The organism is Psychrobacter sp. 16-MNA-CIBAN-0192 (genome assembly GCF_040309565.1).
In the GTDB taxonomy this organism is placed as follows: domain Bacteria; phylum Pseudomonadota; class Gammaproteobacteria; order Pseudomonadales; family Moraxellaceae; genus Psychrobacter.
Window position 1 is genome coordinate 1 of the sequence record NZ_JBEOOX010000003.1, and the last position, 57671, is coordinate 57671.

The following is a 57671-nucleotide window of genomic DNA, read 5'->3' on the forward strand; positions in this document are numbered from 1 at the left end:
ATAAAATGGCTGACAGCGGTGTTATTGCCTCTGTGGGCACGACTGGTGACTCATACGACAATGCATTGGCTGAAACGGTCAACGGGCTTTATAAGTCTGAGGTGATTGAATATCTAAAAGAACAATGGCATGGCGTGAATGATGTTGAATTAGCAACCCTTGAATGGGTAGACTGGTTTAACAAAACACGACTGCATAGTACGATTGGTTATGTGTCACCCTTTGAGTTTGAAAAACGGTACTATGATAGTTTAATCCTGTCAGGTATTGCTGCCTGACTCAAGTAAATCACTCTCCGATAAAGTCGGGGCGGTTCAGTACCAGTAATGTTGCAACAACGGAGACTACATTCACTGGCACCATAACGGTGGCATAGCGCCCAAAGCCAATATCAAAATAATTGGCGCTGACAATATTAACTAGATTGGAGGTTACTAATGGCAGGCTTGCCGTATCTGCAATAAATCCGGTAGCAATAATAAAAGCTAAAGCTGACTTTGGCGCAAAATCAAGACGCAGTAAGATTGCGATAACGATAGGCGTGAGCAATAATGCTGCTCCATCGTTGGCAAAAAATGCGGAAATAAAGGCACCTAGTACCACAATCATCGGGAACAATCGCCGACCTTGACCATTACCGAATCGAGCCACATGCAAGGCTGCCCAGCCGAAAAAACCTGCCTCATCTAATATTAAAGAGATGATAATCAAGGCAACAAAGGTAAAGGTCGCATCCCAAACGATATCCCATACAATAGCAATATCAGACAATTGCACCACACCAAACAGCAGGGCAACCAATGCTCCACCAAGCGCGCTCCAGCCGATACCCAGTCCTTTTGGCTGCCATATGACCAATACCAAAGTGACTATAAAAATTGCTAGCGCTAACATAAACGTGCCTTATTAAACATGCCTTGCTATAAATGTACTTTACTATAAATGCGCTTTAATCGAATAAAGCAGCCATAGCTATTTTTGATTGACCCGTTGTGACACTTGCTCACAGCTTTCTACCCGTTCAGAGTAACGATCGGTTAGATAATCAGCACGACCACGCGTCAGCCACGTGAATTTTACCAGCTCTTCGCAAACATCAACCATACGCTGATATAAAGGCGATAACTTCATCCGATTGTCGTCATTAAACTCCAAAAACGCTTTTGGGATAGAAGATTGATTAGGGATGGTAATCATACGCATCCAGCGCCCAAGAATGCGCAGCTGATTAACGGTATTAAAACTTTGACTGCCACCGCTAACTTGCATGATTGCCAGCGTTTTACCTTGCGTGGGTCGTACGCCGCCAAGTGACAAGGGTATCCAATCAATCTGTGCTTTCATAATACTGGTAATACTACCGTGACGTTCAGGACTCACCCACAGCATACCCTCCGACCATGCTGCAAGTTCGCGCAACTCTTGTACCTTAGGATGGTTAACATCGGCGTCATCTGGCAGTGGCAAACCGGATGGATTAAAGGTACGCACTTCGCAACCATACCAGCGTAAAATTCGGCTTGCTTCTTCTGCGGCTAATTTAGAAAATGAGCGCTCACGTAAGGAGCCATATAGTACCAATATCTTTGGCGCATGGCGTGGGTCATTTGCCCCAATCAAAGACTCAATATCAATTGGACGCAAGTGTTCACTATAGATATTTGGCAACTCAGTTAAATCAATGAATGGCTCTGGAATATGACTTGTCGCATTGCTACCGAGATACTGTAAGACTTCACCATCTTCTTTGATAAAACGACTGACAGGATGCGTTAATAAATCAAATACTCGCTCTGACGGACGGCATAATGCAGCGCCTTTATCCGTAACGACGATGGGACGATTGATTAAAATAGGATGCGCAATCATGGCATCGAGAAGCTGCTCATCGGATAACGCTGATTCATACAGTTCTAAAGCCGCCATCTCTTTTTGCCGTAACAACGCACGCGGCGAGAGGTTCATTAAGTCAAGCAGCTCAACCAAATATTCGCGTGTGGGCGGCGTTTTTAGATATTCGATGATGTTAGGCGTTTCACCTGACGCTTGCATAATAGCTAAGGTATTGCGCGAAGTACCACAGTTCGGATTGTGAAAAATAATCGGTGTCATAACGACCTTTTGTTATGTAAGAGTTGTCATTATTTTAGTGAAAATAGCAGCCATAAGCTTTAAATAGCATCGATTTACTCAGATAACAATTTAGTGAGCAACTCATCAATTTCTACTTTAAATTCTTTGTCTTCTATTTTATTGGCAGTGATTTTTGCATTTTGTAGGCTAGTAATAGCCGCGTCCTTTTGCCCCAATTCAACTTGAATAACTGCCATAGAAAAGGCAATAGATGACAGATGGTCTTTCGAATTGACGGCCTTGGCTTTCTCTAACGCTTTATCATAAATGACCAGAGCTTCGTCGAAATCGGCAGTAAAGTCAGCAAGCGTTTCCCATTGTTCAGGATGGTCTTTATCGGTATTTTCATTGTCGACACAAATTGCTTTTAGCTCACTATATAGCCAATTAAAAGCTTCCTGATGTCCTTTTCTATCGGCTTCGAGTAGCTTTTCAGCCAAGGTATAAACCGACTTATATATTTTGGTATTAATCATGACACACTTCCTTTTTAGAATTAAGCACAGCGCTATTGGCAAAAATATGAGTGAAACTGTGAGCGAAATACGGGCAAATCGTTATTTTAACATCATTTGTGTTACTGCTGAACGGCAGACATAAGCAGGGGCTGTAAAATAGCACCCTACCTGCGCTGACTCAATAGACGATTGCATTTAACTGCTGTTTATTATTGAGCGTTATATGAGTAAACAGGGATGAAAAATCGGTTCTAATAATGCAATTTTAACGATACCGTTCCTACCTTTTAGCTAAGTAACATTTGCTAGGTACAGTCAGCGCCATGCCATTACATATATTGCCAATAAAAATAGAAAGGATAAAAATTATGGATATCATTATTAAAAACGCTCGATTGGAAAATCATCAGAATATGGTAACGATAAAGATAAAAGACGGGCTGATTGCTGCTATTGAAGACGTTAATCATGCTATTGACGATAGTCATGATGAAAACTATGAAGATGAAGTCGCTATAAATAACGCTAACACCAGCATTTACGATGCTCAAGGTAATTTCGTTTGTGCAGGTTTTTATGAAAGCCATATCCACCTTGATAAAGCCTGCATACTTGACCGCTGTAGTATAGAAAGCGGTGATTTGGAAGAAGCAGTGAATGAGACTGGGCAAGCTAAAGAAGAATTTAGCGAAGCTGATGTGTACGCACGCGCCTGTAAAGTAATAGAGATGGCAATAAAAAAAGGCACTGTAGGAATGCGTACCTTTGTAGAAACAGATGCCAAAACGCAATTACGCAGCTTTAACGCGATTAAAAAAGCGCGCGAAAAATATGCTTTTGCAATGGATATTGAGATTTGTGCCTTTGCCCAAGATGGTTTGACCACGGCACCACAGACTTATGCGCTGTTACAGCAAGCGTTGACACAAGGAGCGGATTTGGTCGGTGGTTGCCCCTATAAAGACGAGCATCCAGACCGCCATATCGAGATGATATTTGATTTAGCAGAGCAGTTTGATGTCAATGTTGACTTTCATTTGAACTTTGACTTAGACCCTGAAGGCTCGAGCATCCCTAAAGTGGTGAAAGAAACCATCAAACGTCAGTATCAAGGGCGCGTGTCTATCGGTCATGTGACTAAGCTTTCGGCGATGGATACCTTACAACGCGGCGCCATGGCTGGACTATTAAAATTCGCGGATATCTCATTAACCGTCTTGCCTGCAACCGACATTTATTTAAACGGACGTGATTACGAGGCATTAATTCCAAGAGGAATGGTCAATGCCAATGAGCTGGCAGAATTGGGCATTAATACTACAATTTCTAGTAACAATATTCTCAATGCCTTTACCCCTTATGGGGATGCGTCTCTTATCAGAATGGGTAATATGTACGCCAATATTGCGCAACTGTCGAAAGATAAAGATATAGAAACCGTCTTTGATATGATTGGAAAAAATGCAGCCAAGATATTGTCGATGCAAGCAGAAATAGCCATCGGTGCGCCTGCAACTTTAGTGGTATTAGAAGCGAAAGATGCGGTGAGTGCTATTAGAACCAACGCGCAAGCTTTGGCAGGCTTTAAAAATGGTAAGCAGACGTTTTGCAATGCAGCCGCTTTTATTTGTTTTGATAAATAATTATTTTATGAGTGCAAGTACTATCGTCGCGTATAGCTAAATATCGACTTTACCACGTAATACTTTTGTTCTACCACGCTGGGTTTTGTTGTCCATGCGCTTACGCCGAGCATTGTTGCTTGGCTTGGTAGGTTTACGAGCTTTTTCGATATAAGTAGCCGTGATGATAAATTGCTTGAGGCGCTCAAATGCATCGATTTTATTGCGTTCTTGAGTACGAAATTGCTGCGCTTTCAGGATAAGTACGCCATCTTTGCTGATACGACTGTCTTTACTGGCAAATAAGCGTTGTTTATTACTGGCGCTCAAACTTGAAGCTGAAATATCAAAACGCAGGTGAATGGCTGAGGAAACCTTATTAACATTTTGCCCGCCAGCACCTTGGGCGCGTATGGCGTGAATTTCTACCTCATCGTCATTAAGGCTAATATTATTGGTGATAAAAATCATAGTTGTCTACCAACTTAAAATAATGATTATAAAGGTTTATCATAAACCATTGGCTAATGAGTCGACAATTTTCTTTTATAACACATTCTAAAGTCACACACTAAAAAGCCGCTACACACGTCACTGTATGTAGCAGCTTTTTGACATTTAAGACTCAATACTCAACTTAAGACCCTAAATACCTTGTTTAAAATGCACCACTTAACCCTACAAATACACTGGTATCTTTGTCATCATCGCCTTGAGAATGCGTTACACCTGCATTGGCGTTAAGCAAGCCGAAGTTTTTGGATAGCCCCAAGGTTATAGCCGCATTATCATCGTCAGTTTGCACCATAGGGGTATCAAAGCTAATATCTGCGATGGTATTTAAACGTGCTGAAGCTGCCTTACGATTGTCGCTCAACTGTTTTTGATAATGAATATCACCAAATAAATTTAGATTTTGACCAAGCTCATGATTGGCTTTTACCCCAAGCTTACCATAAGTCGTATTGTATTTTTGCTCATCAAACTGCATGGCAATGCCTGACATTTCTTGCTCTTTTAGTCCATCTATTTTTACACGACTGGCAGTAGCACCTATGTACGGCGTGACTCCAATACCGCTTACTTGCATGGGATACCCTGCCTGTACATTGGCATAATAACGCTTACCATCTGCATTTGAACCAAACTCTTGTTTATTGCCACCAAGGGTAACGGCTCGTGTCACATTAATGTCCATATTGCCAAAACCAACAGCACCATTAATCTGCATACCACCAAACTTATCTAAGGCATTGCTATGGTAGACACCAAAACCAACTTCGTCTATCGCAATATCACTAAGACCTGTGGGAATACCTAGATTCTCAAACTCATTTTTGGTGATGTTGCCATATAATCCTGTGACGGCATTTTCTGAATTAGGATGAGCAAAATCTGCGCCCAATAATACTTGTGTATTACCATCACTTTCGAAGCCTGCAATGTCTTGATTTTTAAATTCGCCAGTTGCCCACAATGTGCGGGTGGGTTTTGCCTCACTGCTTTGAATGTGATTGATGTGAGATTGCAAGCGCTCGTTGGTTGCCAGTCCTGTTGTCGTCGCAATGTGCGGCAAGACGCCTATTTGGCTTGGAGCGGTGACAACCGCATAAGCATAGTCTGCTATCATTTGATGCGCGCGACCAGTAGGATGAATACCATCGGCAAAGAAATAACTGTTATTGGCATTTGGCGTGACTAAATTACCAGCGCCACATACTAGCAAGCTGCTAGTGTTACAAGCGGGCGCCGTTACATTGGTGAAGCCATATGCCGCAGGGTTTTTGCTTACTTGTTGTAGCAAGCTAAAAGTATCAAGCGGGATGATATTAGCGCCCGTTGCAACCGCGCCATTATAAATAGATTGGTTATATAGGCTTGCTAACATTGTGCCAGACGACTGAAACCCTGCTCCTGCGGCAATAGCAGTAGGTGTCAGTCCTATATCAGGAATATTGGGTACTAAAATGTAATTCGCACCATTATCTTTTAGCATTTTGATGGCTGCGACTTGGCTGCCAGCTGCTGATGAAACCGTATTTAGTGCATTAGCAGGGTCTGCAGCTGCTGCAAGTAAATCATTTGCGCCGCCCCACACCACATACATGCCATTAGGATCAACTTTTTTATTAGATAGATAATCATTTACCTGATTACTAACAGACGGGATAGGAACAATTACAGAAGCACCTGGGATAGGAAGCTCACGTAAATCATTCTTACCTGCTCTTGCCCATCCAGTAGCATAGTTATTACCTGTCTTGTCGCCCAGATATTTATTAGCAACCGCTGTAGTTCCCAGCTGCTCGGCAAAGGAGGTTGCCCACACATTATCAGGATTGGTGGTGAACTGTCCTGATTGATTCAATCCCAGACTACCTTGAGTAATCGGGCTAAAATAACCACCATCGGTTAAGCTGTCACCGAAAAACGTGACACTATTATAAAGATTAGCTTGAGCAGCATTGGCATGAGAGTAACTTATTGCCGAGACGGTAATAGCAAGGATACATTTGGTTAAGTTTTTAACAGAAAAATGCGTGATAGGCTGGAATGTAGAGTGCATATTGACTTCCTTGTCCGGAATATGGCAGATTGGTCTATTAAGTGTAACGGCTTTTGCGAAATCTAGCAATTATTCTGCGTATACAAGTCTACATAAGTTGCTTATTGTCAGTTGCTTACTATTAATCATCGTCATAAAAAATGACTTATAAAAAAATCATTTATAAAGCATTATAAAAAAGCACTATAAGAAAGCGCTATAAATTACTAGGATTCTTTTTGCTCATTAGTAGGATGCCCTATGCACACACCCACAGAGCGAAAAACAGCTCAGCACCCACACGCATGGCTTATTCCCTTTGCTTGTTTAATTGCAGGCGGCATCTTAACCGGTCTCTCCACCAATCTTGCAAAATATGCGGGCAGTATTGGACTTACTGCGTTGGCGTTTCTTTTTTGGGCGATAACAGGAGCAGCGATTATATTGCTCGTTATTGCAACCGTGAGGCGTGAGCGTCCACTTTTAACGGCGCGCTATTTAGAATATTACTTCATTGCAGCGCTAGTCAGTGTTGCCGGTGCCAACCTGATTTTCTTCTCTGCGATACCTCATGTTGGTGCCAGTTTTGTCGCCTTGATACTCGCTTTACCGCCGCTACTTACTTATATTGGCGCATTGGCATTAGATATGGAACGTTTTAATAAACAGCGCGCTTTTGGTGTTGCATGCGCGCTGGCTGGGGCATCTGTGCTGGCAATTCATAAATTTTCTGCTGCGGACGCTTCTATATTTTGGGTGTTATTGGCGCTGTGCGGACCGATATTGTTGGCAATCGGCAATTTGTATCGGACATTACGCTGGCCAGACCAAGCGTCTCCTATGGCACTTGCCCCCGGAATGCTGATTGCTGCAGCGTTATTGCTGGCTATGGTTAGCCTGTTTCCCACCTTTTCACTGGCAGTACCGATGGGAAAGATGTTGCCATTTATAGTTATCGTTGTACAAGCTTTTATCTTTGCCGGACAATTTTTACTGTTATTTTTATTACAAAAAACAGGCGGTCCGGTTTTATTAAGCTTGCTTGGTACGATTGGAGCGGTGGTCGGCGTGCCTATTGCTATTTTTTTACAAGGCGAGCGTCCACCGGATGGGTTACTACTTGGCGCGTCTCTTATTGGACTGGGGGTATTTTTTGTCACTTGGGGCGGGATTAAAATAAAAAATCTATAAACTTAAAAATCTATTATTTTCCATAAAACTCATGAGCAAATTAATTAGCTTAGCTTATTATCTCTTTTATCAGACCAATATCGCTTGATAAAAAAGCCAATAATAATAGCCACTGTTAACAATAAGAATAATTTTGAATATGGCGCGAGCATCACTTCAATACGTGCATAATTCTTGCCCAAGTAATAGCCCGCAAGCGTTAACACGGTCGTCCAAATACTGGCACCTACTGTGGTTAATACTAAAAAAGAGCCTATAGGCATGTGATTCATCCCGGCAGGAATAGATATGAGCGAGCGAATACCGGGTACCATACGTCCAAAAAAAACTGCTTTTTTGCCATGCTTATTAAACCAATCATCAGACGCCAAAACATCATCTGATTTAACAAATACATATTTGCCATATTTCTGCGTGAATAGAACTAAGCGCTCTTTATTAAACACACTGCCCAAATAATATAAAGGTAATGCACCCAGTACAGCGCCAAATGTACCGGCTATTATGACCAGTATCAGATTTAGCTGACCTTGCGCGGCAGCAAAACCAGCGGCTGGCATGATTAACTCAGAAGGTATAGGCGGAAAAACGTTTTCAGCAAACATGGCAAATACAATACCGAAATAGCCAAACTTTGCCATAATCATTAAGACCCACGCGCTTATTTGATTCATTTTAGGGTCTCAGTCATAGGTTCTTAGTAATGTATTTCAATTAACGTGTACGGACAAGTATCAAGATAAATGACATTATAATAAATTATTTTCTACTATTAATAACACTTTAAATCATCACATTATTCAGCATTTCTACCTAAAATTCTCATAATGTCCATTTTATCTAGTAATGACAATGCATAATTTTTATGTCATAAAAATTGTTATATGGTTATCAGAGTGCATTAGCCGCGTCATAAGCCGTTTTAATCGCGTGTGAGATGTCAGTAACTTCTGAGCAGTCTCCTACTTTGACGACTGCAATACCTTTATCAAGGAATGCTGCTGTGTCAAATTCAACGGGACGTGCACCGCTGGCAATAACCACGTAGTCGCATGGAATTTCTACCGGCTTATTGTCCTTATCCACGCAATGCAATTTTTCCTTATCAATGCTAATGACTTGATGATTCACATACTGTTCTACGCCGTGTATTCGATAATTCTCAAGCATGGTGGGTAAAATAGTGGTACTTAAGTGATCTGCAATCTTATCTTGCATCTCTACTATTGAAACTTTGCAATCTTGTTCGGCCAGATATTCTGCCGTCTCACAACCAACAATACCACCGCCGATAACCACCACCCGACCCGATACTTTTTGCTCACTAGCAAGTACTTTCCACGCATCACGGACGTTCTCACCATCCACGCCTGCGATAGGCGGTATGAAGCTCGACGCACCAACGGCTACGATGACAGCATCAGGCGCACAAGCCAGCACATTTGAGACAGTAGCGGTTTTCCCAAGATGCAATGTCACGCCCTCACGGTGAACTGCCTGTATCAAGTCCTCTACAGCACGGTATATCTCACTTTTACGCGGGGGAATATTAGCGATATTTAACTGACCGCCAAGCTGATTTTCTTTTTCAAATAAAGTGACACGATGCCCTTTTTTTGCAGCGACGCGCGCAGCCTCTAATCCTGCAGGACCGCCACCAATGACGACAATATTTTTCTGAGTTTCAGCAGGTGTAATGAAGCGCGTTTCTTCAAAACCATTCTCAGCATTGACCACACAAGCGATAAACGAGCGATTGAGAACATTATCAACGCAGCCTTCGTTGCATGAGATACAGCGGACAATGTCTTGGGCTTGACCTGCAGCAGCTTTATTTGTCCAGTCAGGGTCAGCCAACAGCGCACGACCAATACCAATCATATCAGCCTTGCCGTTTTGAAGCATATTCTCGCCCATATTGGGATCAATAATACGCCCTGAAGTGCTGACAGGAATAGAGACAGCCCGTTTAATATTGCCTGTAATATCCGCAAAAAAGCAATAAGGCTGCACCCCCATCGGTGGAATGGTATCTGCCATATTACCGGTGTGATTTGCCTGCCCAACATGCAGCATATCCACGCCAACAGCCTCAAGCCTCTGTGCAAACAGTGGCGCATCCACCTCATCAATACCGCCTTTACCACGCTCAGGAGTGACCACCGATAATTTATAATCGATAATCATGGTTGGTACGGATTTTTTTAATGCCGCCACCAACATCAAGGCAAAACCAGTACGATTTTCAAAAGAACCGCCGAATTTATCTGTGCGTGTATTCATTTGCGTACTACACAGCGCGCCCACTAGCCTATCACCATGTACTTGTATGACATCCACACCTGCTTTTTGAGCACGCACTGCGCAAGCACACATCTTGTCAATAATAGTCATTAAGGCGTCTTCAGACACCTCATTAACGAAAAACTGCATATCATGATGTAGTTGCGCACGCACTTTATCCATCTCACCCGCAGCAAACAACGCATTAAGCGCATCGCAATCATATTCTGGGTGAAAGATTTGCACGCCAAGTTTAGCGCCATAGGCATGTACATTATCAGCGAGCAGGCGAAAACTTGCTATTTGGCTATCATCAAACAGCTTGGGTGTGGGTGCAAAGGTACGGATAGGCGCGACATCACCCAGCACAATATATCCGACGCCACCTTGAGCAAGGCGGGTATAAAAGGCATTACTTTGTGAGCTGATCGTACCATCTTTGGCTTCATACCCTGTCGTCAGCGGCGGAAACATAATGCGATTTTTAAATAGTACACCACCAATCGTGATCGGTTCCAATATCTTCATAATCATTCTCTTATCTATCACTCAGAAATAATCGTAACTGTTAAACAGTCATATTCCGCTATTCTCTCATTCCCTGCTCTAATTGTGGGGTTTAATGTTTTATTAAAATAAGATTTTTGATAGTCATCAAAATGTAATATTCGGCTGTTAGAGTGTGCCTAAGTTAAGGTTCCTTAATTAGAAATAGCACCTAAACCCTATAAAATTACCATTCTATTACTTAGTAAAAAATTTATAACTATTTTAAAATCAATATCTTAAATTCACTATTCGCTATATTTTTTACTGTCTTATTTCATTTATTTAAAATTTTTTTGTTATCGATTCTTACTTAAAATCTACTTAGGAGAGTTACATGCGTTATTCATTACTGGCTGTGGCAACAATGGCGAGCGCCCTTACTTTAGCAGCTTGTGATAGTAAAAAAGAGGCAAATACTGATGCCAACGCTGGTGCAGTAGCAACAGAATCGTCAGCACAAGCTACCGGCAGCCAAGCATCTTCTGCTCCAACGTCAGATTTTAAATCCGCTGAAAACATCGCTCTTAATATCACGGGTGCTGGTGCATCTTTTCCGCAGCCTATTTATGCCAAATGGTCAGCTGATTACAATGCGGCAACGGGTGGTCAGGTCAATTATCAATCTATCGGCTCATCCGGTGGTATAAAGCAAATCGAATCAAAAACGGTCGATTTTGGCGCATCTGATGCACCCCTTACTCCTGAAGAATTAGAAGCGTCAGGTCTGATTCAGTTTCCCTCTGTGATTGGCGGCGTTGTACCGGTGGTTAATATTGACGGCATTAAACCGGGTCAACTGCAGTTAGATGGCGAGACTTTAGCAAATATTTATTTGGGTAAAATCAGTAAATGGAATGACCCAGCTATTAAGGCGATGAATCCCGATTTAACCCTACCTGATGCCGCGATTACTACCGTATTTCGCTCTGACGGCTCTGGTACGACCTTTAACTTTACCGATTATTTAGCCAAAGTATCAACCGCTTGGAAAGACACTGTTGGTGTAGATAAAACAGTGAAATGGCCAACGTCAGCAACGGGCGCTGGTGGTAAAGGTAATGAGGGCGTGTCAAGTTATGTGAACCGTATGAAGAACTCTATCGGCTATGTTGAATACGCTTATGCTAAGCAAAACAATATGGCACATACCGCACTTAAGAATGCAGCGGGTAACTTTGTGCAGCCTTCTGCAAAAACCTTTGCCGCAGCAGGCGATATCGATTGGTCACAACAAGCAGGCTTTTATAAAGTCATTACCAACTCTGAAACTGAGCAAGCATGGCCAATCGCCGCAGCTACCTTTATCTTAGTACACAAACAACCTGAGAATCCACAACAAGTGGCAGGCGTGTTGAACTTCTTTGATTGGGCATATGCGCAAGGTGATGACAGTGCGATTGCGCTTGATTATGTACCATTCTCTGATACCGCAGTGGCGTTATTTAAAGCCAAGTGGAATGACGTGAAAGGCAGTGATGGACAACCTGTCTATAAGCCAGCTCAGTAAGTTCATTACAACCTTAATAACAACATTATTTACAGCGTAACTTGATAAGTTTTATTACAGCAAATTTAATGGTAAAGCGCAGCATTTTAATACGCTTTACCAATTTGAGTTTGCTGTTGCAAGACGATATTAAATCATAAACCCTTATATTACTCCTCTACTCTTTTCGACTGAATCATATTTAATAATGAGACACTTATGATAGATCTAAGGTCGCAACTGGCTAAACAAAAACGTTACGATGCACTGTTCGTCAATGCAACCAAAGCTTTTGCCATTCTGGTGCTGTTGTCATTGGGCGGTATCCTTGCTTCTTTGGTTATTGGTGCGCTACCGAGTATCCAAACATTTGGGCTTGGGTTTTATACCAGCAATAATTGGGATACGGTTGCGAACGAATATGGGGCATTAGCGCCTATTTATGGCACGTTAGTCACATCATTTATTGCTATTTTAATAGCTGTACCGGTCAGCTTTGGTATTGCTATATTTTTAACAGAAATGTGCCCCAACTTTCTTAAAAAACCGCTGGGCATTGCCATCGAATTATTAGCCGGTATTCCTTCTATTATTTATGGGATGTGGGGCTTATTTGTCTTTGCACCTTTTTTTGGCAATCATATTCAGCCGTGGTTTATCGAGCATATAGGTCCACTGCCTATTATCGGTAAGTTATTTACCGGCGCACCGATGGGTCTAGGCATGTTTACCGCGTCTTTGGTGCTTGCCATTATGATTATCCCGTTTATCGCTGCCACCATGCGCGATGTTTTCTCGGTAGTGCCCGACTTACTAAAAGAGTCAGCTTATGGCATGGGCGCGACGACTTGGGAGGTGATGTTTAAGATTATATTACCGTATACCAAAGCGGGCGTGGTTGGCGGTGTCATTTTGGGACTGGGGCGCGCTTTAGGGGAAACCATGGCAGTGACGTTTTTAATTGGTAATGCCTTTAATATTAGCCCCAGTTTGTTTACCTCAGGGGTCACGATTACTTCGGCATTGGCAAATGAGTTTGCAGAGGCATCGAGCGAGCTGCATTTGGCATCGCTATTGCATTTAGGCTTAATTCTATTCGTCATTACCTTTATTGTACTGTCACTTGCCAAGCTGATGCTCATGCGTATGGATCACAAGGCTGGCAATCGCTGACTTTAAAACTGCGAAGTCTGACCCTGCCAACTCACGTGTATTCTTTTATCACGTATTGTTTATCGCACACTATTTTATCTAAGACGATAAGGAAATTCAGGTTATGCCCATTAACCCCACCAGTGCAGCTGTTAATACCGCATTGCCGATTGCCACCAGTTTTAAGGGTCGTTATAACCAAAGTTTATATAACAAACGACGCTGGGTGAATAAGCTTGGCTTAGGCTTTGCGATGTCGGCAATGGTATTTGGCTTGTTTTGGTTATGTTGGATTTTGCTGACGTTATTGGTCGAAGGCTTTCAAGGTTTGGTGCAATTGCCGGTATTTACGGCGGATACGCCACCACCGATGAGCGTGGGTGGATTGCGCAATGCCATTGTTGGTTCAGTGATGTTGGCTTTCTCTGGGTTATTTATCGGTGCGCCTATTGGACTGATGACCGGTATTTACTTAGCCGAATTCTCACACGGTAGCTTGCTAGGTAAAGTGACCCGATTTTTAAATGATATTTTATTATCAGCACCATCGATTGTCATCGGGCTGTTTATTTACGCGTTAATGGTTAAAGGTAAAAGTTTCTCTGGTTGGGCAGGCGCGTTGGCATTGGCTTTAATTGTCATTCCTGTGGTCGTACGGACGACAGAAAATATGCTTAAACTGGTGCCCAACACTTTACGTGAAGCTGCCTATGCACTGGGCACGCCAAAGTGGAAGTTGGTGACCCAAGTTACCTTTAAAGCGGCTAAAGCAGGATTGACTACCGGTATATTATTGGCATTTGCACGCATTACGGGTGAGACAGCGCCCTTGCTATTTACCGCGCTAAACAATCAATACTTTAGTACGGATATGGGTCAGCCACTGGCAAACTTGCCTAATACCATTTATCAATTTGCGATGAGTCCTTACGAGAACTGGCACACCTTAGCGTGGGCTGCAGCACTGCTGATTACCGGTTCAGTGTTGGTCTTAAATATTTTGGCACGCTTTATTGGTAACCGAGGTCATCGTTAATAAAAATACGATGCTTTTCCTCACTACCTAATATTAAGAACCAATTGCTAATGACCCATTTTCATACATTTAATTATGCTAAACGAGATACTTTATGAGCGATGTCAAAAAAAGAAAGTCTAAATCAGCTAACGATTTTAGCGCAAAAGAGCGCAGCCTATTTGCTCAACCCATACCAAGCAAAGCGCAAATGGCACAACCGGACAGCGCCAATTTTACCCAGCAAACCTGGCAAGATATTCCCAAAAATATGCCACCGGCAAAAATGGAAATTCGTGATTTGAATTTTTATTATGGTGACTTCCAAGCGCTTAAAAATATCAATATTGATATTGCGGATAAAAAAGTCACCGCCTTTATCGGTCCGTCCGGCTGTGGCAAGTCTACCTTACTGCGCACCTTGAATCGCATGTATGATTTGTATCCCGGTATGCGCGCTGAAGGCAATATTAATCTTGATGGCAATAATATCTTAGGCAAAGACATCGACGTTAATTTATTACGGGCGCAAGTGGGCATGGTGTTTCAAAAGCCAACCCCTTTCCCGATGTCTATTTATGACAATGTTGCGTTTGGCGTGCGCTTGTATGAAAAGCTGAGCAAGGCAGAACTGGATAATCGCGTCGAATGGGCACTCAAAAAATCGGCATTGTGGCCAGAAGTGAAAGACAAGTTAAAAGCATCGGGCTTATCTTTATCAGGCGGACAGCAACAGCGCTTGTGTATCGCGCGTAGCGTAGCGACTAAACCTGAAGTATTATTGCTAGATGAGCCAACTTCAGCACTTGACCCTATATCGACCGGCGCGATTGAAGACTTAATTGAAGATTTAAAAAAAGACTACACCATCGCCATCGTGACCCATAACATGCAACAAGCCGCGCGGGTGTCTGACTACACTGTTTATATGTATTTGGGCGATATGATTGAGATGGGCGAGACCGATCAAGTCTTTACCAACCCTGCCCAAAAAGCGACTGAAGACTATATTACTGGTCGTTATGGCTAAGCGCATTATGATGAAAATGCTGCTAAAAATATGGCTAAAAACCATCTTTTACATGGTTGTAAAAAATGGCAAAACATACGATTTAATTAAGCGTTTTAGATTAGACATTACTATTCAAATCCGCTGCATGATGCGCCCAATATTTTGATATTATGGAGTACCCTTGATGCAAAATGATAAACATACGTCTAAAAGCTTTGACCAAGACCTTGATGAAGCCATCCGCTTATTTTTATACATGGGTGATAGTGCTGCCAGTCAAGTGACAAAAGCCATTCACGCGCTAACTGATAAAGATGCGGTACTGGCGCAAGAAGTCATTGATATGGATTTTGATATCAATCGTATGGAAATTGAGCTTGACGAACATATTTTATTATTGGTAGCAAAACGGCAACCGACTGCCAGTGATTTGCGCTTGGTTATGGCAATCAGTAAAGGCGTGGTCGATCTAGAGCGTATTGGCGATGAAGCGGTCAAAATGGCACAAATGGCATTAAAAATAATTGCGCAAAGCCATACACCTTACGGCTATGCTGAAGTACAACACTTAGGCAATCATGTGCGACTCATGCTGCACAATGCCCTTGATTGCTTTAGCCAATCCAATGCTGAGCAAGCGTTTGAAGTCATTCGTAATGATGATGTGGTTAATGCTGAATACCAATCTGCACTGCGGGCACTAATGACTTATATTATGGAGGACTCGCGGCACGTCTCCAAAGTGATTAATGTGATGTGGGTGTTGCGGGCGCTGGAGAGGATTGGCGATCATGCCCAAAATATCGCTGAGCTGGTCATTAACTACATGAGTGGGCACGATGTGCGGCATTCGGACTATACTTTGGTTGAAAAAGCCGTACAAGAAGCCAATGATCGCATGGCGTCACACTATCCGCAAGTCACTATGAGCCAAGAAGAAAGCCCGAGTACAGTAGAGGATAAGGTCAAAGAGTAAAGGCAAAAGTATAATTATATTGCCAAGCTTATGTTTACAACCAAGCCTTTAACGCCCTGAGCATTAGGTTCGCTATTATGCACTTCAAGCTGACCTTGATGCGCCATAATTACCGCGTGTACAATCGCTAAACCCAGACCATAGCCACCTGTTTGTCTGTGGCGAGCGGAATCAAGCCGAACAAAGGGCTGAAAGATACGTTCTAAATCTTGTTCAGCCACGCCGCCACCTTCATCGCTGATAGTTATCTGTATGCCTGACTTGGTTTTCGTCAACGGTACTTGTTTAATGGTAGCGGTGACGGTCGAGCCTGCGGGCGTGTGCATAAAGGCATTACGAATCACATTTTCAAGGGCGCTATATAACTGTTCTTGATTGCCAGTAATAATAAACGGAGCGGTAGGCGGACTCCATTGCCACCGCACTTGTTTATGCTGAAACTCAAAGCACACATCTTGTCCAATCTCACTCATTATCTCTGCAATATCAACGGACTCGCCTTCTCTATCATCCATAGTATATTGCTGCATTTGCAGAGATTGAATGCGAATAATTTGTTCAATCAGCTCATTCATACGCGCCGACTCTTTATCAATGCGATCCAAGTATCGGCTGGCATTAGGTGCAAAATCACGGGTCAATTCTGTAGCAACATCAAGTCGTGCCAGCGGTGAGCGCAGTTCGTGCGAGATATCGCTCAGCATCTGCTTCCGTGCCAGCTCACTGGCAGCCAAACGTGTTGATAACTGTGCGACATCTTTTGCTAATAGCCCTATCTCATCGCTACCAAGATGGGATAAGTCAGGATTGGCTTGATAATCACCCTCAAGCATACGGCGAATACTGTGCTGAACCCGCAAAATACGCTTGGACATCGTTCTGCTTAGCCAGTAGCAAACTAAAATACTAAACAGTAAAATAAGAGACAAGCGTAAAGTAAAATGTCCTCGCTGTAGCTCTAACACGTCTTTAAACAGCAGGTGCGGGCGAAGCTGAATAATAGCTGTTTCGCCATTAGGTAAAGTCACAGTCATTTCAGCCAATTCGGGGCGACTGTCTACATCGGCAATGGCTTTATGCGGGGGCATTGGCTGCAAAATATCATCAAGTAGTGAAGGTTTTGCATATGGATTATTACCATCACTATTACTTAGGCTATATATGTCATAAGGGTTTTTACTGGCACGTGCCTTATCGCTAAATCGACTGTAATCTGACTCATTGCTATTAGATTTATCATCATTCAAACTATCATCAGTCAAATTATCACTAGTCAAACGCTGATTATCTGCTGAATTAATGGCTGGTCGTTCCTTTAAACGATTTTTATTGTGACCGCTTGGCATTCCTTCTTGATAACGATAGCGTGGATAAATAATTGCACCTTGCTCATCGTAGACTCTAATCTGATTCATAACCCGACGATCATCTGCATACAGTCGTTTAACCGCTGTCATATCACCAGCTTGTAAGGCTATGATTAAGACTTCTCGTTTAGACAACAACTTCTCGATTTGGCTATCCATACGCGTTGCCAGCTCTTGCTCATTAAGCCAGCGTTCCCCAACAATGGATATCAGCGAAGTAATCAAAATCATGAATAGCAAGCTTAAAAACAGCCGCCAAAATAAAGTAACCGGTATATGAAAACGTGATTTTTTTATAGTATTGTGTGGCGCAGCATTAGTGGTCATAGTGTTTTTTATCATAATACCAACTGATAGCCTTTACCACGGATGGCTTTGATTGGCTCATCGTGGAAAGGCTGCATTTTTTTGCGTAGGCGCGACACATGCACATCGAGGCTACGATCAAATGGTTGTAGCTCACGCTGTAGAACATGCTCTGATAGCCACGCCTTACTGACTACCTCTCCTTTTTGTCTTAATAATGCCACCAGTAAATCAAACTCTGTACCGGTAACTTGTAGGGTAATACCATCAATTTGACAGATACGCTGAGTCTGGTCGAGATGCAAGCGGCTCTCAGGTAGTGGCGTGTGCTCTGATACGGCAGCAGTGGTGCGTTTAATCACAGCATTAATACGTGCCAGCAGCTCGCGCGGATTGCACGGCTTGGTAATGTAATCATCTGCGCCCAGCTCCAACCCAATAATGCGGTCAATCTCCTCCCCTTTTGCCGTTAGCATAATCACCGGAATATCACTAATAGCAGGCAATTGACGCAGCACACTTAATCCATCCATCTTTGGCATCATAATGTCTAACACCAGTAAATCATAAGCGCCGATATCATGACTGCCTGTATCAGTCGACATCGATTTTAAGCACTGCATGACTGCCTCACCGTCATGAACACAGTCGCACTGAATACCATGATTGTGCAGATATTCTTGTAATAACTGAGTTAACTCTTCGTCATCATCACCGAGCAAAATATTTGGCATCACTTATCCTTTATTCCTTACTTATTATGTTAAAGCGTTATGACCTAATCGGTTAATAGTTCACACTTTATATGCTCATTATCAGGCACGTCCGGTACGTAGCGCCACAAACGTTACCTTTCTTAAAGTTTCATAAATGTTTGTAACCTCATCCTGTCCTATTATAGAACCTATCAACAGCGGCATATAAATTATTGCCCTGATAAGATGATCAACAAGTTTTAAACCACGAAAACAACTACGTTAAAAACAATAAGGGAAAATAATGAAAAAATTATTAATGAGCACTGTAATTGCAGCATCAAGTATCTTTGCTATCACTGCCGGCGCTAATGCTGCTAGCCCAGCAACCGACACTGCAACGCAAAGCAGCACACAAAAACAACATAGAACGGGCGCACACAACCCTTACTCACAGCTTAATTTGACCGCCACGCAAGACGCGCAAATCAAAGCGATTATGCAAGAAAAGTATGGCGCACAAAAAGACAAACGTGGCGACTATAAAGCAGAACGTGAGCAAATGCAGAAACAAATTCAAACCTTAACAGACAGTAAAACTTTAAATAACACAACGCTAAATCGTTTAGCTGATCAGGAAGCGGCAAAAACCAAGCAACGCTTTATTGAGCGGGTTCAAACTCAACATGCTATTTCTCAAGTATTAACGCCTGAACAGCGCACCAAAATGGCACAGCTAAAGTCAGAGCGCCAAGCTAAAGGTCGCCAACATATGCAAAACCGTACAGCCAATAGTAATTATCAAAAAAACATGTAATGTGGAAACAGCATTAAATAGATAATGAATTAAGCATTAAAATTAGTTATCAAGTTGTTTATAAGTAAGGCGCATCCATCGTGATGCGTCTTTTTTTAGTTTCAATAGATTAAAGGGTTGTTATTCATAACTGTTTCGATACTCTTTCGATGCTGTTTTTGTAGTGCTTTTTCATAGGCATTTCTTATATTCCTTTGCCAGTAGTCCTTTGCCAGCATTTTTGCTAAAATCATCCGAGCAACAAAAGTTTAATATTTAATAGTGTGCTTATCCCTTACTATTATGGGCAGTCATTACTCGACTTCTTCCTCAACTCGTAAAAAGGAATTTGCGATGCTAACTGTATTATCAAAAACTCAGCAAGATGCTAGTCAAATTCATCCTAAAAATAAAACCACCATCAAAGCTGCGATATTACTGATAAGTAGCAGCTTTTTGGTATCCGTATCTGCACATGCGCTTGAGCCTAGTAAGCAGCCGCTTCATAACAACACTATAAATGCCAGTGCTATCAATACTAGCGCCATCAATCTCGCTATCATGAAGGACGCGCCAACGGTCATAACTGAAACCCAGCGCGTTACTCGTACCACGTCCAATAGTGTAAAAAATACGCCTAGCCTAGGTTTAGCACCTATTACGACCCCTGCTAAAGCCGACCAAGCTATCTTTTCAAATGATGCTATTCAGCACCCACTATGGGCGAAGAATGGCATGGTCGCAAGCCAAGAAGCCATTGCCTCTGACGTGGGATTACAGATTTTAAAGCAAGGCGGTAATGCTGTTGATGCTGCTGTAGCGGTTGGCTTTGCCTTAGCAGTCACACTGCCGCGTGCCGGTAATATTGGCGGCGGCGGTTTTATGATGATTTATGATGCCAAAAAAGGCAAAACGGTGGCCCTTGATTATCGTGAAAAAGCGCCAAACAGTGCCTCGCGCGACATGTACCTTGATAAAGACGGTAACGCGGTAAGTGATTTGTCTCGCTATCATGGCTTAGCGGTTGGTGTACCTGGGACGGTCGCAGGATTATTAAAAGCCTTGGAAGAGCATGGCACGATGAGTCGCGGCGCGGTTATGGCACCAGCGATTGCCTTGGCAGAAAAAGGCATTATCGTCACTCCCGGCTTAACCGAATCATTAGAAGCGCTTAGTCCACGTTTGCAAAAATGGTCAAGCACCAAAAAGATATTTTTTAAACCTGATGGCAGTGCTTATCAGCCTGGTGAGCGCTTAAAACAGCCAGAGCTTGCCCGCTCGCTAAAGCTGATTGCCGCCAAAGGTGAAGCTGGATTTTATAAAGGGGAAACCGCGCGTAAGCTGGTTAAGGCAGTCAATGACGCAGGCGGCAGCATGAGCTTACAAGATTTGGCAAATTATAAAGCCATTGCGCGAGAACCCGTTAAGGGTAATTATCGTGGTTATGAGATTGTTTCTATGCCACCTCCGTCCTCTGGCGGTATTCATATTGTGCAGATTTTAAATATTTTAGAGGGCTATCCATTAAAAGATTATGGTCATAATAGCGCGCAGACCATTCACCTGATGAGTGAGGCAATGCAACTGGCTTATGCTGACCGCGCAGAATATTTAGGGGATTCAGACTTTATTAACGTACCAGTAAAAGGGCTGACAGCGCGACCATATGCAGATAAGTTACGCAACTTAATCAACCCCAATAAAGCCACGCCTGCTGCAACCATTAAAGCCAATAATCCATTACCGTATGAAAGTGATCAAACCACCCATTTTTCTATTGTAGATAAAGACGGTAACGCGGTGTCAAACACTTATACTTTGAATTTCTCTTATGGCACTGGATTGGTCGCTGAAGGCACGGGTATTTTACTCAATAATGAGATGGATGACTTTTCTGCCAAACCGGGTGTACCCAATGGTTACGGTCTCCTTGGCGGTGAAGCCAATGCCGTTGCTGCAGATAAGCGTCCCTTGTCTTCTATGAGCCCAACCTTCGTATTTAAAGACAAAAAGCCTTATATCGTGACGGGCAGCCCCGGTGGTAGCCGCATTATTACCACGGTTACGCAAGTTATCTCAAACGTTATTGACCATGACATGAATATTGCTGAAGCTACGCACGCACCACGTATTCACGATCAATGGTTACCGGATGAAATTCGTATCGAAAAAGCATTAAATATTGATACCATTAGAAAACTTGAATCAATGGGACATAAAGTGAGCGCCCAAGAAGCCATGGGCTCAACTCAATCCATTATGATTACTCCAAATGGCGTCTATGGTTCGTCAGATCCGCGCATTGTTGATGCCGCTGTGGTTGGCTATTAATTTTGAAAATTTCACTAACAACTTAAAAACTGATAATGATTTAAAAATTGATATTAACTTCAAAGAAGTGTTACCCCAACATTGAGGTGACACTTTTTATTTTAGACAACGGTTAGACAATAGTTAAATGGCAATTAAACAGCAGTTAATTAATAGCTCATTAATTATTGACTCTATTTAATGGTTATTAATGAGAAAATCGAGTCAACTTGTCTCATTACTAATGGACTATAGGCGTTAAAAGTGGCATTATTTTTATAATAACGATAAATTTCAGTTATATACACCATATAAGCTAGGGAGAGCAGCGGTATGAACCAGAGCGAAAGACCGGATAAATCGGCACTCGTGCATATGTTTCGCGCTTTTATTAAGCCGGAATACGTGATTAGCGATGAAGAAACGCAAAAACCGTTCGAGTGTGATGGGCTGTCTGTATATTGCGATATGCCGCTAATCGTAGTATTGCCCGATACGGTAGCGCAAGTGCAAGAAGTGATGCGTATCTGCCACCGTTATCAGATTCCGGTGGTCGCGCGCGGTGCGGGGACAGGGCTATGTGCCGGTGCGATGCCCAATCCTGATGGTGTATTATTAGTCTTGTCGCGCTTTAAACATATCCTCGATATCGACCCTCTTGCCCGTATGGCACGCCTGCAACCTGGCGTACGTAATCTTGCGATTAGCGAGGCAGCAAGTGCATATGGCTTATATTATGGTCCTGATCCTTCCTCCCAAATTGCGTGCACCATAGGCGGTAATGTCGCTGAAAACTCAGGCGGTGTCCATTGTTTAAAATATGGGCTGACGGTTCATAACTTATTAAAAGTAGAAATGGTCACAGTTGAAGGTGATTTAATTAGCATTGGTAGTGAGGGGCTAGATAGCAACGGTTTTGATTTAATGGCATTGATTACTGGTTCAGAAGGGTTACTGGGTATTGTTACAGAAGTAACGGTCAAGCTGTTACCCAGCCCTGAAAAGGCACAAGTCATCATGGCAGCATTTTCTGATGTACAAACCGCAGGTGATGCAGTCGGCGCGGTAATTGCAAAAGGTATCATCCCCGCTGGGCTTGAAATGATGGACAGTCTTGCCATTATAGCAGCAGAAGCATTTGCTCATGCAGGCTATCCAACTGACGCTGAGGCACTGCTACTGTGTGAGCTTGATGGCACAGTCGCTGAGGTTGACGAGCAGATTCGTGAGGTTGAGCAGCTGTTTATTGAACTTGGTGCTATTACTACTCGCGTATCGCAAACTGAGGCGGAGCGCGCGCTATTGTGGAAGGGTCGCAAGTCTGCATTCCCCGCTGTCGGTCGAATTTCGCCAGATTATTATTGTATGGATGGCACCATTCCGCGTAGCCAACTTGCCCATGTATTGACGGAGATGCAACGGCTTTCAGCAGAGTACGGCTTAAAAGTGGCGAATGTATTTCATGCCGGTGATGGTAATTTACATCCGCTGATTTTATTTGATGCCAATATGCCAGGCGAGCTTGAAAGAACCGAGGAGTTTGGCGGGCGTATCCTTGAACTGTGCGTGGCAGTAGGTGGCTGTATCACTGGCGAGCACGGCGTTGGCGTCGAAAAACTGCGCCAAATGAGCGTGCAATTTAACGAGCAAGAGCTGTGTCAATTTCATGCGATTAAATATGCTTTTGATCCAGTTGGTACCTTAAATCCGGGTAAAGGTATCCCTGTCCTTAAGCGCTGCCAAGAATATCGCACGCTTGAGGGCGGAAATTCAAAGTCAGCGCCTCAACATTCACACCAGCAGGGAGAGCTCGCATGAAGGACATCAGTCAACAGCTGATTGAACAGGTAAAGCAAGCCAGTAATGATGGCACTAAGTTACGTATTGTTGGCGGTGGTAGTAAGAACTTTATGGGTCGTCAAATTGAGGGCGAACCGCTTAGTATTGCCGAGCACACTGGCATCGTTAGTTATGAGCCGATTGAGCTGGTATTAACTGCACGCGCTGGGACGCCTTTAGTCGATATTAATGCAGCTCTAGCTGAGCATAATCAAAGATTGGCATTTGAGCCACCATTATTTGATGGACGGGCGACCTTAGGCGGGACATTAGCGTGCCATTTATCAGGACCCGGGCGACCGTGGAATGGCTCAATAAGAGACCATGTACTGGGTAGTCGCTTGATAAATGGTCGTGCCGAAGAATTACGATTTGGTGGTCAAGTGATGAAGAATGTCGCTGGGTATGATGTCTCTCGTATGCAGGCCGGCGCAATGGGCACATTAGGTGTCATTAGCGAAGTCAGTCTAAAAATCATGCCAAAACCGGCAGTTAGCATGACCCTTAAGCAAGAAATGAGCTCACCGCAAGCCATTGAAACAATGAATCGTCTGGCAGGGCAAGCCAAACCATTAACCGCTGCTTGTTGGTTCGACAATCATTTATATCTGCGCATAGAAGGCGCACGCAGTGCTGTTGATAGCACTATTACTCAATGGCAAGGCAGCATATTAGAAAACGGAACTGATTTGTGGAACCAATTACGTGAGCAGCAATTAGCTTACTTTGCTGATGATATGCCTTTATGGCGTTTCTCAGTTAATAGCAATGCGCCACACTTTTTGCCAGAAGCAGAATGGCTGATTGATTGGGGTGGCAGCCAACGTTGGCTACGCGGTGATTTTGTGGCTGCTGAATTAGAAGTACTTGCTACAAGCGCAGGTGGTCAAGTCAGCCTATATCGTGGCGGCGACAGGTTGCAAGACGTTTTTCATACTCAGCCGACAGCCCTAAGACAATTGCACCAGCGGTTAAAGCACGCCTTTGATCCGCAAGGTATTTTTAATCCCGGTCGTCTCTACAGCTGGATGTAATAGGAAATCATTATGCGTACCCAAATTAATGTGAAGTATCTGGAGCATCCAGACATTAAAGAAGCAGATGCCATTTTGCGCAGCTGTGTCCATTGCGGCTTTTGTAATGCTACTTGCCCCACTTATCAAGAGTTGGGTGATGAGCGTGATGGTCCACGCGGACGTATTTATCTAATGAAACAAATGCTTGAGACTGGTGATGTCAGCGAAAAAACACAGACGCATTTAGACCGTTGTCTGACCTGTCGCAGCTGTGAGACCACCTGCCCCTCTGGCGTAAAATATGGACGCTTGGCTGAAATTGGTCGCGATATCATGGAGAAGCAAGTAGAGCGTCCGTTGCAACAAAAACTGCTGCGCTGGCTGATTCGTAAAGTGCTGCCCTACTCACGTCGCTTCGGCTTCTTATTACGCTTAGGGCAATCGGTACGACCGCTACTACCAAGTACCCTAAAAGCTCAAGTGCCTCTCAGACAAGCCAAGCTTGCACTGCCAAAGCAGCAGCAAACGCGCCGCATGCTAGTACTTGCCGGATGCGCCCAACCGTCAGCCACGCCTAATACCAATATTGTGGCAGCCCGTGTCCTTGATAAATTAGGTATCAGCTTGTTCACCGCACCAGATGCCGGCTGCTGTGGCGCAGTCAGTTATCATATGACTGCGCATGAAGAAGGGCTAGGATTTATGCGCCGTAATATTGACGCGTGGTGGCCTTATATAGAAACTGGTGTGGAAGCCATTGTTATTAGCGCTTCAGGGTGCGGCTCGATGGTTAAAGAATATGGCGAAAAACTGAAACATGATAACGAATATGCTGCCAAAGCTCATCGCGTCAGCGAGCTTACTAAAGATCTTACTGAAGTATTAATAAAAGAAGATTTAAGTCAGCTGGAATTGCAAGATAAAGGACGTAAAACGGCTGTGCATTGCCCTTGCTCATTACAACATGCGCAGCAATTGGGCGGTCATGTTGAGCAAATCCTACAACAAGCAGGTATCACTTTGACTCGCACCAAGGACAAGCATATATGCTGTGGCTCTGCCGGTACCTATTCCATCCTTCAGCCTGAGATGAGCCAAAAACTACTGACTAATAAGCTGGCTGACTTAACCATTGATAATCCAGAACAAATCGTCACCGCCAACGTTGGTTGCCAGCTACACTTAGGCAGTCGCTCTACCTTACCTGTAAAGCATTGGATTGAGTTATTAGATCCGAGCTAGCTCTGTTGTCCTATATACCTTAAATGCTGTCGCTTAAATGGCTTTATTAAAAATAAATCATTTAAGCGATAGTGATGACGTATATCTCGTCACTATGTTAATTTTCATGCTATTGATTAATACAACTTTATCTTTCCAAAAAAATCACTATCTAGTAATAACTTTGGCTTAGGATCCACCTCTTTTAAGCCAACCTTATGTTGCATCATTAGCTTTATATAGACGACCCATTACCAATAGAGAAGTGTTAAACCATTAAAGAAGCGATCAACCATCATGGGCTTTAGATTTAGAAAAAGCATTAAAATTGCACCAGGTATGCGTATCAATTTGACCAAAAAAGGGGTGTCTAGCATCTCTGTTGGGAAACGTGGCGCGACAGTGAACATCGGTAAAAAAGGCACGCGCGGGACAGTCGGTGTTCCCGGTAGCGGATTGTCTTACTCTTCTTATCAGGCGCATGCGCAGCTTAAAAACCAAAATCAACCGCAGCCACGGGATGACACTAACATCCTTTCTTCTACTCGCCTGCCGACGCTTCCAATACAAGCAATTAATCCCGCTCAAAAGCAAGTCAGTTTCCTGCTCGGAATCGGTATTTTTCTCATACCTATTATTTTTGCGTGGTTCACGCTCAGGCAAGGTTACTCGACCGTCAGTCGCGCGATTAGCATGGTGTGGTTGGTACTCTATATTTATGCGATGCGTTAAACGGGTTGGTTGGACTAAAATCTTACTGCTTCCATGGATTTGATTGCGCTTATATTGATTGCACTTATAATGACCTCTTAAACTGCCATACTCAGACAGACAGCATTGAATAAGTGGCTGATATCGGCAAATAATGCTATGATTATCAGCTACTATTAAGATTAAAAAATAAGGCTATTAATGCCTTATTTTTGTTTGTATAGAGGCTTAAGTTATTAGCAATTAATGGATTATCAGTTAATAACTTGCAATTTTTCTATACATATATTTTGATATTGACATCTTATCCCCCTTTTGTTTGCATCCGTAAGAGTCTTCTATGGCATTTGTACACCTTGGCATCCACAGCGAATATTCCATTACCGATTCTATCGTCCGTATTAAACCGTTGATTAAGGCGGCGGCGAAGGACAATCAACGCGCCCTTGCATTGACCGATTTATCCAACTTGTATGCGACGGTAAAATTCTATCGTGCCTGTTTAGGTGCAGGTATCAAGCCCATTATCGGCAGTGAAGTCATCATGGACAATGAAGACTCGCGCTTGACGTTACTTGCGATGAATAACGAGGGCTATCAAAACATCACCCGCATCGTGTCGCTTGGCTTTACCGAAGGTCGTGCTGACCCTACCAACCATGGTACTCCTGTTATTAAACGCAGCCATATTTTAGAGCACGCGGCAGGTGTCATTGTCTTATTTACTGAAAAATCAGATGTTGGACAAGCATTGGTTGGCTCGATGCCAGAAAAGGCGGAAGAGCTGCTTAGCGAGTGGCAAGCGCAGTTTAATGACCGTTTATATTTTGCAATTAAGCGTACCAATCGTACGGGTGAAGACGCCTTTATTAAAGCTGCTATTCATTCAGGTGCTAAGCATCATATTCCTATCATTGCCCACAATGACGTGCGGTTTTTAGAGCAGGATGATTTTGATGCGCATGAAGCGCGGGTTTGTATTGCTGGATCTTATGTACTTGCCGACCAAAATCGTCCGCAAACTTATTCTGATGAGCAGTATCTAAAAACCCAAGCACAAATGCAGCAGCTATTTGCTGATATCCCGCAGGTTATCGACAATACCTTGCGCTTAGCAAGCCGCTGTAATGTAACGTTGACGCTTGGCATTAATGTACTACCAGAGTTTCCAGTACCTGAAGGTGAGACGACTGAATCTTTCTTTCGCTTAGAATCGCAGCGCGGGCTTCAAAATCGTTTAGACAAACTCTTTCCAGTTGAGGCGCGCAGTGATAATTGGAGTGATATCCGCCAAAGATACGATGAACGTTTAGAATATGAGCTCAAAGTTATCTTATCAATGGGTTTCCCCGGCTACTTCCTGATCGTGATGGACTTTATCCGTTGGGCAAAAGCCAATGGCGTACCAGTCGGTCCTGGTCGTGGTTCTGGTGCAGGCTCGCTCGTTGCCTATGCGCTCAATATTACCGACCTTGACCCTATTCACTATGACTTATTATTTGAGCGCTTCTTAAACCCTGAGCGGGTATCCATGCCCGATTTCGATATTGACTTTTGTATTGAAGGTCGCGACCGCGTCATTGATTATGTGGCGCAGACCTATGGTCGAGAAGCGGTCTCGCAAATCATTACCTTTGGTACAATGGCAGCAAAAGCGGTCGTACGAGATGTAGCGCGAGCACAAAGTAAATCCTACTTCCTTGCCAGCAAAATGTCGAAGCTTATTCCCAAAACACCGGGTATCACACTCAGTCAAGCGCTTGAGCAAGAGCCGCAGTTAAAAGACTTAATCTCTAATCCCGATAATATGGATTATGAAGATGCCACTGAAGTGTGGGAAATGGCGATTAAGCTTGAAGGCATTTGCCGGAACGTCGGTAAACATGCCGGCGGTGTATTGATTGCGCCGCATAAAATCACCGATTTTAGCGCCATTTATTGTGATGACGAAGGTCATCGTGTCAGCCAGTTTGATAAAGATGATGTCGAAGCAGTTGGGTTAGTGAAGTTTGACTTTTTGGGTCTGCGTAACTTGACGGTGATTGATGCGGCGGTCAGAAATATCAACCTGCGCCGTGCAAAAGAAGGCAAAGAGGCGTTGGTGTTAGAAGACCTACCGTTAGATGATGCTAAGGCCTATAAGCTATTGCAAGATGCCAAAACCACTGCCGTCTTTCAGCTTGAAAGTATGGGTATGAAAAAGTATCTGGCAAAATTGCAGCCAACTAACATTGAAGACGTTATCGCCATGTGCGCGCTCTATCGTCCCGGCCCGCTAGATGCGGGCATGGTAGAGATGTATATCGACCGTAAGCATGGTCGCGAAGAAGTGATTTATGACCATCCTAATCTTGAACCAATTTTAGAAAATACCAATGGCGTTATTGTCTATCAAGAACAGGTCATGCAAATATCTCAGGTGATGGCAGGCTATAGCTTGGGCGGCGCTGATATGCTACGCCGCGCTATGGGTAAGAAAAAGCCTGAAGAGATGGCGAAGCAGCGCGATATTTTTGTCACTGGTGCCACTGCGCAAGGTATTGATGAAGTAACATCCGGTGGCGTGTTTGATTTGATGGAGAAGTTCGCTGGTTATGGTTTTAACCGCTCGCATTCTGCCGCTTATGGTGTTCTGGCTTACCAGACCGCGTATCTAAAACAATACTATCCTGCTGAATTTATGGCAGCGGTACTGACCTCCGATATGAATAACACGGACAACGTGGTGTTCTTTATCAATGATTGCCGTGAAAACTTTGATTTAACCGTGGTTAATCCATCGGTAAATCGCAGTGAATGGCATTTTGTTGCTGATAAGCCGACCAATATTATTTATGGCTTGGGCGCGATTAAAGGCGTTGGTGAAGGTGCGGTTGAATCTATCGTCGATGCGCGCCGCCGCGAAGGTCCGTTTAAAGATTTATATGATTTTTGCCGCCGCGTTGATATTAAAAAGGTCAATAAACGCACTTTAGAGGGACTGATAAACGCGGGATGTTTTGATGATTTCGCTGCCACCCTGCGACCTGACTTGCCAGCTGATGAAGCGTACGAAATTCGTGGTGCGCTAATGAGTCAGCTACCAAGTGCCGTGCAAGCCGCGGAGCAAGACCGTCAAAACCGCGAAATCGGCATGATGGACTTGTTCGGTGAGACAGATGGGGTCGTCGCTGCACCGCCACTGGTTATGACACCAGAGCTGATTTGGGGTGACAAACACCGCCTAAAAGCGGAGAAAAACACCTTAGGCTTGTATTTAACAGGTCATCCAATTAATGAATACTTAGATGAGCTAAAGCGTTATACCTCAGGTGCTCGTCTGGATAAATTGGCTGATACTGGTTATAACGGTAGCTGTTACTTTGCTGGTCTCATTATTGATATCGCCAATTTTGGCACACGTAATGTTATTACCCTAGACGATGGCACGTCAAGATTAGAGGTCAGCTGCTATGCTGAGCGCTTTAATCGGGTTAAAGAACAACTCAAAGTTGATGAAGTAGTGATTATCAAAGGCAGTATTCGTGAGCGTGACGGGCGCCTGTTTGCTCGACTTGATAACGCAATGAGTATAATCGATGCACGCCTAAGATGGCTCAAAAAAATCAGTATTAAAATCCATAGTAGTGACATCGACTTGCTGACGCGTATGCAACCTTTGCTCAAATCCGCGCAAGCCAGTATTATTCCAGCACCCAAGCTGTCTTATGATAATGAGCAAGAGGATCAAAATAACACTATTAATACCGGAAACTTTGGTGATTATGACGCTACCATAGGCGGTAGCTTATATGACGAAGATGGCAATGATTTGATGGCGTTAGATAGCGAATTAAATCAAGGCTTTACCAATAACGCGCTTAGCAATACCAGTACCACTCTGAATGATAACTGTATCCCACTGGGATTAAGTATCTATGCGGACTATGCTATCGCTAATGTTGGACTGTCTGAGCATTGGCGTATCTACCCTAATGATGATAATCTACAACAGTTAAGAAGTATGATTAGCACTGAAAATCTGCATTTACATTATAGCTAGCCGTTTCATTGCCGTCAGCAGTTGACTATACATGATACTTTTACCACCCTTTATTTTTTGGACATGCCATCATGGACAATACGAATGACAATAACAAAAATATGAACAGTATGGCTGATGATGACATCATTAACGATGAGCAATTTGAAGACATGCGCGACTTGCTTGAAGAAGACTTCTTAGATCTTATTCAGATTTATTTTAACGACAGTAAGCAGCGCATCATTACGTTACGTCACGCTCTAGCAAATAATGATAATGCAGCGGGTTTTGAGGCAGCTCATGCGTTAAAGGGCGCCAGTGCCAACTTAGGTACAACAACAGTGATGGTATTGAGTGGACAATTGCAAGAGTCTTGCCGCGACAATACTATCCATGCTCAAATTGCCCTAATCAATACCCTATCAACCGCTCTAGAGCAGGCTGAAAAAGAGATTAACCGAAGAATGGAACCCTAATGACGATCAATTCACAACCAGTTTCTACCTTAGCACCAACCATTCCAAATTATTTATCTTGTCTGCAAGTGGTGATGATAAACACCACTTTACCTGCCAATATTGGTTCAGCCGCACGCGCAATGCACACCATGGGCTTATCACGGCTAACGGTCGTTGACCCTAAATTACCAATCGATGACACCAGTATTGCTCATGCAGCAGGTGGCAGTGAATTATTATCATCAGCACTCATAGCCCCAACGTTAGAGACGGCTATTGCAGATTGCCAACTGGTTTTTGCGGCCAGTAGCCGCAGCCGTCACATGCCGCGTCCTGTGGTGACGCCCACGCAAGCCGCCAAAATCATGCTGGACTTTATTGATAATCAAAAGGCGATTAACGAGCAAAATAGCATGGATACCGCGCCCAATATTGCTATTTTGTTTGGTCGTGAAGATCGCGGTTTGACCAATGAAGAATTGGCATATGCAGATTATCATATTCAAATCGATGCCAATCCTGATTATCCGGTGCTGAATGTTGCCTCAGCCGTGCAAGTTATTGCCAGCTTTATTTTTGCTTATGCGCAGACTCATATTTCTGCTGATAAAAACAGTTCTAATATCACGGATAATAAAGATGATGAAGCCTTAGCTACTGATATATCGCCCATGTTAAATACCTATGTTCGTCAACAATGGGATGAGCCGGCAATTACCCAGCAGCAGTTGCAACAATTAACCACGCGTGTTACTCAGTTGATGGTTGAGCGCGGTCTTGCAGATAGTGATCATCTCAGAGCCCTTCCCTTACGTTTATCACGGCTTGGCTCACGTATTCAGCTAGATCAAAAAGAGTATCAGTTGCTTAGTGCTTTAATAGCGAAACTGTTAAAAGACTAACGCTAAAATCCTCATCTTTTTGTATTATCCGCGATGCCTGATATACTGTCCTGCGCTATACCTAGCATTCGATAATTATTATTTCGTACCGCATTGATTTTCTATAGCGTTTTAATACCAGCAATTGCTAGCTCGCAGTTGTTCATCATCCAATACTAACAAGGAATTAATCATGAGTTGGACTGTTTATTTATCTGGAGAAATACACACCGATTGGCGTCAAAAGATTATGCAAGGGGCAAAAGACCATAATTTGGATATTAAGTTTACCTCAGCCGTTACTGAGCACGAAGCCAGCGACGCGGCCGGTGATGTCCTAGGTAAAGACGACAATGGGTTTTGGCGCGATCATAAATCATCAAAGGTCAACGCCATTCGTACCAAAAACTTAATCCAAAAATGCGACATTGCTATTATACGTTTTGGTGATAAATATAAGCAGTGGAATGCTGCATTTGACGCCGGTTGTTGCGCAGCTTTAGGGAAACCCTATATTACGCTGCACGCTGAAGATATTATTCATCCACTCAAAGAAGTGGACGCGGCTGCAATGGCATGGGCGCAGACCCCTGAGCAAGTTGTTGAGCTGTTAAAATATACGACCAGTAACAGCTAAATATTGCCGTACAGACGGAATCTATGTGGCAGTACGGCAAGCAGAAGCGGCTGTCACATGGTTAAAAATTTATTGTCACTTTCTTAATCTTACCTTCCAAGTTGTTTTTATTTATAACTCATCGCTATATTTTATGATACAAAACTGCTATAACTAAAGCGATTGGAATCGAAAATACGATAGGACGCTTTATGTCATTGCCAACCGCCTTATTCAAATCCCTAAGCCATATTACCAAAGACCTAAAAGAAGATATTGATGCGGTCTTTACACGTGACCCTGCTGCACGCAATAGTATGGAGGTTTTGCTAACCTATCCGGGTATTCATGCTTTGATTTTGCATCGCGGTGCCCACTGTCTATGGCAGAATAATCAAAAGTTTGCGGCTCGTGCTATCTCTTACGTTTCACGCATCATCACTGGCATCGAGATACACCCAGCTGCCAAAATTGGTCGCCGTTTCTTTATCGATCATGGCGTCGGTGTGGTCATTGGTGAGACCGCTGAAATTGGTAATGACGTAACCCTATATCATGGCGTAACGTTAGGCGGTGTTTCATGGAATAATGGCAAGCGCCATCCTACCCTTGAAGATGGCGTGATTGTTGGTGCTGGGGCTAAAGTTTTAGGACCGTTTACGGTCGGTAAAGGCGCTAAAATCGGCTCAAACGCAGTCGTGGTAAAAGCGGTGCCAGCAGGCGCAACGATGGTGGGTAGCGCGGCACGCATGATATCAGAGCATCATGATGAAAAAGGCAATCCACTTACGAGTAGCACGGATAAGGCAGTAGCGAAAAAAGAAGAGGTATCATTAGACAGTCAAATAGAAGCCGAAACTAAACGTCCTACGTCACGAGAAACTGCTTTTCAAGCCTATGGTATTGACCCTTATTCACAAGATCCTGTTGCTGAAGCCTTTGCTAAAATGCTTGAACATATTCAGCAATCAGAAAACCGCCTTGATCAATTGCAAGAAGCCATGTGCAAAATTGATCCTACCTTTTGCAAAAAAGAGTATGATAAGTTGTGTTTAGAAGACATCGATGTGATTGGTCGAAGTGACTTAAATATCAGTGATTGAAATGTCAGTGATTTAAATCATTTAGAAATTAACGCAGAGCATACTGATACTGAACTAAAATAAGCCTTTTTTCGCAATGAGCGCCGTTATCCCTGCATATTCATGCGCTTTAAAGGGATAGCGATCTGCCATTACTAGCCAACTATCATTGTCTTGCTGAATACTGTCATTTAATTGGCTAGGCTCTAATCTTACCAATAAAATGTCAATATCCATTGTTACTTGCCGCCATGTGTTTGGTGGCAATTGGGTTTTAGCTAACTCGGCTTGAGATAACGCAGGCAAGATAGATACCGATTCACGGACTCTATGACATTCACCTTCAAATAATTTAAATAGCTGCTGCAATTGCTGCAAGCTCATTGCTGAGCCTAACTCTAGATAAATACATTGATTAATATAATCAGGTTTTGGCTGCTCTTTGGTCGCTGTAAAATCTGGATTTTGAAAGGCAACAGAGCATTCTAACGTGCCAAGGGTGGTAAGTTTTTCACGCACACGCGGTAAGTACTCTGCGGCGCAATGATTACTACCCAATGCAAGAATAACTGCCGTTACCATCTGTGCCTGTAAATCATTAGGCTCAGATTGAGTTAGCGTTGCAATATCTATCGGCAATGATTGTTCCTGCATCATGTTTTGTATCTTATTATGCATTGCCTTAGACGTCAGAAGACGTTTTATCGGTCGCTGGCACTGTATCGTCTTGCAATGCATCGTTTTGACTTTTGGCAGCTGGAGCATGGCGGGTGATTTGCACCCCAACCGCATCCGCCTGTGCGATAGCAGTCGGTTTTGCTACACTTAACGTCACGGTTTTGCAAGAATAGTTTGCAATCAGCCTATCTGCAAGTTGCCCCGCTAAATGCTCAAGCAACTCAGCCTTAATCTCTTTACACCAAGCACTGACATCATCACAAACTGCTTTATAATTGAGCGCATCATTCACATCATCAGACAGAGCCGCTTTACTGATATCTGTTTCAAGGGCAATATCAATAAGTATCGGCTGATTGATAGCGCGCTCCCAATCATAGACCCCTATCACCGCCTCTACCTTTAAGCCTTTGACAAATACCACATCAGATTGGGTATTGAACATGCTCGCATCCTTGTTTACTGTATATTTTAATTAAAATATTATCTTTGCTATAGAATATGATTTCTTATGAATTATTAGTCTGCAAATTTGCCGCCTTGAGCTGTTTACTAGGACGATGACGCCATAAGTCAATGCTAAACAATAATAATCCTAGCCAAATTAAGCCAAATACTGCAAGGCGATGTAAGTCAAAAGGCTCGTTATAATAAAATACGGCTAAAAAGAAAATAAATGTCGGGGTTAAATAATTCATAAAGCTAAGAATACTATAAGCAACCAGCTTGGTTGATTTATTAAACAATAACAACGGTATCAAGGTAATCGGACCTGCCAGCATCAGTAGCCAGATATTTGAGGTCAGCCAGAAACTTAACTGGCTGCTCACCACATCCGCTTGCCAAAACCACCATAGACAAATGGGCACCAGCATTGCCGTTTCAACGAACATAGCATCAACAGCAGTCAATGGCGTTTGCCGCTGAATGGTTCCATACGTGCTAAAACTAAATGCCAGTATTAAGGATATCCAAGGCAAGCTGCCAATCATCACCACTTGAATGACTACAGATAGTAGCGCAAATCCAATCGCTACCCATTGTAGCGTACGTAGGCGTTCTTTGAACAGTATCATTGACAAGGCTACGCCAACGAGCGGACCAATAAAATACCCTAAGCTTGCCTCTAAGATGCGGTCATGATTGACCGCCCACACATATGTGAGCCAATTGGTACCAATAATTAGCCCCGATATAAAGCTAAAGGCAATCCATCTGGGATTTTTCTTTAATGTATCAATCCACTGCCAACGTTTGGTGACTACCAGCACTACCAACAAACATAAAAATGTCCAGATAATACGATGACCGATAATCTCGGTAGCATCATAGCTTGATAATTGCTTAAAATATAATGGAAAACCACCCCAGATAAAAAAGGCAATAAGCGCGGTTATGATGCCACTTCTGGTGGTTTTTATCGGTGTGACTGCTTTTTTGACACTAGTTTCGGACGACATAAGACAAAACAACTTTTTGGCGCAACGTACATTCTGACCCCTTTTTACTCAGCTTTTAAAAAGGTAAAGATGTTAAGTGCACTAGGCGAAAAGATAACGTAATATTAAGAATGAATAAAATATAAAAGCAATAAAAGAGAAAAGCAATGTATCAATGCCAACTGCGACACTCATACATTGCTACAAACGATTGCAAAAACAAATTTAAAGTAAGCGCCTATTATAACGCGTCTTTAATAAAAATTAAGCCTCATCGTTATTTATCATCATTATTGTCGCTGTCATTACTGATGCTATGCACCTCAATCGCCATACCGATTTGATTGGCAAGCTCTGCAAATCCTGGGAAGCTGGTATTAACAGTTTCAACGCCTTCAATGGTAATCTGCTTGGAGGCGCGCAAACTTGCTACTGCAAAGCTCATGGCAATACGGTGGTCATGATGCGAGACAATGTGTCCACCACCGAAGACAGGCTCGCGATTATCAACAGTATTGCCAACTACCTTACTCGTCTGCCCATGTGACCCTTGCCCTTCAATAATTAACCCATCGTCAGTAACGGTACAATCAACGCCCAGTGCTTGCAACCCTTCTGCCATCACGGCAATACGATCCGACTCTTTAACCCGCAGCTCTTTTGCTCCGGTCAATACGGTACGCCCTTGCGCGCAACTGGCAGCGATAAACAGCACCGGAAACTCATCAATTGCTAAAGGAACCAGACTTTCTGGAATTTTAATCCCAACCAAGTTAGAAGAACGAATGGTAATATCAGCAACTGGCTCTTCACCAATATAAGTCTTATTACTTAAAGTAATATCTGCTTGCATCAGCTTTAGGATGTCGATTACACCGGTACGGGTTGGATTAATGCCCACTTGGGTTAAAGTCAGCTCGCTGCCTTGACTAATAGCAGCGGCAACCATAAAGAATGCCGCTGATGAGATATCCGCTGGCACCGCAATATCACCGCCCGTGAGCGTGCCACCGCCAGTCACACTAATACGGTTGCCCTCAACGGTTACCGGATAGCCAAATGCTGATAGCATACGTTCAGTATGGTCGCGACTAATCTCAGGCTGGGTGACGGTCGTCGTCCCATCCGCCCATAATCCTGCTAATAATAAGCAAGACTTAATCTGTGCTGAGGCAACCGGCATATCATAATCAATACCGTGTAACGGCTTGCCCACTTTGTCACGCCCCGTAATACTAAGTGGCGAAGTACCTTTATGTCCTGTGCTTTGGATGACCGCACCCATTTCGCGTAGCGGTGCAGCAACACGCTCCATAGGACGCTTATTCAGACTGGCATCGCCCGTTAATACGCTGTCAAATGACTGCGCGGCTAAGATACCTGCCAATAAGCGCATGCTGGTACCAGAGTTGCCCATATATATTGGCGTTTTGCTTGGTTTTAAGCCCTGCATACCCACGCCATGAATGGTCAATTTACCATTTTCGGGACCTTCAATGGTCACGCCCATATCGCGAAAGGCTTGCAAGGTTGCTAAAGCATCCTCTCCTTCCAAAAATCCGGTAACATGCGTTACCCCAGTGGCTAAGCTGCCGAGCATGATACTGCGGTGCGAGATAGACTTATCACCAGGAATAGCGATAGTGCCGGAAACGGTTTGACTTGGAGTAATCGTATAAGAAGCTGACATAGCAGAAATATCCGTATAAGGGGTGCTGGTCAACATATGACCAAAATGTCGCCGTGCGGCTTGCGCGCGGCCCAAAAGTCCCATCAGGGCGGTTGAATTTTTATCAATGATAAGCTGACGCATCGTTTGCAGATAGTCACTGTACTCATCAAGGGCGCTGACAATAGCGCTTTGGTTGGCAAAAAATATATCGTGCCACATTTTTGGATCGCTGGCAGCAATACGAGAAAAGTCTCGAAAACCACCTGCGGCATAACGAAACATATCTAGATTATCATTATGACTGGCAAGCTGTTCTACAAGGTTAAAAGCAAGCAAATGCGGCAAATGACTGGTATGCGCCAATATCGAATCGTGATGATCGGCTGCCATTGCCATAACCGTTGCACCTACGCCTGTCCATAACTGACGTATTTTGGCAACCGCTGCCATATTAGTCGTTGCTAGCTCGCAAATAATAACACTATGATTGACAAATAAAGCAGCCCGGCGCGCATCGTAGCCAGAATTTTCCGCACCAGCTATCGGATGTGCAGGCACTAGACCAACAGGTAAAACACCAAATACACGTTGTGCGGCACCAATAATATTGACTTTGGTACTACACACATCGGTAATAATACAGTCGGCTGCCAACTGACCATTGTCCATAGCGTCTTTAATATCAGTAAATACAGCTTGTACCGCTTGTACAGGTACAGCAATAACGATTAAATCACTACCCGATACCACGTCATGCAGCACTGAGCTGCCAGCATTTAATAAGCCTTGAGCAATAGCCGCTTCTATACTTGGTATATGCCTATCGACAGCAACCAAGCGCGTGCTTAGCCCATTGTCTTTAATGGCTTGGGCCAAGCTTGCACCAATAAGCCCAAGCCCAATGACACACACCTGCTTAAATAATGGCGTCGCTGATTGATGGTTAGTATAAGCTTTTGTATTACCCTTAATGGGCTTATGGGTAGCAATTTGCCTATCCAAAACTTGACTGTCTGAATCTTGCGTTATGTTTTGCATCATATTTTTACATAGTTTATTTGAATAATTTTTTATAAGGTTTTCGAATAAATGGCGATAAATCACACCATTTAGCTATGGTCGGATTTTTTAATCATCGGATAAAATTGACCGTAAAGTATCAATAAGGCGCATGTTTTCTTCTACCAAACCGACGGTAATACGTAGCCAATCGGGCAGCCCGTAATTTGTTAATGGGCGTACAATAATACCTTGCTCAAGTAGCGCTTGATTGACAAGTGCCGCTGTGGCGTCTTCCATCTCAACTTGCATTTCAACCATAATAAAATTGGCATGCGACTTAATAAAACCTAATCCCAACGCATCAAATTGCTTCCCTAGCCAGCGCCTTTGCTCGTCATTGCTTAAGCGCACCTTATTAACAAACTCTTGGTCGCCCAGCGCGGCAGTAGCTGCAGCCATGGCAAGGCGGTTAACATTAAACGGCTGACGCACTCGGTCTAATAACTCAGCAATGGGCGCTGAACTCAACGCATAACCCACGCGCAGACCTGCCAGCCCATAGGCTTTAGAAAAGGTACGCACAATCACTATATTATCAAACTCATTTAATAAGGCACGATTGTTGCTCTTTGGGCTATATTCGATATAGGCTTCATCTAATACGACGAGCACTGAGCTTGGCATGCTAGCTAAAAATTCACGCACTGCGTCACGTTCAAGCTGTGTGCCCGTTGGATTATTAGGGTTGGCAATAAAGACGATTTTGATATTATCATTATCAGCAACCGCTTGGCGCATGGCATCTAAATCATGCCCAAAATGCTGCGCTGGCACTTCAATGCCCGTTGCACCTTGCATTTTTGCCAGCATTGAATAGAACACAAAGGCATATTGACTATAAACAATCGCGTCATCCGTACCCACAAACGTACGCGCCAAGATATTAAGCAAATCATTGGCACCACTACCTAGAGTAATGCGTTTAACGTCAATATCATTAAAATCAGCAAGCGCTTGCTTGAGATAATAGCCACTGTCATCCGGATACCGTGCCAATTGTCCCAATTGCTCAGTAATGGCTAAGGTAACAGACGGCGAGCAGCCCCAAGGATTCTCATTACTAGCAAGCTTAATAACATCTGATACCCCGTATTCGCGAGTCAGCTCTTCAATCGGCTTACCCGCCTCATACGGCATTAACGTTAAAATACTATCGTAAGCAGTAACCGGCGCCTGTGACATATAGGACGTTGAATCTGTTACACTTACCTTTTTACCTTGGGTATCTTGGCTCAACTGATTCGGCTGCATGCTCTGTCCTTAGAGGTCATTACCTCGGTATTATTACGGGATAACATTTTTAAGCACTAATTTAAGCACTATCATTATTCATGGCAATAAAATTATCATGAATAAATACGCTATTAACCGATATCATGATTAACAGATACGCTATAAAAAACCTTTAAATCACCGCTTTAGGGTATGAGCCTAAGATACGCACATCTTTAACCAATGGGCGAATATCATCAATCGCTGCTTTCACATTGGCATCCTGCATATGTCCATCCATATCAATGAAAAAGACATACGCCCACTTGTTAGGACGCTCAGGACGCGTTTCGATACTGGTCATTGATACGCCATGCTTAGAGAGTGGCTTAAGGATTTCAATCAACGCACCAGCTTTATCATGGGCAGAAACCACAATAGAGGTTTTATCTTGACCAGATGGTGCGACCGCTTCATGACCAATGATTAAGAAGCGCGTAGTATTACTTGGATTGTCTTCAATATTGGCATATAACTTATGCAAATCATATTCTGCGGCTGCCACATCCCCTGCAATCGCTGCAGAATGCCACTCATTTTTTAGGCGACGCGCAGCTTCTCCATTACTAGATACCGCTACGCGCTCAACATTTGGATAATTCACATCAAGCCAATGACGACACTGCGCCAATGACTGCTGATGGGAATAAATACGACTAATACCATCAATCTTAGTATGCTCAGCAACTAAAAAGTTTTGATGAATTGGCAATTCCACTTCACCAATGATTTTTAACGTTGACGATAAAAACCCGTCTAAGGTGTGGTTTACCACGCCTTCAGAAGAGTTTTCTACAGGTACTACACCATACATTGCTGTTCCTGCTTCCACTTCACGGAACACATCAGTAATGGTGGTAAGAGGTACCGTATCTGCTGCTTTACCAAAATGCTTTAGTGCTGCGGCATGGGTAAAGGTGCCAAGCGGACCTAAAAAGGCAATGCGTTGCGGTGCTTCTAAATCAAGACAAACTGACATGATTTCACGAAACAGGCGCGCCATTTTTTCATCAGCAATAGGCCCTGTATTGCGAGCCATAACCGCTTTTAACACTTGCGCTTCACGCTCAGGACGATAAAAAATAGGATTGGTTGTGGGGGCATTAGCGCTATTAGCCACGTGACTTTTCTTAACGACCGCTACTTTCTGAGCAAGCTTAGCGCGATTATTAATAAGGGTTTGAATTTCACAGTCTACCGCATCAATATTTTGGCGCAGCTGATCTAAAAACGCTTGTTCGGATGAGGTGTCGCTCACATCGGGGGTTACTTGGTTTAGATTATCCATGTTTTGCTCTGCTGACTGCTCACTCATACCGCCTATCCTTTTTTAGAACGTATTATTTATTATTAACTTTATCATTGTAGGCAGAACCTTTATAGGTCTTACCTTACTTATCATCTGCTGCCAAATTTTATCACGCCATAGCTTCCTATCATTTACTCGTGAATATGGCACAGCCTGATATAACTGTCCATACTATAACAAAAACTGGCGAAAGTGCCCATGCGTAAATGAGAGAAACGGCATAAATCTTATCAATTACCATTTGCCAAACAACTATAGGTAAATTCTGGCATAAAACTGTGCTAAAGTTTAGAGCCAAATACTGGCAGCAGCCTACATTTATAGCATGAACTATTCGCAAGATGATAATTTGTATTATGATAACTTGCACCATGATAAATAAAATCAATAACGACTAATTACCTATAAAAAGGATAAATGATGAGCGCATTACAGCAACTTCGTACGATGACTACCATTGTCGCTGACACCGGTGACCTTGCCGCCATTGAGCGACTAAAACCTATGGATGCGACCACCAATCCAAGCCTGATTACCAAAGCCCTTGTACACCCTGACAATCAAGCCATGCTCTCCGACACCATGAATCATTATCAAGGTGATGTTGATGCCGTGATTGACGCGCTCACTATTCAAGTCGGCTGTAATATTTTAGAGTTGATCGAAGGTCGGGTATCTACTGAAGTCGATGCGCGCTTGTCTTATGACACCCAAGCGACGATTAGCAAAGCGTTAGAATTTATGGAAGCCTATCAACGCGCAGACATTGATTCTGAGCGTGTATTGATTAAAATGGCAGCAACATGGCAAGGTATTGAGGCAGCGCGCTATCTTGAAACCCAAGGTATTCACTGTAATTTAACCTTGCTATTTGGGCAGCATCAGGCTATTGCTTGCGCGGATGCCGGTGTTACGTTAATTTCACCCTTTGTTGGACGTATTTTAGATTGGCAAAAGCACCAACAAGGTCGCCAAGAGATAGCTGCTGCTGACGACTTAGGTGTGCAATCAGTAAAATTGATTTATCAGTACTACAAGCAGCACGGTTATAAAACACAAGTTATGGGCGCAAGTTTCCGCTCCATTGAGCAAATACTGGCTCTAGCAGGCTGTGACCTATTGACCATTGCACCAAATCTTATTGATGAGCTTGCTGCTTTAGATATCCCTGTTTCACGCCAGATATCACTTAAAATGGCGAAGAATGCAACGCCTATGAGTCGCGTCAGTCTAGATAAAGACGCCTTTAGTCAGGCATATCAGCAAGATAAAATTACTCAGGATTTATTACCTAAAGGTATTGATGGCTTTATCGGGGCGCGTGATGAGCTTGCGCAAACACTAGCAGCCATGCGTAATTAAACGTTAACGGTAAGCCTTAGCTAAACATAAGTCCTATTTAGCAAAAAAGCACCCTGAAATAAAGCGCGCTTTTTTATTTATCATATTTTAAAGTCTTTGTTGCTAATAGCTTAGTTTTAATCACTGAGTATTAGGCTTTTAATACCGTATAAATAGGTACAGGGAATACCCCATGTAATTCTACTAAATCGAGTAACACTAAAGCTCCCATTACGGTATGACCCGCAGATTTGCATAACTCATAAGCGGTGGTTAACGTGCCGCCCGTGGCTAATATATCGTCGACCAATAATACCCGCTCAGGTGGTAAGTTATTTTGCATCTCCAGAGTGTCTTTACCATACTCTAGCGCATAGGCTTTATTAGCGACTGGTGGCGGTAGCTTGCCCGGTTTACGGAGCAAAATCATCCCCTTACCCAAACGTCCTGCCAGCAAACTTGCAAATACAAACCCACGCGCCTCGACTGCTCCTAAACAATCCACCTCATCTAATAATCCCTCTGGTAACGTTGCCAGCAAGGCATCAATAACACTATCAATATGACTACGCAGTAAGGGCGTAATGTCATAAAAATCAATGCCGACTTTAGGAAAATTTGGTACGGTACGGATAATCTGCCAAAATGGATGATCGGTATTGAGCACAGTTGATGATTCAAAAGCGGTGATAGCAACGTTCGCTTCGGTGCTGCTCATAATAACCCTTAACTTAAATAGCTTTCATAAAATGCAATAATGGTAAAAAACATGGCAATAACCCCATAGATACAAGATTATAAACGGCAACTATTATATCATAATGAGGCTATTTGTAGAGTGCACGTGCCAGTATCCACTTTATAAAGCGGCAATAAACATCTATTAAACCCTTGATAAAAACCTCCTTATCTCAATATACAAGTGTAAACTTAACCATACCAATTATGGTTATATGCTACACTACTTGCGTTTTTGTGCTCTGCTTATAGACTGCAAAACTGATGATAATTGATAGGATTCCATATGAAACGTTATGAATGTATTGTCTGTGGTTGGATTTATGATGAAGCACTAGGCTGTCCTGAAGAAGGCATTGCTCCCGGCACATTGTGGGATGATATCCCAGATGATTGGACCTGTCCTGAGTGTGGCGTAGGTAAATTAGATTTTGAGATGATAGAACTATAAGTAGGAGCGCTCATGGCGAACTCAAAGCATCCAGAGCCAGTAACACAGCCAAATAATCTTCATGATACAGATTCGCGTGATATGGATTCGTCTGCTCATACTGTGACTTATCCAACCCCTGAATGGCAAAAATTTGGCGAACATCAGTGGCGAGCGTCTGATCTGAGCGAGCATTTGTATCAAGCCATGATAGATATTGGTGATGGTATTGAGCTGTGTGTTGAGGCAGGTGGCAATCCCAATCATCCGCCCCTTCTTATGGTCATGGGGCTTGGCTCACAAATGGTTTTTTGGCCAAATGACTTTGTGAAGCGCTTGATTGACGCTGGATTTTTCATTATTCGCTTTGACAATCGCGATATCGGTCTGTCATCAAAAGTACAAATTGATGGGCTTCCGCGGGTCAGTCAATTAAAGATGATGCTGCGTTTGCAAACAGGCTTGTCAAATAAAGGGCAGCAGGTTGCTTATAACCTAACCGACATGGCTGAAGATACAGTTCGCTTGATTAAAGCCTTGAAGTTGAGTAACACGCACCTGCTTGGTGCTTCGATGGGTGGTATGATTGCGCAAATCGTGGCGGCGCGTTACCCAAGCTTAGTGAATCGCTTGGCGCTGATGTTCACCACTACCAATCGCGCATTTTTACGTCCGCCCAAACCGCGCCAGCTTTATACCTTAATTAATCGTCCGGAAAGCCATTCTGAACGTGATATCGTGCGCCATAGCGTCTGGTTTATGAAAACAGTAGGCACGCCGGGGCACGTGAATGTACGTACGGTTCGTGAGATTGCCAAACTACGCTATCAGCGTAATTTTCACCCGCTTGGTTCAGTGCAGCAGCTCAACGCTATTTTATCTTCTGGGTCTATCAGCCGCTTTAGTAAACAGGTAAAAGCACCAACTATTGTGATTCATGGCAGTGCGGATGGATTGTTGCCAGCGTCGCAAGGACGAGTGGTTGCAAAGACTATTCCCAATGCTAAGTTTTATTTGATTGAAGGCATGGCACACGATATTCCGGCTTATTATCAGCCTTATCTGGTTGATCTGATTCGTAATCATTTACTTGATTAAGCGTACTTAAATCAGTTTTGTGTTCGTTGTGAAGTAAAAAAGAGGCAGTGCCAATAAATGATTTATCGGTACTGCCTCTTTTTTACTTATCGCTTAATTTTTTGAGAAATTAAGTCTATTGTACTTACAAGAATATCAAATTATGTGTTTACACTTATATAAATACTTTTATTCACAGCCCACATAAGACCCTGATTTATTAATACACATTTTGGCGCCATTACTCAGATTATTAACCCATGCTCTACCATTTTTAAATACGAATGAAGGTGTCTCCGTCGCTCTATCACTGGGTAAAATGCGGTTATTGTCAAAGTCAAAAGGAATAACCACTTCACCGCCTAGATTTAAAAAGCCCCAATTATTATCAACACGCACGCCCGCGAGTCCCTCAGCAAAAGGTCGCACTTCATCGAATGAATAGGTAATCATAACCACATTATTAGCATCAATATATCCCCATTTTCCATCTTGTTGATTGGGCTGCAAGGTAGTAAAGCCGCTGACAGGTTGCTGATAAGATGTAATATTTTCGGCTACATTGTCCTTAATCAAAGATTCATACACTGATTGATTGGTACTAGGAGGCAACTTCGAGTCAGATTTATTACCAACATTTTTAGGTGGATTATAGCTGGTAGCAGAAACATTAGCTTTGGCATTCTCACGCGGATCATTACGATTAGAAGGTGCTTTCGCTGCAAAATCTTCCACAGGATTGCCGTTTTTATCGACCCAACTGCTGGTTTTATTTTTGCGAATGCGCGCACGTCCGCCCTTAAAGTTATCAATATCACTAATGGCTGCTGAGAATGGTACAACCGTCTGATTGCTGGTATTGATAACACCAAACTGTCCTGAATTTTTAACGACAATACGTCCATCAGATGCCGCTCGCGCCCAGTTCTGACCACCGCCTATAGTGTCGTAAACGGGTGGAATGACCTCCTGACCTTGCATATTAATATAGCCAACCCGACCTTTGCGTAACACGGGCAATAGCCCATCACTTATTTTAGTAGCATCTACTTTTTGATAAGAGGATAAGTCAGTAATAACCTTACCCTTACTATCAATCAGGGCAACCGGTTCGCCATAATCTTTTATCGCCAGAAAATAACCAGAACTGGAAGTGCAAGTCACATTTTTATAATAGGTTTTAGGGATTTTACAACTGGCAGCTTGCGCCGCTGGAGCTATAAAGATAGCCGCTATAACAGCGCTTAACGTAAAATATAAATTCGGTTTTGCCATCGTAAGCAAGGTGTGTTTAAGCGGATTACGATAAAATGATGTGCAGCGTTGAGACATAGTAACCCCTAAACCTAATGTGATGACGCAAATGTAATTGGTATGTTGTGCTTATGGTATTTCGTGCTTAATATCTTCAAAGTGGTTATCACAAACATGATTATAAATAAGTTGATTATAAAATATGATGGTAATCGAATAAAATAGCAAATAATATACTCATAACCAACCTGCATTAAGTAACAGTCTGACAGCATGTTATAAGACTTGTCAGTGTTTTGTGCTTGCTGCTAAACAAGTAGATTGTCTTCAATTATGAAAAGCGGCTACTCTTTCCGCACCTCTTCTTAATATTTTACTTAAAGGATTACGCATGGCGGTCTCGTCACGTTCTGCACCCATTGGCTTGGTTATAGGCTGTGTTATTTTTGGTTTAGGCAGTCTGATAGTCGCTCATGTCAATATTGGTGGCTGGGCAATGGCGTTTTGGCGACTTGCAATATCAGGGGTGCTATTCTCATTATTAACAGTATGGACAAAACAGCGTTTACCACGCTCAAAACCAGCCATTATATTTGCCTTGTTATCGGGGGTATTTTTAGGCTTGGATTTGGCATTTTGGCATGAGAGTATTCATGCGGTGGGACCCGGCATCTCAACACTCTTAAATAGCTTACAGATTTTCTTTTTAGCCGCGATTGGGTTTTTATACTTTAATGAGCGACAGTCGCCTTTACAGCTAGGGAGTTTATGTTTAGCCATACTTGGCGTGGCACTGATTGGCAGCCCAGAGTTTGCACAAAATGATAGAGCGGTGTACGGATTTATTACCGGTATCGTATCAGGTGCCATGCTAGCGGCATCAATGACCTTTATACGTAAAACTCATGACGCTGAACCCACGCCGATATTTGTCTTGATGCAGTTGATTAGTATCGGCGGTGTGGCGGCTATGATAGTACCCATGCTGATTCTTGATATGGGGCATATCTTGCCAAATACGTGGGCTGAGGTAGGCTGGATATTGATTTATGGTTCGGTTATGCAGTGCTTAGCATGGGGACTGATTGCTTATTCTATTCCTAAGCTGTCATTAACATTGACCGGATTATTATTATTAACTGAGCCGATTGCTGCCTTATTAATTGATTATAGCTGGCTCGATAAGCCGATTAACACTTTACAATGGAGCGGTGCACTGCTCACCATGTTAGCGATCTATTTGGGCTCGCTAAAACCAAAAAATCGCGCGCTCAGACGTTATCGCTTCTTTGCGCGCTGGCATAAAAATAAAACAGATATAGAGGTGAAATAATAACAGTCTTCATTCTATTGTAAAGCTTATAAATTAATCACGTTGGCGATTAAATAGCGCATTAAGCACAATGGCGGTTAAGGTTGCCGTGCCAATACCGCCCAAATCAAAGCCACCAATATGCAAGCTAAAGTTACCAGTGCCCATAATCACAGTGACAGCAGCAATCAGTAAATTGCTATTTTTGCTAAAATCTATGTGGCTATCTATCCAAATTTTTGCCCCAGCAATGGCAATCAATCCAAATACTACGATGGACGCGCCACCTAATAATGCGGGCGGAATGGTTTGAATAATTGCCCCAAACTTCGGCGACAATCCCAGCAATACTGCTACAGCACCTGCCATCACGAAGATGGTGGTGCTATAAACCTTGGTTACTGCCATCACGCCGATATTCTCAGCATAAGTGGTAACACCTGTGCCACCAAAGCCCGCTGAAAACATAGTCGCCAAACCATCAGCAAAAAACGCGCGTCCCATATAAGGCGTAACTTTTGACTTAGTCATGCCCTCCACCGCTTTAAAATGTCCCAAGTTTTCAGCAATTAAGATAAATGCCACTGGTGCAATTAAAATAATCGCGCTCATCTTAAAGCGCGGTGCGTGGATACTCGGTAAACCAAACCATGAGGCGGCAGCAATGCCACTAAAGTCAATAGGCACGCCAAAACCGAGTACATTGGTCATGATAAAATAGGCTGCGTAAGACAATATCATCCCAATCAATAACAATAAGCGTCGGAGCATGCCACGGGTAAAGACTGCCACACCACTGATAAGCAGTACGGTTAATGCTGCCATCCATGCATCAAACTGATTGGCAGAAACCCCTTGGATAGTAACTGGTGCTAAGTTTAAACCGATAATCATGACAATTGCACCGGTCACAATTGGCGGCATTAAGCGCTCAATCCATCCGGTACCCGTCTTAATGACCAATAAGCCGACCAGCGCATAAATAATACCGCAAACCATAATGCCGCCCAATGCGACATTTAAGTTGGCATTAAAACCAACCCCTGCATAGGCAGTCACTGCGATAACAGGTCCTATAAAAGCAAAACTTGAACCCAAGTAACTGGGCATCCGCCCGCCAGTAATCATAAAAAACATGATAGTACAAATACCGGACATCAAAATAGCTAAGTTTGGGTCAAATCCCATTAACAAAGGCGCTAGGACAGTCGAGCCAAACATTGCAAAGGTATGTTGCATTCCAAGTAGCACACTTTTACTCGGTGGCAAATACTCATTGATACCTACAGGATGACGGTCAAGATCACCTTGATAAGGACGCCATGTTGGAAACCAGCGTCCATTATCAAAGTCCGGATTATGAGCGAAGCTGACCGTATTTGAGTTCGGGCTTTTACCTTGTGCAGTTAAATGGCTTTGCTGTGACTGAGAGGGCTGCTCTGATTGGATGGTCATGCGCGCTGTTCCTAAGTAGTCTGAACCAGTGGTAATAATAAAAGCATAATTGCTAACGCCAGCTATAAAACAGCCAGTTAAAAGACAAGTTACGATAAAATAAATGATGGATTTCTGCTGCTATAACTCTTGAATGAGTGTGACACTTTCTCTTCATCATTATCTTGTCTAATCAATTTGAGCCAGCTGCTATTGCTTTTATAGAATATCTATATTCTTCTAGATGTATGCTGTAAGATATGTTCTACTAAACGTAGCGCCAAATTCTCATAGGCAATATTTTTTATAGGGATGGTTTTGCAATGACAATTTTATAGTAGCGATATCGTTTATGATAGCAGTCAAATTACAGGATGTTACATAGAAGATAATGCCAGCATCATAACGGAATTTAATCGCAAAAAATAGAAATTATTAATAGGTAATCTGCACGAGTAGGTTCAAAATTTATCGACGATTCCCGAAACCAAACAATTAATAGCTTGTAGCCCTGTCCGCCATCTGTGCTGTATAAGCAATTTGTATGATGGACATTATATTCCTAAACCACAGGGTTCATGCTGACTCTATTTCACTCTCTTTGGTAACTGATTATGATTAGTGTATTTGATTTATTTAAAATTGGGATTGGTCCATCAAGCTCACATACGGTCGGTCCGATGGTGGCAGCCAATTTATTTTTAGCGTCTTTACGCAAGCAGACAACATTGACTGAAGTAACCGCATTAGAAATTGAGCTATATGGTTCATTAGCGGCAACAGGAAAAGGTCATGCTACTGACACGGCGATTCTACTGGGCTTACTTGGGCATAAACCCAGCACCATTGATACGCGCTTAACCAGCCAGTATCTTGCGCCTATTTTTTCTGATAAGACATTAAATCTCTCAGGTGAACATAGTATTGCTTTTGATACCGAGCGTGACATCCATTGGTATGGCGATACTGTATTACCGTATCATCCTAATGCCATGACCATTCGCGCCACCTTAGCCGACGATACGGTCTATCAGCAGACCTATTATTCCGTAGGTGGTGGTTTTGTTATTAATGAAGAAGACGCGACCAACCCTGATGAAGACCATGCGACACCTAACATTGATAGTATTCCCTACCCGTTTAATACTGCCGCCGAGCTTCTTGAGCTGTGTCGCCAGCATAGCTTAAGCATCAGTGAGCTGGTACTGGCAAATGAGCTGCATTGTCGTAGCGAAGCGGAAGTAAATGACTATTTGGATTCTATCTGGGCATCTATGCAAGATTGTGTAACTCGTGGTTGTCAAAATAGCGGTATATTGCCCGGCGGTCTTGATGTTAAGCGTCGCGCTCAAGCGTTATATTCGCAGTTATGTGCCGAAAAAGACCTGCCGAGTAGCCAAGAAGATAAACTTGCAGCAATGGACTGGATTGACTTATATGCCTTAGCCGTTAATGAAGAAAATGCCAACGGTGGTAACGTCGTGACGGCACCAACCAATGGCGCTGCTGGTATTATCCCTGCAGTCATGCATTATTATCGTGACTTTTTAGATAATTATAGTATTGAAGGCGCACGCAAATATTTGCTTAATGCGACGGCAATTGGCAGCTTAATTAAGCAAAATGCCTCTATCTCTGGCGCAGAAGTGGGTTGTCAAGGCGAAGTGGGTTCTGCATGCGCCATGGCAGCATCTGCTCTGGCTGAAATATTAGGTGGTGATCCAGCACAATGTTTAAATGCCGCTGAAATCGGTATTGAGCATAACTTAGGATTGACCTGCGATCCTGTGGGCGGCTTAGTACAAGTACCTTGTATCGAGCGCAACGCAATGGGTGCGGTAAAAGCGGTAAATGCTGCACGCCTTGCCTGCCGTGGTGATGGTCAGCACTTTGTTTCCTTTGACAAAGTTGTGGAAACGATGAAGCAAACTGGCGAAGATATGCTGGATATCTATAAAGAAACCTCACGCGGTGGCTTGGCTATTTATGCAGACAATCGCATCCCTACAGCGACGCATGGCGTCAGTGTAAAATACAGCCAGTGCTAAGCAGTTTTTATGATTTAGTCATTATTAATATAAATATCTGGTAAATTATTAAATAAAAAAGCCCCTAATGTATTAGAGGCTTTTTTATTCTTATTGATTCAGCAAGAATGTTTGCTTAATTTTAAAAATGACAGGAACACTGAGAATAACTACAGTTAATCAATAGCTTACTAACTACGATAATCCGCATTTATTTTGACATAATCATAAGATAAGTCGCACGTATAGACGGTGTCGCTTGCTGTACCTCGCGCTAAATCAATATGAATGGTAATCTCAGGACGGCTCATCACCGCATCGCCTGCCGCTTCGGTATAGTCAGGTGCCACGCTGCCATTTTGGCAAATCATAACTTCATTCAGCGAGACGTCGACTTGTTCGGTATCTAAATCTTCCACGCCTGCATAACCTACTGCGGCAAGAATACGTCCCCAATTGGCATCACTGGCAAAAAATGCCGTTTTCACCAATGGCGAATGCGCCACAGCGTATGCCACATCACAGCATTCTTGCGTGGTCTTGCCACCTGTGACTTTAACAGTAATAAACTTCGTAGCGCCCTCGCCATCACGAACGATAAGCTGCGCTAAACGCACAAAAACATCGGTTAAAGCAGTAAAAATAGGCTGATAATGCGGGTGCTCTGGGCTATCAATAATAGACGCGCCAGCTTTTCCTGTAGCGATTAACACGCAGCAGTCATTGGTTGAGGTATCACCGTCAACTGTAATACGATTAAAGGATTGCTCATTGATTGCTGTCAGCATTTCTTGCAATAAATCAGGCGCAATATTAGCATCAGTTGCCACATAACCCAGCATGGTTGCCATATTGGGGCGTATCATTCCTGAGCCTTTAGAGATACCAGTAATATGATACTCAGTACCGGCAACGCTAATTTTTTGACTGGCAACCTTTGGAATCGTATCCGTAGTGCGGATACCATTGGCGGCAGCATGCCAATTATCAGCGCCTAAATTGCTCAAAGCACTATCAAGCCCAGCTATTACCGCGTCACTATTGAGCGGCTCACCGATAACCCCAGTAGAAAATGGCAATACGGTATTGGTATATACCCCTACTTTGGTCGCTAAAGCCGTACAGATTGCTTCTGCACGTTTTAGACCATCGGCGCCTGTACCTGCATTGGCATTGCCGGTATTGATGACCAAATAGCGCGGCGCTGCTTCGGCAAAATGGGTGCGTAACACGCGTACTGGCGCGGCACAAAAAGCGTTTTTAGTAGTGACGACGGCAGTTGACGCAGACTCGGCTATTTCAATCACGACCAAATCATCACGGTTGGGATAACGTACGCCTGCAGCGGTGGTGCTTAGTCTAATACCATCAATGGCATAAATCGTTTCAGGTACTGCAACATTGCCAACAGCCATTATAAAATCCTTAATTTTTAGTTTTAAATGAATCTTTGAGAAACGTATGGGTAAAAACCACAATGGTACAATAGATAATAAAAAAGCATTTTGCCAGTATTTATTCTTTATCCCTTTAAAAAGACACTGCTAAAATTACGATTGATTTAAGTCAAAAGCTGACCAAATGGGTGCATGATCTGACGGCTTTTCCATTGCTCGTAGCTCGTAACTGATACCCGCACCAATGCAATGCGTTTTTAAATCGGGCGTACAGAGAATATGGTCAATACGCAAGCCACGCTTAGGCTCATCATTAAAGCCACGACTGCGGTAGTCAAACCAGCTGTACAAGTCTGAGCGCTCTGGATAATGCAGACGATAGGTGTCGGTCAGCTCGCGATCCATTAACGCTGCGTACCACTCACGCTCTTCCGGTAAAAATGAGGTTTTTCTATTTTTTAACCACCGTTTAGCATTCACTTCACCAATACCAATATCGATATCTTCTGGGGCAATATTCATATCGCCCATGATAATCAGTGAGCGACCTTCGGCTTTTAGCATATCAATATATGCCATTAAATCCGCATAATAAGCACGCTTCATCGGAAACTTGGTCGGATGATCTTGGCTTTCGCCTTGCGGGAAATAACCATTTAACACATCAATCTCACGCCCTTGCAATACATAACGCCCATGAATAAAGCGCCTTTGCGCCTCTGCGTCATCATTAGGAAAGCCTTTTTGCACAAAAATAGGCGCAACTTTTGACAATAACGCTACACCGTAATGCGCTTTTTGCCCAAAATATTCAACGTGATAGCCTAAATTTTCTACCATCTCAAGCGGAAATTGCTCATCATGAACCTTAGTTTCTTGCAAACCAATGATATCAGGGTCAATAATATCGCGTAAGGCTTCAAGTTGATGCGGGCGGGCGCGAATACCATTGATATTAAAGCTCACAAAACGGCTCATGCATTATCCTATTATTATCAGTCGAAAGTTTATTAAAAGTTAAAAATTAGTGAATATAAAGACGCTTCTCTATAGCGAAAGGCAAGAATCCGCTTAAACTGGTAGATTATTTTGCTATAGTTTGCCTATTATTAATGCTGACACTATGATTACCAACACTATAATTGGTATGATTCATATTAATGTAAGGTTTAACCTACTACATTATACATTGCGCGTTGTGCCACTTTTAATACTATGATTGAGTTATTTTATGACTACTACTAACCCCCAAAGTACAACACATATTCATATAAAAAAACCTGCCACCGTCGATAGCGCGGATAAACCTTTGTTTGCGGTCGATTATCACGTTTATATTAATCATACCGACGCTGGTGGGATAGTCTACCACGCCAATCATCTGGTGTTTTTTGAAAACTGTCGCCGCGACTGGTTTACTACCTTAGGCTTTGATACTTACTTTTTACAAACTGAAGACGGGCAAATTCAGCATTTTGTTGTGAACCAAGTGGAGCTCCAGTATCGTAAAGCCATATTTTTAGATGAAATAATCAGTGTACGTATCGATAAAGTAGAGCTAAAGCCTGCCAGCATTATATTTCATCAAAGCATTCATCGCAATTTCCCTACTGATTCTTCTGTGAATAGTGGCTTGCCTGATAATATGACTAACGCCAAAGCATCGCTATTAAGTAGTGCCAAAATTGTCATCGCCTGCGTGCAGAATCAAGCCAAAGGTCAAGAACCATCAAGCCAGTCGGCTGACAAATCAGTAGCAAGTGCTAACCCTATCCGTCCTATTCGCGTGCCAGAGCAGCTACAGGGTATCATTAAGCAAGCGATAACGCAGCAAAGTGTGCGGTCATAACTGTTGCTAATGCCTAACTTGACTCCTAGTCCATTATTGTCTTTTAGCGATATCTGGGTACATGGCAATCGCCTAGTACCCATCAATACGGATAAGCGCTTTCTTGGTATGCGTATCAATCGCCATAAGACACCTAATCAGCAATTAAAGTCATCTGAAGCTGCTCAATATACTGATAAGCCTCTTTTAATTAGAGCAGCTAATGGTGAATTGTTAGCAAGGCAACTGACGATGCTCACCGGTCATTCTGGTAGCGGTAAATCAGTATTATTGCGAGTATTAGCAGGATTAGCGCCTTATACCGCAGGTGATATTTGGCTGTATGAGAAGAATAAGCAATTAAACAGCCATGATATGCCTGCGACTGACTGGCGAACCCAAGTAGCCTTACTGGCACAGCATCCACAGCTAGTAGAAGGTAGCGTTTTGGACAATTTAAAATTGCCCTATACCTTGCAAGCCCACAAACATCTTGCTTTTGATATTGAGTGGCATATTGAGCAATTGACGTTATTACGACGTCATCAAGATCTATTACAGCAGTCAGCAGCGCATCTGTCAGGTGGCGAGCGTCAATTGGTTAATACCCTGCGACTGTTGCAATTACAGCCACAAGTATTACTATTAGATGAGCCTACAGCAGCGCTTGATGCCGATACTGCGCATCATTTTATCCAATGGCTAATAAATTGGTTACATGCTGAGTCGCAGCGTACCCTGCTTTGGGTGACGCATGATACGCACGCTATTATGCCATTTTCTGATAAACACTGGCATATGAACTCTGGTGTATTAACAGACATAACTACCAATAAAAATAAGAAATAGCAGTTATATTTATAGAGGGTTTATCATATATTTATATTCTTCCTTTTATAAATGCACTATATTTAACGATTGTCTCTCAACCATTCATTTTCACCTATTATTTATTAAACTTAGATTTCTAAATACTCATTCCTAAACCCTCATTTCTAAACATTGATTTCTAGATGCCAATTTTTTAGATGTTAACTTCTACATACTGATAGCCAATAATGACTAATACACATGAATTGCAAATTTTACTAAGCTATTGGGATGTGGCACTTGCCAGCAGTCTAATAGTGCTGGTGCTCGTCATTTCGTGGCGGTTACGCTTAAACCTGACGTCAACGTTACTGATGGCAGCGGCGCGTACTATCATTCAACTGAGTTTTATTGGGCTAATCCTAGCTTGGATATTTGCCCGCAAGCAATGGTATGAAGTATTAGTGATTTTGACGATAATGACTTTAATTGCCGCTATTGCCGCTAAAAATCGGGTGAAACGCGCTTACAAAGGTTTATTAACCGATACTTTTATTGCAGTTAGTACGTCAGCTATTTTGGTAACTGGACTTGCTATTGGGCTTATCTTGCAAGTCCAGCCTTGGTACACGCCGCAATTTGTTATTCCTATTTTGGGGCTGATATTAGGCAACTCTCTTACTGCCATTTCATTAACCAGTAATCAGTTGGTCAATGATATGCATGAGCAAAGCGCCCGTATTGAGATGATGCTATCACTATCAGCAACGCCATTCGAAGCGGTACATGCATCCATCCGCGCTGCTATCGTTAATGGAATGACGCCAACGCTCAATTCCATGCTGGTGGTTGGCATTGTTAGCTTACCCGGGATGATGACGGGGCAAATATTAGCAGGCGCTGACCCGACCCAAGCGGTACGCTATCAAATCGTCACCATGTTTTTAATTTGCGTAAGTAGTACCCTTGGCTGCACCTTGAGCGCCTTACTTATCTATCGCCGGTTTTTTAATCGTCATCAGCAGCTGATTCTACCAAGCTAATTATTCAGCATTTTTTATTAAGATTCTTTAAACGCTATTGTTTAGACAAAAAATTAACGTCAATTACCCATCATTTATAAGCTGTCATTAAGTATAAGTAGTTATCAAAAAAGCCCTCAACATTTACGAAGAGGGCTTTTTTGACAAGTATAAAAAATTAGCTATTTATAAAGTCTAAACAGCTGATTTTATTAACTATAGATTTAACCACTAATTTTATTCACCATAGATAATGGCAAATGCTTCATAGCTTGTCCAACGATTGACCATGGCAAACTTGGCACGCAGGCTTCATCAACGCCTGCTTCAATTGCCGCGACAATGGCAGCCGTACCCGTTTCTGCATCGACTTCAAATGGCAGCGGCTTGGCATTGGTATTAATCTCCGTACGAATATAACCCGGATAAATAGTGGAGACTTTAATAGGTAAATTATCCAAAATCATATCGGCGCGGATGCCTTCTGCTAGATATGCCAAGCCAGCTTTACATGCACCATAAGTAGTCATATGTTTTGGCAATCCACGCATTGCTGACATACTCGATATCACCACCAAATGTCCACTATTTTGCGCACGAAACAGAGTCATTGCGGCTTCACATTGCGCCAATGCGGCGACGAAATTAATCTCTGCGGTGCGGCGATTGGTCTCAAAACGACCTTTACCAATCCGGCGGCTTTCACCGACTCCAGCATTTACTACCACACGATCAATTTGACCAAAATCTTTTGCAAAGGCATTAAAAACTTCAAAAACTGCTGCATAATCACTGACATCTAACGCGCGATACTTGACACGAATATCAGGATGGCGCGCAGTTAACTCTGTCTGTAATTGCGCTAAGCGCTCAGTACGACGGGCACAAATCGCCAGATTATAGCCAAGCGTCGCGAACAAACGCGCCATACTCTCCCCAAGACCTGAGCTGGCACCCGTGATTAGCACCGTTTTACCCTGTCCCACTTGCTGCTTTAACAGACCTTTTAAATAGCGCTCAGGTTGAATGGCACTATATACCTGCAAGCTACCTTGCTTGGCAGTTTGGCTGGCTCGTTTTATCAATCTGTCTGGCATATGTAGCATAGGCACTCCGTTATCGGTATTTATACAAGTCACAATTACATTGTAAATAGAGTAAAAAACAATAGGGTAAAAGCATTATAAATTTTGAAATAAAAAATAATAAGTCGAATATTATAATAGATATTTGTCGATGTTTACATGGCGATTATGTATTAAGTTATATATCAACCGCCTTATTTTTAATACTTTTCTATAGCGAGAATCGTTTAATGCTTAGTCACAAATCGCTTACCTTGTGTAAATAAATGGCTATGCTCATTAAATGACAATAGTTGCGGTATAGGCAGCTGCATATCAATGGCAGTAACGCCGGTATTGACTGAGCTTTTGGTCAATTGATAAGCGGTTTGACTGCCTTGCTGTAATAAATGAGCGGTTATTGCGGAAATTACGCCACCTGAGGTAAATACCAATACCGTACTATCGTTTTCTAAATATGGTAATTGGGTCACTTGTGCGCGCAAATTTACTAAGGCTTGCTGAGCGCGCTGACTAAAGGTAGGCCAGCTTTCAATATATTCCTCATCATGCCTACCCGCATGCCAGCGCTGCATGGCTTGTCCGAACATCTCGCCTAGTCGTACCAATGGCTGACTGTCTCGCGCTAGCTCAGCGGCAATCTCTGCTTGTGTGCGTAAATGAGGCGTTAATTTCATAAATACATCTTCATGATTGAACTCATCAAACGCTGGCAATACATAATTGCTCGATGTCGCCAT

Annotated in this window: 47 protein-coding genes and 3 pseudogenes (1 of these 50 running past the window's edge); 27 read left to right on the forward strand and 23 right to left on the reverse strand. The window is 43.0% G+C overall.

Features of this window, described 5'->3' with window-relative positions; genetic code table 11:
* A partial coding sequence (locus AAEY78_RS03405) for an integrase core domain-containing protein (protein ID WP_352337338.1) occupies nt 1-278 on the forward strand: 278 nt, incomplete at its 5' end.
* Nucleotides 279-315: 37 nt separating this feature from the next.
* Here the strand turns inward: AAEY78_RS03405 and AAEY78_RS03410 are convergent.
* The 4 genes and pseudogenes from AAEY78_RS03410 to AAEY78_RS03425 form a co-directional block, all read right to left on the reverse strand.
* Nucleotides 316-894 (reverse strand): annotated as a pseudogene (locus AAEY78_RS03410) (ArsB/NhaD family transporter); the annotation flags it as partial.
* Nucleotides 895-972: 78 nt separating this feature from the next.
* Nucleotides 973-1683 (reverse strand): arsenical resistance protein ArsH, encoded by a 711-nt coding sequence (gene arsH, locus AAEY78_RS03415; RefSeq protein WP_502943653.1) that lies wholly within the window; start codon nt 1681-1683, stop codon nt 973-975.
* Between the two features lie 102 nt (nt 1684-1785).
* Nucleotides 1786-2112, reverse strand: a pseudogene (arsC, locus tag AAEY78_RS03420) (arsenate reductase (glutaredoxin)); the annotation flags it as partial.
* Nucleotides 2113-2186: 74 nt separating this feature from the next.
* A complete protein-coding gene (locus AAEY78_RS03425; protein ID WP_352337340.1) occupies nt 2187-2609 on the reverse strand; it encodes a tetratricopeptide repeat protein in 423 nt (140 codons plus the stop codon).
* Nucleotides 2610-2959: 350 nt separating this feature from the next.
* On the opposite strand from AAEY78_RS03425, the gene AAEY78_RS03430 reads away from it, so the two are divergent.
* Complete coding sequence (locus AAEY78_RS03430; RefSeq protein WP_352337341.1) at nt 2960-4234, forward strand: amidohydrolase family protein; 1275 nt, start codon at nt 2960-2962, stop codon at nt 4232-4234.
* A 36-nt stretch (nt 4235-4270) separates the two neighbouring features.
* On the opposite strand, the gene arfB is transcribed toward AAEY78_RS03430, so the two are convergent.
* Nucleotides 4271-4684, reverse strand: coding sequence for an alternative ribosome rescue aminoacyl-tRNA hydrolase ArfB (gene arfB / locus AAEY78_RS03435; protein ID WP_352337343.1), 414 nt, complete (start codon nt 4682-4684; stop codon nt 4271-4273).
* 187 nt (nt 4685-4871) lie between these two features.
* On the reverse strand, nt 4872-6779 hold the full coding sequence (locus AAEY78_RS03440) for an autotransporter domain-containing protein (RefSeq protein WP_352337345.1): 1908 nt from the start codon (nt 6777-6779) through the stop codon (nt 4872-4874).
* A 240-nt stretch (nt 6780-7019) separates the two neighbouring features.
* On the opposite strand from AAEY78_RS03440, the gene AAEY78_RS03445 reads away from it, so the two are divergent.
* Nucleotides 7020-7949: a DMT family transporter gene (locus AAEY78_RS03445; protein ID WP_352337346.1), complete on the forward strand. Its 930-nt coding sequence runs from the start codon at nt 7020-7022 to the stop codon at nt 7947-7949.
* Between the two features lie 44 nt (nt 7950-7993).
* On the opposite strand, the gene AAEY78_RS03450 is transcribed toward AAEY78_RS03445, so the two are convergent.
* Nucleotides 7994-8623 (reverse strand): DedA family protein, encoded by a 630-nt coding sequence (locus AAEY78_RS03450; RefSeq protein ID WP_352337348.1) that lies wholly within the window; start codon nt 8621-8623, stop codon nt 7994-7996.
* 217 nt (nt 8624-8840) lie between these two features.
* Nucleotides 8841-10760: a bilirubin reductase, long form gene (bilR, locus tag AAEY78_RS03455; RefSeq protein ID WP_352337349.1), complete on the reverse strand. Its 1920-nt coding sequence runs from the start codon at nt 10758-10760 to the stop codon at nt 8841-8843.
* 355 nt (nt 10761-11115) lie between these two features.
* Between bilR and pstS the strand changes: the two genes are divergently transcribed.
* The 5 genes from pstS to phoU all read left to right on the forward strand — a co-directional run bounded on the left by pstS (nt 11116) and on the right by phoU (nt 16422).
* Nucleotides 11116-12288, forward strand: a complete 1173-nt coding sequence (pstS, locus tag AAEY78_RS03460; RefSeq protein ID WP_352337350.1) for a phosphate ABC transporter substrate-binding protein PstS — start codon at nt 11116-11118, stop codon at nt 12286-12288.
* Between the two features lie 198 nt (nt 12289-12486).
* A complete protein-coding gene (pstC, locus tag AAEY78_RS03465; RefSeq protein ID WP_352337352.1) occupies nt 12487-13440 on the forward strand; it encodes a phosphate ABC transporter permease subunit PstC in 954 nt (317 codons plus the stop codon).
* Between the two features lie 103 nt (nt 13441-13543).
* Complete coding sequence (gene pstA / locus AAEY78_RS03470; protein WP_352337353.1) at nt 13544-14455, forward strand: phosphate ABC transporter permease PstA; 912 nt, start codon at nt 13544-13546, stop codon at nt 14453-14455.
* Nucleotides 14456-14549: 94 nt separating this feature from the next.
* Nucleotides 14550-15464, forward strand: coding sequence for a phosphate ABC transporter ATP-binding protein PstB (pstB, locus tag AAEY78_RS03475; RefSeq protein WP_502943637.1), 915 nt, complete (start codon nt 14550-14552; stop codon nt 15462-15464).
* A gap of 166 nt (nt 15465-15630) precedes the next feature.
* Nucleotides 15631-16422, forward strand: coding sequence for a phosphate signaling complex protein PhoU (phoU, locus tag AAEY78_RS03480; RefSeq protein ID WP_352337354.1), 792 nt, complete (start codon nt 15631-15633; stop codon nt 16420-16422).
* A 14-nt stretch (nt 16423-16436) separates the two neighbouring features.
* Here the strand turns inward: phoU and AAEY78_RS03485 are convergent, their stop codons facing one another.
* Entirely contained in the window at nt 16437-18116 is a 1680-nt protein-coding gene (locus tag AAEY78_RS03485; protein ID WP_352337356.1) for a sensor histidine kinase, read from the reverse strand.
* Nucleotides 18117-18127: 11 nt separating this feature from the next.
* Nucleotides 18128-18829 carry a response regulator transcription factor gene (locus AAEY78_RS03490; RefSeq protein ID WP_352337357.1) on the reverse strand — a complete coding sequence of 234 codons (702 nt, stop codon included), beginning with the start codon at nt 18827-18829 and terminating at the stop codon, nt 18128-18130.
* 265 nt (nt 18830-19094) lie between these two features.
* Here AAEY78_RS03490 and AAEY78_RS03495 point away from each other — a divergent pair, with 265 nt between their 5' ends.
* The 11 genes and pseudogenes from AAEY78_RS03495 to cysE all read left to right on the forward strand — a co-directional run bounded on the left by AAEY78_RS03495 (nt 19095) and on the right by cysE (nt 33765).
* The gene (locus AAEY78_RS03495; protein ID WP_352337359.1) at nt 19095-19607 is read left to right on the forward strand and encodes a Spy/CpxP family protein refolding chaperone; all 513 of its coding nucleotides are present in this window, start codon (nt 19095-19097) and stop codon (nt 19605-19607) included.
* A gap of 333 nt (nt 19608-19940) precedes the next feature.
* Nucleotides 19941-21917 carry a gamma-glutamyltransferase gene (ggt, locus tag AAEY78_RS03500; RefSeq protein ID WP_352337361.1) on the forward strand — a complete coding sequence of 659 codons (1977 nt, stop codon included), beginning with the start codon at nt 19941-19943 and terminating at the stop codon, nt 21915-21917.
* A gap of 312 nt (nt 21918-22229) precedes the next feature.
* Nucleotides 22230-23714, forward strand: a complete 1485-nt coding sequence (locus tag AAEY78_RS03505) for an FAD-linked oxidase C-terminal domain-containing protein (RefSeq protein ID WP_352337362.1) — start codon at nt 22230-22232, stop codon at nt 23712-23714.
* Nucleotides 23711-24769 (forward strand): glycolate oxidase subunit GlcE, encoded by a 1059-nt coding sequence (glcE, locus tag AAEY78_RS03510; RefSeq protein ID WP_352337364.1) that lies wholly within the window; start codon nt 23711-23713, stop codon nt 24767-24769. The genes AAEY78_RS03505 and glcE overlap by 4 nt, the downstream gene beginning before the upstream one ends.
* A gap of 12 nt (nt 24770-24781) precedes the next feature.
* On the forward strand, nt 24782-25993 hold the full coding sequence (gene glcF / locus AAEY78_RS03515) for a glycolate oxidase subunit GlcF (RefSeq protein WP_352337366.1): 1212 nt from the start codon (nt 24782-24784) through the stop codon (nt 25991-25993).
* 276 nt (nt 25994-26269) lie between these two features.
* Nucleotides 26270-26450 (forward strand): annotated as a pseudogene (locus AAEY78_RS03520) (DUF4236 domain-containing protein); the annotation flags it as partial.
* A gap of 573 nt (nt 26451-27023) precedes the next feature.
* On the forward strand, nt 27024-30725 hold the full coding sequence (gene dnaE / locus AAEY78_RS03525; RefSeq protein ID WP_352337368.1) for a DNA polymerase III subunit alpha: 3702 nt from the start codon (nt 27024-27026) through the stop codon (nt 30723-30725).
* A 71-nt stretch (nt 30726-30796) separates the two neighbouring features.
* Nucleotides 30797-31183 (forward strand): Hpt domain-containing protein, encoded by a 387-nt coding sequence (locus AAEY78_RS03530; RefSeq protein WP_352337370.1) that lies wholly within the window; start codon nt 30797-30799, stop codon nt 31181-31183.
* On the forward strand, nt 31183-32067 hold the full coding sequence (locus AAEY78_RS03535; protein WP_352337372.1) for an RNA methyltransferase: 885 nt from the start codon (nt 31183-31185) through the stop codon (nt 32065-32067). The genes AAEY78_RS03530 and AAEY78_RS03535 overlap by 1 nt, the downstream gene beginning before the upstream one ends.
* Nucleotides 32068-32239: 172 nt before the next feature.
* Nucleotides 32240-32683, forward strand: coding sequence for a YtoQ family protein (locus AAEY78_RS03540; protein ID WP_352337374.1), 444 nt, complete (start codon nt 32240-32242; stop codon nt 32681-32683).
* A 230-nt stretch (nt 32684-32913) separates the two neighbouring features.
* Nucleotides 32914-33765, forward strand: a complete 852-nt coding sequence (gene cysE, locus AAEY78_RS03545; RefSeq protein WP_502943654.1) for a serine O-acetyltransferase — start codon at nt 32914-32916, stop codon at nt 33763-33765.
* A gap of 54 nt (nt 33766-33819) precedes the next feature.
* Here the strand turns inward: cysE and AAEY78_RS03550 are convergent, their stop codons facing one another.
* From AAEY78_RS03550 to pheA, 6 genes are all read right to left on the reverse strand, one after another.
* A complete protein-coding gene (locus AAEY78_RS03550) occupies nt 33820-34401 on the reverse strand; it encodes a hypothetical protein (RefSeq protein ID WP_352337378.1) in 582 nt (193 codons plus the stop codon).
* A gap of 25 nt (nt 34402-34426) precedes the next feature.
* The gene (gene folB / locus AAEY78_RS03555; protein ID WP_352337380.1) at nt 34427-34867 is read right to left on the reverse strand and encodes a dihydroneopterin aldolase; all 441 of its coding nucleotides are present in this window, start codon (nt 34865-34867) and stop codon (nt 34427-34429) included.
* A 64-nt stretch (nt 34868-34931) separates the two neighbouring features.
* Nucleotides 34932-35882, reverse strand: a complete 951-nt coding sequence (gene rarD / locus AAEY78_RS03560; RefSeq protein ID WP_352337382.1) for an EamA family transporter RarD — start codon at nt 35880-35882, stop codon at nt 34932-34934.
* Between the two features lie 256 nt (nt 35883-36138).
* Nucleotides 36139-38574 carry a bifunctional prephenate dehydrogenase/3-phosphoshikimate 1-carboxyvinyltransferase gene (locus AAEY78_RS03565; protein WP_352337384.1) on the reverse strand — a complete coding sequence of 812 codons (2436 nt, stop codon included), beginning with the start codon at nt 38572-38574 and terminating at the stop codon, nt 36139-36141.
* 87 nt (nt 38575-38661) lie between these two features.
* A complete protein-coding gene (hisC, locus tag AAEY78_RS03570; RefSeq protein WP_502943639.1) occupies nt 38662-39846 on the reverse strand; it encodes a histidinol-phosphate transaminase in 1185 nt (394 codons plus the stop codon).
* Between the two features lie 154 nt (nt 39847-40000).
* On the reverse strand, nt 40001-41182 hold the full coding sequence (gene pheA / locus AAEY78_RS03575; protein WP_352337386.1) for a prephenate dehydratase: 1182 nt from the start codon (nt 41180-41182) through the stop codon (nt 40001-40003).
* Between the two features lie 414 nt (nt 41183-41596).
* Between pheA and AAEY78_RS03580 the strand changes: the two genes are divergently transcribed.
* Complete coding sequence (locus AAEY78_RS03580) at nt 41597-42538, forward strand: transaldolase (RefSeq protein WP_352337388.1); 942 nt, start codon at nt 41597-41599, stop codon at nt 42536-42538.
* A gap of 130 nt (nt 42539-42668) precedes the next feature.
* Here the strand turns inward: AAEY78_RS03580 and AAEY78_RS03585 are convergent, their stop codons facing one another.
* Nucleotides 42669-43235 carry an adenine phosphoribosyltransferase gene (locus tag AAEY78_RS03585; protein ID WP_352337390.1) on the reverse strand — a complete coding sequence of 189 codons (567 nt, stop codon included), beginning with the start codon at nt 43233-43235 and terminating at the stop codon, nt 42669-42671.
* A 306-nt stretch (nt 43236-43541) separates the two neighbouring features.
* Here AAEY78_RS03585 and AAEY78_RS03590 point away from each other — a divergent pair, with 306 nt between their 5' ends.
* Together AAEY78_RS03590 and AAEY78_RS03595 are read left to right on the forward strand one after the other, a co-directional pair.
* Nucleotides 43542-43706, forward strand: a complete 165-nt coding sequence (locus tag AAEY78_RS03590) for a rubredoxin (protein WP_352337392.1) — start codon at nt 43542-43544, stop codon at nt 43704-43706.
* Between the two features lie 81 nt (nt 43707-43787).
* Nucleotides 43788-44783: an alpha/beta fold hydrolase gene (locus AAEY78_RS03595; RefSeq protein WP_352337709.1), complete on the forward strand. Its 996-nt coding sequence runs from the start codon at nt 43788-43790 to the stop codon at nt 44781-44783.
* A 168-nt stretch (nt 44784-44951) separates the two neighbouring features.
* Here the strand turns inward: AAEY78_RS03595 and AAEY78_RS03600 are convergent, their stop codons facing one another.
* On the reverse strand, nt 44952-46094 hold the full coding sequence (locus AAEY78_RS03600; RefSeq protein ID WP_352337393.1) for a WG repeat-containing protein: 1143 nt from the start codon (nt 46092-46094) through the stop codon (nt 44952-44954).
* A 313-nt stretch (nt 46095-46407) separates the two neighbouring features.
* Here AAEY78_RS03600 and AAEY78_RS03605 point away from each other — a divergent pair, with 313 nt between their 5' ends.
* Complete coding sequence (locus AAEY78_RS03605; RefSeq protein ID WP_352337395.1) at nt 46408-47349, forward strand: DMT family transporter; 942 nt, start codon at nt 46408-46410, stop codon at nt 47347-47349.
* A 33-nt stretch (nt 47350-47382) separates the two neighbouring features.
* On the opposite strand, the gene AAEY78_RS03610 is transcribed toward AAEY78_RS03605, so the two are convergent.
* On the reverse strand, nt 47383-48783 hold the full coding sequence (locus AAEY78_RS03610) for a solute carrier family 23 protein (protein ID WP_352337397.1): 1401 nt from the start codon (nt 48781-48783) through the stop codon (nt 47383-47385).
* 593 nt (nt 48784-49376) lie between these two features.
* Here AAEY78_RS03610 and AAEY78_RS03615 point away from each other — a divergent pair.
* Entirely contained in the window at nt 49377-50810 is a 1434-nt protein-coding gene (locus tag AAEY78_RS03615; protein WP_352337398.1) for an L-serine ammonia-lyase, read from the forward strand.
* Nucleotides 50811-50980: 170 nt separating this feature from the next.
* On the opposite strand, the gene argJ is transcribed toward AAEY78_RS03615, so the two are convergent.
* Together argJ and xthA are read right to left on the reverse strand one after the other, a co-directional pair.
* Entirely contained in the window at nt 50981-52204 is a 1224-nt protein-coding gene (gene argJ, locus AAEY78_RS03620; RefSeq protein WP_352337400.1) for a bifunctional glutamate N-acetyltransferase/amino-acid acetyltransferase ArgJ, read from the reverse strand.
* Between the two features lie 135 nt (nt 52205-52339).
* Nucleotides 52340-53164 (reverse strand): exodeoxyribonuclease III, encoded by an 825-nt coding sequence (gene xthA / locus AAEY78_RS03625; RefSeq protein WP_352337402.1) that lies wholly within the window; start codon nt 53162-53164, stop codon nt 52340-52342.
* A gap of 253 nt (nt 53165-53417) precedes the next feature.
* Between xthA and AAEY78_RS03630 the strand changes: the two genes are divergently transcribed.
* The 3 genes from AAEY78_RS03630 to AAEY78_RS03640 all read left to right on the forward strand — a co-directional run bounded on the left by AAEY78_RS03630 (nt 53418) and on the right by AAEY78_RS03640 (nt 55867).
* Nucleotides 53418-54035, forward strand: a complete 618-nt coding sequence (locus tag AAEY78_RS03630; RefSeq protein ID WP_352337404.1) for a hotdog family protein — start codon at nt 53418-53420, stop codon at nt 54033-54035.
* A 9-nt stretch (nt 54036-54044) separates the two neighbouring features.
* Nucleotides 54045-54863: an ABC transporter ATP-binding protein gene (locus AAEY78_RS03635; protein ID WP_352337405.1), complete on the forward strand. Its 819-nt coding sequence runs from the start codon at nt 54045-54047 to the stop codon at nt 54861-54863.
* Between the two features lie 209 nt (nt 54864-55072).
* Complete coding sequence (locus AAEY78_RS03640; protein ID WP_352337407.1) at nt 55073-55867, forward strand: ABC transporter permease; 795 nt, start codon at nt 55073-55075, stop codon at nt 55865-55867.
* 203 nt (nt 55868-56070) lie between these two features.
* Here AAEY78_RS03640 and AAEY78_RS03645 read toward each other — a convergent pair whose 3' ends face one another.
* The gene (locus tag AAEY78_RS03645) at nt 56071-56943 is read right to left on the reverse strand and encodes an SDR family oxidoreductase (RefSeq protein WP_352337711.1); all 873 of its coding nucleotides are present in this window, start codon (nt 56941-56943) and stop codon (nt 56071-56073) included.
* A gap of 215 nt (nt 56944-57158) precedes the next feature.
* Nucleotides 57159-57671, reverse strand: partial view of a histidine phosphatase family protein gene (locus tag AAEY78_RS03650; RefSeq protein ID WP_352337409.1) — the 3' portion only. Its footprint extends 240 nt past the window's final position; only the last 513 of its 753 coding nucleotides appear in the window; its start codon lies beyond the right edge, outside the window; its stop codon occupies nt 57159-57161.

Coding starts and splice junctions, on each gene's coding strand:
- AAEY78_RS03425 (WP_352337340.1), bottom strand. CDS start 2,609: ATGATTAATACCAAAATATATAAGTCGGTTTATACCTTGGCTGAAAAG.
- AAEY78_RS03430 (WP_352337341.1), top strand. CDS start 2,960: ATGGATATCATTATTAAAAACGCTCGATTGGAAAATCATCAGAATATG.
- arfB (WP_352337343.1), bottom strand. CDS start 4,684: ATGATTTTTATCACCAATAATATTAGCCTTAATGACGATGAGGTAGAA.
- AAEY78_RS03440 (WP_352337345.1), bottom strand. CDS start 6,779: ATGCACTCTACATTCCAGCCTATCACGCATTTTTCTGTTAAAAACTTA.
- AAEY78_RS03445 (WP_352337346.1), top strand. CDS start 7,020: ATGCACACACCCACAGAGCGAAAAACAGCTCAGCACCCACACGCATGG.
- AAEY78_RS03450 (WP_352337348.1), bottom strand. CDS start 8,623: ATGAATCAAATAAGCGCGTGGGTCTTAATGATTATGGCAAAGTTTGGC.
- bilR (WP_352337349.1), bottom strand. CDS start 10,760: ATGAAGATATTGGAACCGATCACGATTGGTGGTGTACTATTTAAAAAT.
- pstS (WP_352337350.1), top strand. CDS start 11,116: ATGCGTTATTCATTACTGGCTGTGGCAACAATGGCGAGCGCCCTTACT.
- pstC (WP_352337352.1), top strand. CDS start 12,487: ATGATAGATCTAAGGTCGCAACTGGCTAAACAAAAACGTTACGATGCA.
- pstA (WP_352337353.1), top strand. CDS start 13,544: ATGCCCATTAACCCCACCAGTGCAGCTGTTAATACCGCATTGCCGATT.
- pstB (WP_502943637.1), top strand. CDS start 14,550: ATGAGCGATGTCAAAAAAAGAAAGTCTAAATCAGCTAACGATTTTAGC.
- phoU (WP_352337354.1), top strand. CDS start 15,631: ATGCAAAATGATAAACATACGTCTAAAAGCTTTGACCAAGACCTTGAT.
- AAEY78_RS03485 (WP_352337356.1), bottom strand. CDS start 18,116: ATGACCACTAATGCTGCGCCACACAATACTATAAAAAAATCACGTTTT.
- AAEY78_RS03490 (WP_352337357.1), bottom strand. CDS start 18,829: ATGCCAAATATTTTGCTCGGTGATGATGACGAAGAGTTAACTCAGTTA.
- AAEY78_RS03495 (WP_352337359.1), top strand. CDS start 19,095: ATGAAAAAATTATTAATGAGCACTGTAATTGCAGCATCAAGTATCTTT.
- ggt (WP_352337361.1), top strand. CDS start 19,941: ATGCTAACTGTATTATCAAAAACTCAGCAAGATGCTAGTCAAATTCAT.
- AAEY78_RS03505 (WP_352337362.1), top strand. CDS start 22,230: ATGAACCAGAGCGAAAGACCGGATAAATCGGCACTCGTGCATATGTTT.
- glcE (WP_352337364.1), top strand. CDS start 23,711: ATGAAGGACATCAGTCAACAGCTGATTGAACAGGTAAAGCAAGCCAGT.
- glcF (WP_352337366.1), top strand. CDS start 24,782: ATGCGTACCCAAATTAATGTGAAGTATCTGGAGCATCCAGACATTAAA.
- dnaE (WP_352337368.1), top strand. CDS start 27,024: ATGGCATTTGTACACCTTGGCATCCACAGCGAATATTCCATTACCGAT.
- AAEY78_RS03530 (WP_352337370.1), top strand. CDS start 30,797: ATGGACAATACGAATGACAATAACAAAAATATGAACAGTATGGCTGAT.
- AAEY78_RS03535 (WP_352337372.1), top strand. CDS start 31,183: ATGACGATCAATTCACAACCAGTTTCTACCTTAGCACCAACCATTCCA.
- AAEY78_RS03540 (WP_352337374.1), top strand. CDS start 32,240: ATGAGTTGGACTGTTTATTTATCTGGAGAAATACACACCGATTGGCGT.
- AAEY78_RS03550 (WP_352337378.1), bottom strand. CDS start 34,401: ATGATGCAGGAACAATCATTGCCGATAGATATTGCAACGCTAACTCAA.
- folB (WP_352337380.1), bottom strand. CDS start 34,867: ATGTTCAATACCCAATCTGATGTGGTATTTGTCAAAGGCTTAAAGGTA.
- rarD (WP_352337382.1), bottom strand. CDS start 35,882: ATGTCGTCCGAAACTAGTGTCAAAAAAGCAGTCACACCGATAAAAACC.
- AAEY78_RS03565 (WP_352337384.1), bottom strand. CDS start 38,574: ATGATGCAAAACATAACGCAAGATTCAGACAGTCAAGTTTTGGATAGG.
- hisC (WP_502943639.1), bottom strand. CDS start 39,846: ATGCAGCCGAATCAGTTGAGCCAAGATACCCAAGGTAAAAAGGTAAGT.
- pheA (WP_352337386.1), bottom strand. CDS start 41,182: ATGAGTGAGCAGTCAGCAGAGCAAAACATGGATAATCTAAACCAAGTA.
- AAEY78_RS03580 (WP_352337388.1), top strand. CDS start 41,597: ATGAGCGCATTACAGCAACTTCGTACGATGACTACCATTGTCGCTGAC.
- AAEY78_RS03585 (WP_352337390.1), bottom strand. CDS start 43,235: ATGAGCAGCACCGAAGCGAACGTTGCTATCACCGCTTTTGAATCATCA.
- AAEY78_RS03590 (WP_352337392.1), top strand. CDS start 43,542: ATGAAACGTTATGAATGTATTGTCTGTGGTTGGATTTATGATGAAGCA.
- AAEY78_RS03595 (WP_352337709.1), top strand. CDS start 43,788: ATGGATTCGTCTGCTCATACTGTGACTTATCCAACCCCTGAATGGCAA.
- AAEY78_RS03600 (WP_352337393.1), bottom strand. CDS start 46,094: ATGTCTCAACGCTGCACATCATTTTATCGTAATCCGCTTAAACACACC.
- AAEY78_RS03605 (WP_352337395.1), top strand. CDS start 46,408: ATGGCGGTCTCGTCACGTTCTGCACCCATTGGCTTGGTTATAGGCTGT.
- AAEY78_RS03610 (WP_352337397.1), bottom strand. CDS start 48,783: ATGACCATCCAATCAGAGCAGCCCTCTCAGTCACAGCAAAGCCATTTA.
- AAEY78_RS03615 (WP_352337398.1), top strand. CDS start 49,377: ATGATTAGTGTATTTGATTTATTTAAAATTGGGATTGGTCCATCAAGC.
- argJ (WP_352337400.1), bottom strand. CDS start 52,204: ATGGCTGTTGGCAATGTTGCAGTACCTGAAACGATTTATGCCATTGAT.
- xthA (WP_352337402.1), bottom strand. CDS start 53,164: ATGAGCCGTTTTGTGAGCTTTAATATCAATGGTATTCGCGCCCGCCCG.
- AAEY78_RS03630 (WP_352337404.1), top strand. CDS start 53,418: ATGACTACTACTAACCCCCAAAGTACAACACATATTCATATAAAAAAA.
- AAEY78_RS03635 (WP_352337405.1), top strand. CDS start 54,045: ATGCCTAACTTGACTCCTAGTCCATTATTGTCTTTTAGCGATATCTGG.
- AAEY78_RS03640 (WP_352337407.1), top strand. CDS start 55,073: ATGACTAATACACATGAATTGCAAATTTTACTAAGCTATTGGGATGTG.
- AAEY78_RS03645 (WP_352337711.1), bottom strand. CDS start 56,943: ATGCCAGACAGATTGATAAAACGAGCCAGCCAAACTGCCAAGCAAGGT.